The sequence below is a fragment of the Vibrio sp. 1CM2L genome, from assembly GCF_023161695.1.
GTDB lineage: Bacteria > Pseudomonadota > Gammaproteobacteria > Enterobacterales > Vibrionaceae > Vibrio > Vibrio coralliirubri.
The window spans coordinates 576,716-634,386 of record NZ_JALNTT010000002.1 but is presented as its reverse complement, the minus strand read 5'-3'; the positions used below and the strand labels follow the sequence as shown (position 1 = coordinate 634,386).

Below are 57,671 nucleotides of genomic sequence, written 5' to 3'. Positions count from 1 at the left end.
ATATAAGGGGCGGAGGATCTTGTAAACCCTTAATTTTCATAATTTTGTTTTGTTGCTTGTTTTCTAATCATTCACGGCAATAAAAAAGGGAAGCCATTGGCTTCCCTTTTCTGTTTGCTGATTATTTAGTCATTTTTTGTGTAGAAACGCTGTAGCTCAGTCAGGCCTTGCATCAACACAGGTAAGCGAGGGCTTACGTTTTTCAGGCGCTTGTAATTCTGGTCGTACAATTTGTAGTTACCGAATTTATCTAACACCGTTGTTTGCTGATCAGTAACAAGCGCAAGTTCACGAGAGTCGCCTGCGAGGATCCACTTTCTGTTACGTTCATTAAACAGGCTGCGACCACTACTGAAATCCGTTGGGTTCGAAGATACACCCAATAGCTCTTGCATCAGTGTTACTGACACGTCTAGATGACTAGAACGGTGAGTGTATTCAGAAGCAGACTTACCAGGCCAGCTGATAAACAGTGGTACTTGTAACTGATAACGACTGTAGTTGGAGTTTGCACCCCAGCTGTTGGTTTTGGTTTCGTTAAACTCAGTACCGTGGTTAGAGGTAATGATAACGACTGTGTTGTCGGCGAGCTCTAAACGTTCCAGTTCAGCGTAGATAGTTGCTAGCTGAGCATCGGCCGCTGTCGCTGACTTTTGATAGTCTTCAGCAAAACGCTCTGCTGTCGTAAGCGTAGAGTCCGACTCTGAACTTGAATCGTAGCTGGCGAAGTTATCCAGTGTAGTCAGTTCAATAAAGTTAAACCAAGGGCGCTTAGCTTGCGGTGATTGAATCCAGTCAGACCAAGCTTTTATGGCACTCTGGTCATCATAAGTTGCTTGCTCTGGCATCACATCACGGCCTCGGAAGATGATATCCGAGTACAGTGCATCACTAAAGTTGTCGCCACTAAAAGCAGCGAACTTGTAATCGTGATTATCTAAAACATCGAGCAATACTGCGCTTGACCCTTGAGCTTCAATGCTGCTTGCGTAGCTGCTCGGTAGGCCGTAGAACAAGCCGAAAACACCAAACATATCGTTACTTGAACTGTAGTGGTTGGTGAAGTTGATCGACTGTTGTGCGTAGGCATAGCTGTTTGGCATCGCTGTCGCATTTAGTGCGTCAGAGCGTAGGTTGTTCACACTCACCATCAGGATATTAAGATCGTCACTGCGGCGGTTGTATTGAATTTTTTCTAGCGGGTAGCTAACTAGGTTTACGGTCTCTTTATTCGCTTCTAAACGCTCAAGGTACTCTTCACGGTCTAATAGACCATGTTTTTCCATAAAGCTTTTCGCTGTCATTGGGTAAGACAGTGGGAAGTTCGCTTTCTGGCTAGTAATTGGGTTATAGAAATACGCATCAGCCCACATGTAGGTCAAGTGGCTGCTGATGAAACACAAGAAGAAGACGGCAGTAATCGGACGGCCAATGTGTTTATGAGACAGTTTACGCTGCTTACGCCAAACCCACTCAGACAGACCAAGCTGTAGTAAGAAGATAAATGGCATAACAATGAAGAGGTGCTGCAAATCAGACGTGAATGCAGATTCCTCTCCACTGAATAAAACCTCCCACACGACAGGCGTCAGGTGGAGGTTTATATTTTGATACGTTTGGGTATCAATCAACAGGACAGTTAAACCTATGGTCGCGAAGATAACGGCAACCAAACGTAATAACTTCCTCGACGGAAGAATAAAAGTGAGCGGGAACAGCACTAATAGATAGAGCGCGAACACTAAAAAGCCAAAATGACCAACCCACGACGCAGCCAAATAGAATTGGCCTAGCAAGGTTTCTGGCCAAGCAGATTGAGTAATATAACGAGTACCAATCAACATCGCAGCAATGATGTTGAAAAATGCAAACCAGTGACCCCAACCAACCAGTCGAGATACACGATCGCTATATGAGTTTGCGCTGTCTACCATTTATAATTCTTTTATCCGTCAATCAAATTTAGTGAGACTTTTTATCTTCAAGAGAAGAAATTAAAGCCTCGGCAAATTTTTCAGCAATTCCTTTGCGTTGTGAAGCAGCAACATTCTGATTTAAGACATTGGTTGCGATATTTCCAGCGATCATCAGTGAAAGTTCTGGCGAAGCTTTGTGCTTAGTTAGTACAGCACCTACTTCAGCTAGGATTTTTTCAACTTGATCATCTGTGTATTTAGATATAATCGGCATAAGGACTCTAATAATGATAGTAAAAGCGGCTTATGATAACCTACTATGCACGACAACTGAAACCTGAACGGTAATATTTTCACTATGAGCCTTCAACTTTCCAACGTAATTTTACACCAGCTGAGCAAGAACGATCAGGATGAGCTGATTGTTAACTATCGTGCTGAATCTCTAGAAAACGATGCTTCATCTGAAAGCCTAGTTGCTGAACTTCACCGTGTTTTTAATTCAAAAGCAGGCAAAGGGTTTGGTTCTTTCAAATCTGACAGCGAATTCCAGCAGTGGTTGCATCAACTTCGTGCTGGTGAGACAAACTTTTACGATTTTTCTCAAAAGAGTGCGCAACGTCTAAAAGACGAACTATCAAAGTACCCATTCGCTGACGAAGGTATCTTGGTAATGGCTGAATATCAGTCACTTGCAACAGATTACCTTTTCATTGGTTTATTGCCTTCAAACCAAAGCCTAAAGGTAACTGAAGGGCTTGATATTAGTGCGACTGACTACCTTGATATCTCAAAAATGGATATCGCGGCTCGTCTAGACCTTTCAACTTATGAGACTGATAAAGAGTCAAACCGTTACTTAACTTACATTAAAGGACGTGTTGGCCGTAAAGTCGCGGATTTCTTCTTAGATTTCTTACAAGCTGAAGTCGGTTTGGATGCGAAACAGCAAAACCAAGTACTGATGCAAGCGGTAGAAGACTTCGTTTCTGACTCTAAATTAGAGAAAGAAGAAGCGATCAGCTACAAAAAGCAGGTTGCGGATTACTGTAACGAGCAGCTTAAAGCGGGCGATGAAGTACAAGTTCGTGAACTTTCTGGTGAGTTGCCAGCAAGCACAGATGGCACAAGCTTCTTTGACTATACTAGTGAGCAAGGCTACGAGTTAGAAGACAGCTTCCCAGCCGATCGCGCAACTATGCGTAAACTAACAAAATTTGTTGGTGCTGGTGGCGGTTTGAATGTTAGTTTTGATAGTCTGCTTCTAGGCGAACGTATCTTTTACGATCCGGAGACAGACACGCTAACGATTAAAGGCACTCCACCGAACTTACGTGATCAACTGACTCGCAATAAGTCATAGTCCGAAGTTAACGGATAAAAGCGGCAGCAGGACGTTGTCGCTTATTTTGTGCTTAATCTTTTAGCTACGGTCATGGCTTCAAGTTAACACGCACAAGGAATATAGATGGAACAATCAGTAGCAAAGCCCAAACGCTTTAAAAAACCAGCCACCTTTTTGGTTGTGCTCTTGGCTCTGTGGTTACTTCCTTCATTGGCTCTTCTTAATCTAAGCCGTTCCTACACCAATTCTCTTGCTCAAATCGAAGAGCTCGGTATTCGAGTCAACGAATTGAGGCAATCGCTTTATTTCTCAGAACCGCTTCGAGTCTCTCGTATCAATGAACTGGCACTCGATGCTCAGTTGGTTTATTCGATCCGACTGCAGATTGAATCTGATTTCCAACACGCCTTGTTTCGACCCGATGTGAACCAACTGTTGTACGTAGCTGATCAGTTCCTAGAAAAGTTTGATGAGTTCATTCCGATAGAAAGCCAAGTTCAAGACATCGTTGATAACATTAAGATCTTGCGTGCTGATAAAGAGCTTTCCCCTAAGCTAAAACCACTACTTAACGAATTCGGCGTTGTGGTATTTGAAGCCATGTATTCTGACAATCAAAGTTCGTCAGCGACTTATCGCGCCTTTGATTCCATTCTGGACAAATCTTATTCGCTAGAAACCGAAGAGCAAGATGCGCTCCAGCAGTTACTGGCTGATGCGTCAGCATTGTTGAGTGATTATGCTCAACTTAACTATTTGGTTGATAAAATTAAGAAAAACTCTGTGAATGAGCAGATCATAAAACTCGAAGCTGAGTTCCATGATCGTCAATTCAACCTATTGTTGGTGATGCTAGGCTTAAGCTTGGTGGCGATGAGCGGGATAGTGTTTTGGGGCGTTAGATCCACAAAAACGATGAAAGAAGCAGAGCAAGAACTCCACTCTGAACTAGAAATTAATTCAAGTAAGGAAGACGCTTCTTCTCGCGATGTTGTTTCCTCAGCAGTGAAACAAGCAGATCACGACGCTTATGTATCCGAGAGCACCTCAACGAGACAGTCTTCCGACCTTCAACCTCCGCAGAGCGTTAACGTTACAAGCCAACCCGTTGTAACGCAAGACTCTATTCAGCAAGCCTCTGAACAGACGCCAGTAGTAGAGAAACACATTGCCAGTGTCACAGATTCAAAGCCTGCGATTGATATTGAAGACATGTTAGAAACGCTCGATGGTGATGCTGAATCTGTCGAACTCTTGCTTGGTGTGTTTGTACAAGACCACGCAGGTGACTACGAGAAGTTTAAGTCTTTGTTGACCAAAGATGAAACCTCCGCGGCTCGCATTGTACATAGCTTAAAAGGCGTGGCTGGCAGTATTAAAGCGTCTCGGTTAGCCATCATTGCCGCAAGTATTGAAATGACAATGAAGCAGTCCAGAGCGATCAGTGAACATGATTTGGCTGAACTAGAGCAGGCTATAAAAGCCTCTGTGGATTCTGCTCATGAATATTTAGACAGTTAGCGTTAACTTTTACAGGATTTTTGACAATACTCTGACGAAGCGCTCATACAATCCGCGCCCTTAGTCTTTGTCAGAGGTTTATATGTTACGAGTTTCAAGTCGAAGTTGGATGGTGTTGGTGCTTAGCATTGTGCTAAGTGGTTGTTCTCTCTTAGAAGTTAAGTTAGATAGTCAAACGACGCCTCTCACTCAACAAGAGTTAAATGCTCGGATCATGACGCGTGAATACGCCAAGATGTTCTTTACACGAGTAGAAGATTCGGCCGATCTCATCGCGCAATCTTACCCTGCTGATGACACGTTACATCAATCTTATGTGTTGCTTTGGAAGATCCATGCAGAGCAGGGCTTACAACAAGCGGCTTACCAAACTTCCCCAATGTCTGCGTTAATTGACTCGTGGGTTTTCACTGCCCAAATGAATCAGTTTTATAGCCAAGGCGATGGTGTGGATCTGTTCGCCACGGATGATGCGGTAGAGACTGCTCGTTTTCTTGACCAAGAAGCCGAGAAACTGGCAAAGGGTGTATTGAGTTCCAGTGATTTCAAAAAAAGCAAAGCATTCGTTGCTCAGTTTGCTGCTAGCCACCCATTTAAAGACCTCACATTCAGAAGCACACCTGCTTACCGTGAATGGCTAAGTTACCTTGGTAAAGATGAATCGCAAATCGTCCAGAGCTTAGGCACCATGCCAGAAGCCATGAGTGACGCATCTGATCGTTTAAGCCTTATGGCTGACCAGACGCCGAAACTTATGTCGTGGAAGGCGGAGCTGGTTGCATTGAATAGCTCGTTAACGGGTGAAGACCTATCGATGACGCTGGAAAGCCTTCGTCAAACATCAGCAAGCATGCAAGACTTCATTGAGAACAATCCTGAGTACATGCAAACACTGGCTTCTATTATGTCGACAGAAATGCAGCCATTGCTCAACGACCTCAGCGATAAAACCGACCAAAAATTAGCGATGCTGAGTGATGAACGTGTGGCATTAGAAAAAATGGTGACACGTGAGAGAGAAGCTCTGGTAGAGATGATTGCGAAAGAGCGCATCGAGATTGCTGGCATTGTGACTTCGGAAAGAGAACTGTTCACACAAGACCTTGATCGTGTCTCTCAAGAGGTGGTGGTACTGGCAATTGATAAACTGATGGAGTTAATCAAAGGTGTGATTATTTACTTCATCCTGTTTATCTTAGTGGTGTTCTTTGCCCCGTTAGGTATCGGTTACTGGTTGGGTAAACGAACCGCCAATAAATAGATAGATAAATAAGTAAATCAGCAGAGCAAAAAAAGAGCGCTCTAGGGCGCTCTTTTTGCATTTATCCATTAACGTTTTGAGTTACGTCCTAAGCGTTAGCTCATAAACTTAAGCTTGTTGCTTGTTTAACTCGGTCGCTTCTTCAGCTTCAAACGCTGGTGCTGTTGGTTCACACTTATCAACGAACCAACCCATGTAAGACGTCACGATAGTCACGATGATACAGATGAAGCTTAACCACATGAAGGGTGCGTAAGACAGCGTCGCAACACCAAGAATACTCGCCATGTAGATGCCGTTGTCACTCCACGGAACCATACCCGACGTTAGCGTGCCACCAAACTCAGCATTACGAGATAGGTTCTTACGCTTGTAGCCTAAACGGTCGTAGTTTTTCGCACAGATTTTTGGCGTAAGGATTAACGATACGTACATTGCAGAACCGAACACGTTACCCATGAAGGCCGTACCAATTGTGCTCGTCGCTAGTGAGCCTGCGCTATTTACGCGGCGCTCAAACACCTTAGCGATCGTCTCTAGTACGCCCACTTTATCCAGTAAGCCACCGAAACCTAGACCAAATACGATAACCGCAACCGAACCCAGCATTGAAGACATGCCGCCACGGTTAAGAATCGAATCAATAAACTCGACGCCAGATGAGATTGAGAACGGTGCCCAAGCAGTGTTGAATGCCGTTAGGAAGTCGATATCTTGGATCATGACTGCCCAGATAATACCCAGCAGAGAACCAAAGCTGATGACCGGGAATGAAGGCATACGGAAAGCCAACAGACCAAGCACGATAAGTACCGGAACGAATGAGTAAGGCGTGATGTAGAACTGAACTTCCATCGCTTTGATGACAGAGTCAACTTGGCTCATGTCAACGTTGCCCGCGTAGTGGAAACCAAACGCAGTAAACATGATGCCTGTAATCACGTAGCTGATTAACGCAACTGGCAACATGCCCTTGATGTGTTCAACCACTTCAACACCAGACATTGAAGAAGCCAAAATAACTGAATCAGAAAGCGGAGACATCTTGTCACCGAAGTAACAACCTGACAGCACGGCACCTGCAGTAATCGGTGCTGGAACACCTAGACCTTGGCCGATACCCATCATCGCGATACCCGCTGTACCCGCAGCGCCCCAAGAAGTACCGGTTGCCAATGCAGTTAGAGAACAGATGATCATGGTCGCTAAAAGGAAGATAGAAGGGTGGATAGCTTTCAGACCATAGTAAATGATAGTAGGTACGATCCCGCCTGAGATCCAAGTACCAACAAGAGCGCCAACGGCTAAAAGTATTAAAACCGCGCCTAAGCCATTGGATATTCCTTTGAGTGCTGCTTTTTCTAAGTCTTTGTATTGGTGTCCAAGACGAATACCAAGAACCATGATAATGAACCAGCCAATATACAAGGCAAGTTGAATTGGAAGGTCAAGCTTTGCAGTAAAGGAAAAAGCAAGGGATAGAAATAGTCCTAACGCGATGAATACCTGCAATAGGTTCGGTAGGCGAGTTTTACTCTGCTTCATAAAAGCCTCTTGTGATTTCGAGCATTTATAGTGCTTCGTTATAGTGTGTGGTGCAAAACGGACACTACAGTAATTAGTTTATTATATCGAAAAAATACGTCCAAGTTGTGATATTTGACTGTTAACTCAATCAATTGTGGTTTCATAATCTAAAATTTTGTTAAATTCATGATTGTTACATGTTGAAATCTGTCGCACGTTGTTTTCGTTTTGTAAAATAAAATTCTGATTAACCTTGATTTAAAAGAGGGAATTACTGTTTGTGATGAGCGTCGATTGAATCGATTTTGGCGATGTAAATGTTTGAATTTGACGATAATGGGCGCTTAATCAATGAGGTGGAGATGGAATGTCGATACAGAGATAACTGCACGATTCATTACGTTCACTTAAAAGAAACGAAAAAGTTACACTTTTTGACAAAAAGCACTTGAGTTCTGTTTCTGAAAAACTTATAGATGGGGGAGAGCAATTTTTAATTTATACATGGAGAGTGAGCGATGAGAGTAGGTCTAGTTGGTTGGCGCGGTATGGTTGGTTCTGTACTGATGCAACGTATGGTTGAAGAGAAAGACTTCGACTTGATTGAGCCAGTTTATTACAGCACATCTCAGATTGGTATTCCTGCCCCTGTTCTAGGTGGTAAAGATGCGGGTCTACTTCAAGACGCTTTTGATATTGATAGCCTAAAACAGCTTGATGCTGTGATTACCTGTCAAGGCGGCGATTACACATCAAAAGTATACCCAGCACTGCGTGAAGCAGGTTGGAAAGGTTACTGGATTGATGCAGCTTCTACTCTGCGTATGGACGCTGATTCAATCATCACTCTTGATCCTGTTAACTTGGCTCAAATCCAGCAAGGCATTCACAGCGGCACCAACACTTTCGTTGGCGGTAACTGTACTGTGAGCTTAATGCTTATGGCTCTAGGTGGTCTGTACGAGAAAGGCATGGTTGAGTGGATGAGTGCCATGACTTACCAAGCGGCTTCTGGTGCGGGTGCTAAGAACATGCGTGAGCTGATCTCACAAATGGGTGTGATCAACGACAGCGTAAGTTCTGAGTTAGCGAACCCTTCAAGCTCAATTCTTGATATCGATAAGAAAGTGGCTGATACGATTCGTTCATCTTCATTCCCAACAGACCAATTTGGTGCTCCGCTTGCAGGCTCACTGATTCCTTGGATCGATGTGAAGCGTGAAAACGGTCAGAGCAAAGAAGAGTGGAAAGCCGGTGTTGAAGCAAACAAGATTCTTGGTCTAGATGGTCAGCCAATCCCAATTGATGGTACTTGTGTACGAATCGGTGCAATGCGTTGTCACGCTCAAGCACTAACGATCAAGCTTAAGCAAGACGTGCCAATGGACGAGATCGAAGAGATCATCGCAACGCACAATGATTGGGTTAAAGTGATTCCTAATGACCGTGACATCACGGCACAGGAGCTAACACCAGCGAAAGTAACAGGCACAATGTCTGTACCAGTCGGTCGTCTGCGTAAGATGTCGATGGGTAACGACTTCCTAAACGCCTTCACGGTTGGTGACCAACTGCTTTGGGGTGCTGCAGAACCACTACGTCGTACTCTGCGCATTATCCTTGCTGAGAAAGCGTAACTGCCTCATTTTTGAGAATAATTAACGAAGAAGCGCCTTAGGGCGCTTTTCTTGTTTCTGATGACAGAAGCCTGACTTTAAAACCTTACCTTTCGTGCGTCTTAAAGTTGGAGCTAGAAAATGAAAGCAAACCTTAAAGGTTTTACTCTTATCGAGTTGATTGTTGTTATCGTCATTATTGGTGTTTTAGCTGTTGTCGCAGCACCTAGGTTTTTAAACATACAACATGACGCTAGGGCTTCGGTTATGGAAGGGCTAGGAGCATCGGTCCATACTGCGGCTGATTTGGCGTTTGAAAAAGCCCGCAGTAGAAGGTATGGAAGACCAAGAATCATATTTGATTCCTGAGTACGGGCGAGTGAAGTTTGGTTACCCCGCGGTTGAAAAAGGGGGAATGGAAAACTTTTTAGCGATTGATTCAGGGTTTCATGACCTGACGACTGAATGGACATGGGCAGCGCATAATAATGGCCCAGTGAGCGACCCAGACCTATGGCTGATTACCCGATCGGAATATTTGTCAGGCGTTCTTCCTAATGACTTCAATACCGCTATCGAGAAGACCCAATGCTATGTGAAATACACGGCCGCAATGGAAGCAAATGATGACTACCAAGTGGAAGTTTTCACAGATGGTTGTTAGTTGCTTTAGTTAGATAGTTAACAAAAAAAAGAGCTCTTAGGAGCTCTTTTTTTGGTTTTTATTCGGTCTCGTCGGTGACGACCCGCTTGTCTGGATCTGCTAATTCGCTAGCACAGTGCTTGCAATAGATGGCGTCCGAATCATGACCCGCTCGGTTGCAGTTAGGACACTTAACCAACTCTTTGTGCGAGTTCATCTCATTACTGAGTTCTGCAGTAATGATCCCGGTCGGCACCGCTAAGATAGAGTAACCCAATAACATGGTTAGTGACGCTATGGCTTTACCAAGCGCGGTCTGCGGCACCATGTCACCATAACCCACCGTAGTGATAGTCACGATCGCCCAATAGATACTGTGAGGAATACTGGTGAAGCCATTGTCAGGACCTTCAATAACAAAGATCAGTGCGCCAAAGATAACCACCAAGATGCCTACGGTGCTAAAGAAGATCAGTATCTTTCGTCGTGCCATTAATAGTGAGCGCAACAGAATATTGGAATCTTGCAGGTAGCGAACCAGCTTTAGGATTCGGAAGATACGCATCACACGCAGCAGTCTCACCACACCCATAAATGAAGCGCCTGGGAAGATGATCGCTAGGTAAGTCGGAAGAATCGCCAATAGGTCAACAACACCATAAAAGCTGGTAGCGTAAGATTTTGGTTTTGGAGAGCAATAGAGCCTTAACAAATACTCAAGAGTGAAGAGCGCAGTGAAGGTGTATTCGATATAACGCAGCTGTTGTGACCATTCGGTCATCACATTAGGGATGGATTCTAAGATCAGAACCAACAGCGAAGCCAAGATTGCAACGATCAGAGATATATCAAATGCACGTCCGGCTGGCGTGTGAGTACCAAAGATAATGACGTACAAATGATGCTTGAGTGGCTTGCGTGACATAAGGAGAGGTTCGTCTTCTGTTAAATGCATTAACAGTCATTATACAAGCTTCATAATAACGAGGCGAGTGAAAGCCCAATTGCTTTACTCGCCTCATCTATATTTCAATATTGTTGCCCTTTATAGAGCAACCAAAATGTCGTTAAACGTTATGCCAAACCTGGGAACAGATTGCGTAGGCCATTGGCGATGAACTCGATGCCCAATGCGCCAAGAATCAGGCCCATGATACGAGTGATCACGTTGATCCCCGTTTGACCTAAAAATCGAACGATAACCGGCGCTGAACGGAACAAAAGCCAAGAGCATGTTGCGAATGCGATGATGCTAATGCCGATGCCGACCGTATCAATAGCAGCAGGGTAGCGAGACCCATAAACAATCGTCGAGCTGATTGCACCCGGACCTGCCATTAGCGGCATAGCCAGTGGAACAACGCCAATTTGCTCTTTGCTGATGTATTCAGATTTCTCTTGTTTGTTCTGCTTATCTTCACCGAGTTTACCGCTCATCATCGAGAACGCGATGCTCAGTAATAACAAACCACCTGCCACACGAAATGAGTCTAGTGAAATGCTGAACATATCAAGCAGCATTTGCCCCGCAACAAGCGACACAATCAAGATCACGGCAACAGCAATATTTGCTTGTAAGGCTGTCCTGTTCCTCTCTTCTGGCGGCATATGAGCCGTAAGAGAAACAAAAACAGGCATGATGCCGATAGGGTTTACGGCAGCAACAAGCCCAAGGAAGAATTGCATAAAGATTGCGAGTTCTAAGCCTTGCATGAGAGCGATCTCCAGTTAGCGTACTTTAAGGTTGAAGGGTTGATCTGTGAATAGTCTAGGCGCGTAATGTAAGGGACAAACTACATTTTCACGAATGAAAAAAACTAACTTGAAATGGGTGATTCTTTTTAGAAAAACTAATTGAATCTCACTTTTGTACTAAGCCTGTTGCAAGCTAGTTGGTAGTGTTTGATTTTGTAATTTATTATTGAGTAACTGTTAACCGACGCACGAAATTAATAAAAATTATGTCAGAATCTAGCCCATGCAACGGTATGGATATACTCTCAGTAGCACGAATATAGCTGTATACATGTAATTTAACGGACTAAAAATGAAACTTTTTTACAGTTTATTACGCTATGTAGAAAAAAGCTGTCTGTTTGCTTGTTTTTTGCGCGAACGAAAAGTGTGAGTTTAATCTATATAAATCATGCTCTTAAGTTCATTTTTGCGATTGTCTTACTACTTTCTGGTTAATTCTTTTTGGGTAACTGATCTGGGTCAATTTTTTTCACACTGTGAAATAATATACTCAGCCCTGAAAGCAATTTACTAAGAACGCTGATGTTTAAGGTTAAAAGCAAGCAGCGAATTTAATAAAAAGTTTTTAATATTTATTATTTTAGGAGATCCACCATGCCTGTAACTAACTTAGCGGAACTTGATGCTCTAGTAGCTCGCGTTAAAGCAGCACAAGAAGAGTTTGCAACATTCTCTCAAGAGAAAGTAGACGCAATCTTCCGCGCAGCTTCTCTTGCTGCTAACCACGCTCGTATTCCACTTGCTCAACAAGCAGTTGCTGAATCTGGAATGGGTATTGTTGAAGATAAGGTTATCAAAAACCACTTTGCATCTGAATTTATCTACAACAAATACAAAGACGAAAAAACATGTGGCATCTTAGAAGAAGATGACAACCTAGGCACAATGACTATCGCTGAGCCTGTAGGTATCATCTGTGGTATCGTTCCAACAACGAACCCAACTTCTACAGCAATCTTCAAATCTCTAATTTCTCTTAAAACACGTAACGGCATCATCTTCTCGCCACACCCACGTGCAAAGAACTCAACTAACGACGCAGCGAAACTAGTTCTAGACGCAGCTGTTGCAGCTGGTGCTCCAAGAGACATCATCGGTTGGATCGACCAACCATCTGTAGAGCTTTCTAACGCGCTTATGAAGCACGACGGTATCGCACTTATCCTTGCTACTGGTGGTCCAGGCATGGTTAAAGCAGCATACTCTTCTGGTAAGCCTGCTATCGGTGTTGGTGCTGGTAACGTTCCTGTAGTTATCGATGAAACAGCTGACATCAAACGTGCTGTAGCATCTATCCTTATGTCTAAGACTTTCGATAACGGCGTAGTATGTGCTTCTGAGCAAGCTGCAATCGTAGTTGGTGAAGTATACGACGAAGTGAAAGAGCGTTTCGCTTCTCACAAAGCTCACGTTCTATCTAAAGCTGACGCTGATAAAGTACGTAAAGTTCTGCTTATCGACGGCAACCTAAACGCTAAAATCGTAGGTCAACCTGCTCCAGCAATCGCTGAAATGGCTGGTGTTAAAGTTCCTGCTGATACAAAAGTACTTGTAGGTGAAGGTCTTGGTAAAGTTTCTTACGATGACGAATTCGCTCACGAGAAACTATCTCCAACTCTAGGTCTATTCCGCGCAGACGACTTCGAAGACGCAGTTGCTCAAGCGGTAACTATGGTTGAAATCGGTGGTATCGGTCACACATCTGGTCTTTACACTAACCAAGATACTAACGCAGACCGCATCCGTTACTTCGGTGACAAGATGAAGACTGCTCGTATCCTAATCAACATCCCGACTACTCACGGTGGTATCGGTGACCTGTACAACTTCAACGTTGCACCTTCTCTAACTCTAGGTTGTGGTTCATGGGGAGGTAACTCTATCTCTGAGAACGTAGGTCCTAAGCACCTTATCAACAAGAAAACTGTAGCGAAGCGAGCTGAAAACATGTTGTGGCACAAACTACCTAAGTCTATCTACTTCCGTCGTGGTAGCCTTCCAATCGCAATGAGCGACTTAGAAGGTAAGAAACGCGCATTCCTAGTAACTGACCGTTTCCTATTCAACAACGGTTACGCAGATGACGTAGTTAGCCTGCTTAAAGCACAAGGCATCGAAGTTCAAACTTTCTTCGACGTAGAAGCGGATCCAACGCTATCTGTTGTTGAGAAAGGCGCTGAAGCAATGAAGAGCTTCCAACCTGACGTAATCCTTGCTCTAGGTGGCGGTTCTCCAATGGATGCTGCTAAGATCATGTGGGTTATGTACGAGCACCCAGAAACTCACTTCGAAGAACTAGCAATGCGCTTTATGGACATCCGTAAACGTATCTACAAGTTCCCTAAAATGGGTCAAAAAGCTGAGCTTGTATGTATCACTACAACTTCAGGTACAGGTTCAGAGGTTACTCCATTCGCTGTTGTTACAGACGACAAGACTGGTGCTAAATACCCACTAGCTGATTACGAAATCACGCCAAACATGGCTATCGTTGATGCGAACCTAGTTATGAACATGCCTAAGTCTCTAACAGCGTTCGGTGGTTACGATGCAGTAACTCACGCTCTTGAAGCTTACGTATCTGTTCTAGCGAACGAGTACTCAGACGGTCAAGCTCTTCAAGCTCTTAAGATGCTTAAAGAATACCTACCATCTAGCTACAAAAATGGTGCGGCTGACCCAATCGCTCGTGAGAAAGTACACAACGCAGCAACTATCGCTGGTGTAGCATTTGCGAACGCATTCCTAGGTGTGTGTCACTCAATGGCTCACAAAATTGGTGCTGAGTTCCACCTACCACACGGTCTTGCTAACGCACTACTTATCTCAAACGTTGTACGTTACAACGCGAACGATAACCCAACTAAGCAGACTGCATTCTCTCAGTACGACCGTCCACAAGCACGTCGTCGTTACGCTGAAGTTGCTGACCACCTAGGCCTAAGCCAAGCTGGTGACCGTACTGCTCAGAAGATTGAACGTCTACTGACTTGGTTAGAAGAGCTTAAAGTTGACCTAGACATCCCACTATCTATCCAAGCTGCGGGTGTTAACGAGTCTGACTTCATCGCTAAACTAGACGAGCTAGCTGTTGAAGCGTTCGATGACCAGTGTACAGGTGCTAACCCACGTTACCCTCTAATCACTGAGCTAAAAGAAGTGCTAACAACTTCTTACTTCGGCCAGCCATATGTTGAAGGCGAAACTTTCGAAGGTACTACAGTTATCCTTAAGAAAGCAGACCAAAAGCCAGCTGAAGCGAAAGCGCCAAAAGCTAAAAAAGAAAAAGCTAACGCATAATCAGTAAGCATTAGTTTTGAGATAAGTTTTCGCTAGCACGATACTTATCTATCGGGAAAAGATGAAAGCCCCAGTCGAGAGACTGGGGCTTTTTTTATGTTTGGTTCGTTTGTAAAACGGATTGAAAGGCATTAGCTCTGTTACTCAATATGAGCTGAGTCGGTCATGTTCAATTGGAGTAGAGAGTTAAACCTCTGCCGCGACAACTCGCCCACTGAAGTAGTCATTCGAGACAATGTATTCGGTTGTTCTGGTCAGCTCGTCTTGCAGCTGCGCCCAGTGACATCGGTTGAGCTTACCATCGGAGTTATGAACGGCGGGAACAACGCCACCGACTCGAATACCAAAGGGAGTCAGCTCTTTCGCCCAACTATGGGTAAAGCCAGTGATCATTGAGTTTGCGCTCTCCAAGCCGGACACATCATGAAAGTCATCATGAGATATCACATTCACTATCACGCCTTCTTTATCTTCTTCTCGTAATCTCTCAGCACTGATTTGCCCAAATGCGAACAGGGTCGATGCCATCGACGAGAGATCATTAATAAAGCTACTCACAGGTTGATCGCCAATCAGACTTGGCATTGGGGAGCTTATCCAATTATTGACCAGCACATCGGGTGTAGTGTTGAAGGTGGTTTGAATAAAATCATATACGCTGAGGATCGCTTGGCTGTCATTGCCTTTGAGCGTGTAGTGGTAAACCGAGTCAGAAAAGCGGGCGCACTGTAGATACGTTGCCTGAAGTGCTTCAGTGTCTTTATCACAAAGGATGACGGTGGCTCCAAGGTTAACAAAGTGGTTCGCTATCGTCCCTCCCAGTCGCGAGCCGGCAGATGTCACCAATATGATTGAGCTTTTTATTTCCATCCCAGTACCTAAACAAATCGTCCATGTCGAATAAGGATGGGTTAAATTTCATACAATGGGTGTGAATTGGTTCAAACTAAGGTGCGCCAATTAATAAGTTTTTATGAACTTAGTGGCACGTCACATTTTGTAGTAACTTCAAGCGGTAACCGACATCTGGTGTTTTTAGGCTGCCTAAGGCTAGCGGTTCATATCACTTGTGTGAATATTTTGAAGTGTGCGAGTTAGTCGAAGAATAGCTGTGGAGAGACAGCGAAAAAGGGAAAGGTAGGTGACCGCTATACTTGAGCTTGAATTTGATACTGACGTTGTGCGGTGGTTAGCTCATTGTAGAGCGTAGCATGTGGCAAATCAGGTAAATGCTTGTTTGCGAGCTTGCGTCGGTCATGACCAGAAAGGTTTTGGTAAACCTCTTCGGGTAAGTCGGCCGTATCTTCAGGCATGAAGGCAAGCGCTTCAGGTTTCAAGTAATGGCTGAGCTTGGCACTGGCAAGGCTAGCTTGATGAAAATGATTAGATTGCTGTGCAGAACTCTCATACGACGATTGGTTTGAACGCAGTTGTTGAGGTTCTGCTACGCCAAATTGTTTGCGCAGGCGATCTTCATTTGTCTCTGTGATTTCAATGGTGTCAATTGGCGTGCAATCACGGACATCATTAGAAAACATAGATAACAGCAACGCGAAATCTGCACGGCGACCTTGCTCAACCGCTTGGCTGATCCCGATGCCGAACTTCAGTTCGTTGATGATTCCTGCTTTGTCTAAAGTATGTATTTGCATGCTGCCTCTCATTGGATACACCTTTAACGGCATGGAGTCGGCAAACTTTAGTGTTTAATTACAGGCAAATAGAGAATTTATGCAGGGTAGGGAAGAAAGCTATCAATAGGGCGAGAAGTAAGCGCTATTGGCGGATTTATTACGAAATGCCTAGATTTTGTGGAATACGACAGATACAAAAAAGCTCACGCCGGGGCATGAGCTTTCAATAGATAACTCGCTATAAATAGCGCAGCGTAAGCAATAATTACTTAGCTAGGTTCTCTTCTACGAAAGACCAGTTTACTAGGTTCCAGAATGCAGCCATGTAGTCAGGGCGAACATTGCGGAAATCGATGTAGTAAGCGTGTTCCCATAGGTCAACAGTTAGAAGTGGAGTAACACCTTCTTCTGTTAGAGGAGTAGCAGCGTTAGAAGTGTTAACGATGTCTAGAGAACCGTCAGCTTTCTTAACTAACCAAGTCCAAGAAGAACCGAAGTTGTTGATTGCTGAATCAGTGAATTTCGCTTTGAATTCTTCGAAAGAACCGAATGCAGCGTTGATAGCTTCTGCAACAGCGCCAGTTGGTTCGCCGCCTGCTTTAGGAGCAAGACAGTGCCAGTAGAACGTGTGGTTCCAGATTTGAGCAGCGTTATTGAAAACACCACCAGTAGAAGTCTTAACGATCTCTTCTAGTGTTTTGCCTTCAAACTCAGTACCTGGGATAAGACCGTTTAGCTTAACAACGTAAGTGTTGTGGTGCTTACCGTGGTGGAAATCTAGCGTTTCTGCTGAGATGTGTGGTTCTAGCGCGTCTTTCGCGTAAGGAAGAGCCGGTAGTTCAAATGCCATTGCTCAATTCTCCATTGATATGAAAGAGTTAACTCTTTCGATTGCTTCCAGTGATATTATTATTCATGGCTCGCTATACTGCCAACCATGGTCAATTTGCTGACTTGCGATATAGTTTAGCAAGTTTTTACTTTATTAAAAGCTTATTTCATTACTTTTGTGTGAATTGTTAGCTTAGCTTGTTAACCGCTTTTTTTATATGGTTTTTATTCTTTTAGTTTGGGGTAGAATAAAGGCAATAAAAGCCGTAATCCATTAACGAGGAAGCAATGGAAACTATCGATAAAATCAAACAGCAAATTGAAGAAAACACTATTCTACTGTACATGAAAGGTTCTCCTAAGCTACCTAGCTGTGGTTTCTCTTCTCAAGCGTCTCAAGCTCTGATGGCATGTGGCGAAAAATTTGCTTACGTAGATATCCTACAAAACCCTGATATCCGTGCAGAGCTTCCTGCTTACGCACAATGGCCAACTTTCCCACAACTTTGGGTTGAAGGTGAGCTAATCGGTGGTTGTGACATCATTCTTGAGATGTTCCAAAAAGGCGAACTTCAGCCAATCATCAAAGAAGCAGCGGCTAAAGTTGCTGGCGATGACGCTGAATAAGTTCTAGCCTTTGCGCTGAATAGTTAAAATGAGGGGCCTTAATTAGGCTCCTTTTTTGTTTGAATTGATCGAATCATTGACTCGATAAGGAATGAACAATGAACGTAAAACTTCATTATGTGCATGATCCAATGTGCAGCTGGTGTTGGGGTTACAAGCCAACACTTGAGTTATTGAAACAACAATTGCCTGCGAGCATTGAGTTTAACTATGTGGTGGGTGGTTTGGCCCCGGATTCTGATGAACCAATGTCAGAAGAGATGAAAGGCAAGCTGCAAGCGATTTGGAAGCAGATCGAAGCTAAGCTAGGCACTGAGTTTAACCATGAGTTTTGGACTGAGTGCCAACCTGTTCGCAGTACTTACCCTGCGTGCCGTGCTGTGATTGCAGCTGGTTTTCAAGACCACTACGAAGCGATGCTTGAAGCGATTCAACATGCTTACTACCTTCGTGCGATGCTGCCTCATAGCCAAGACACACATTTGCAGTTGGCTGAAGAGCTAGGTATGAATGTTCAACAGTTTGAAAATGACCTTTCTAGCAAGTTATTGGAAAGTGAGTTAGATGACCAGTTAGGCTTTAAAGAAGCGATGGGAGTATTTTCTTACCCGACCTTAATGCTTGAAGTGAACGGCATCTTTAGTGAAGTTGAATTGGATTACCATTCAACGGAAGCAACGCTTAAGTCTATTCGCGAAATTCTCGTGAGTAATGCTCCCGCTGCATAATTCAGCGAGAGTCATCTGTATTCGCAATGATTTCTAAGGCTTACTCATAAGAGTAAGCCTTTTTTGTTTGGTGTCACTAGTTCAATGAGAGTGAGCGGAAGGAAGAGAGGAATGAATCCCAGAGACAAAAAAGACCGCACGAGGCAGTCTTTATAAAAGTTAGCTTAGGGCTCTTTAACTAGAGAATCTAATTACAGAACCATGGCTGCAATCCAACCGAATACGATCAGTGGGATGTTGTAGTGTAGGAATGTTGGTACTACGGTTTCCCAAACGTGCTCGTGTTGACCATCAGCATTTAGACCAGACGTTGGACCTAGTGTTGAGTCAGAGGCCGGAGAGCCCGCATCACCAAGTGCTGCAGCTGTACCTACTAGAGCGATCGTTGCCATTGGCGAGAAGCCAAATGCTGCCGCTAGAGGAACGTAGATAGTCGCAAGGATTGGAATCGTTGAGAACGAAGAACCGATACCCATTGTTACTAATAGACCAACGATGAGCATAAGCAGTGCTGCTAGAGGCTTGTTGTCGCCGATGCTTGTTGAAAGTGCTTCAACCAAAGATTCAACGCCGCCAGTTTGCTTCATTACTGCTGCGAAACCTGCCGCTGCAATCATGATGAAACCGATCATTGCCATCATGTGAACGCCCTTGGTGAAAACATCTTGTGTCTCTTTCCAAGCAATAACGCCACCGAAGGTAAATACCATGAAACCCGCTAGAGCACCGATGATCATAGAACCCGTCGACAGTTGAACTGTTAGCGCAGCTACGATACCCGCTGCTGCAACTAGGATGTGCTTCTTGTTGATCTCTTTCACTTCTGTTGAAACAACCGTGTGAGAGGTTTCTTTGTATTGGCGAGGCTTACGGTAAGTAAAGAATACTGCAGTAAGAAGACCGAAGATCATGCCTGCTGCTGGTAACAACATTGCCATAGGTACTTGGCTTGCTACAACGTTTTCAAGACCATTGTCGTGAAGGTTTTTAAGCAGGATGTTGTTTAGGAAGATGCCGCCAAAACCAATCGGTAACACCATGTAAGGTGTAATCAGACCAAAAGTAAGTACACACGCAACTAGACGACGGTCTAGGTTCATTTTTGCGAATACGCCTAGTAGAGGTGGGATTAAGATTGGGATGAAGGCGATATGTACTGGAATCACGTTTTGCGAAGACATGGTCACTAAGATCAACGACGCAAGCATGCCGTATTTAAGACCAGTCGATGCTGCACTGTTCTCTTTGCCGTGAATGCGTTTGATAACACTTTGAGCAAGGAGATCTGTGATACCAGAACGTGAGATAGCAACAGCGAATGTACCAAGCATAGCGTAGCTAAGTGCAATCGTTGCACCGCCGCCTAATCCACTTTCGAAAGCCGCGACTGCGTCGTTCAAGCTCATACCAGAGGCTACGCCACCGATAATTGCACTGAACGTCAGAGCAACGACTACGTTTACACGCATCAAAGCTAAAACAAGCATGATGCAAACTGAAATTACAACAGGATTCATATTATTCTCGGGATGTTGTGTTTTTTATGAAGGCAATACGAAAAAACGTTTACCGACTCTATTTTTTATTCTTCGTCAACAAGAGGCCAACCACCAAGGGCTTTCCATTTGTTTACAATGCCGCAAAATAACTCTGTGGTTTTTTGCGTATCATACAAAGCAGAGTGTGCTTCTTTGTTGTCAAATTCCATCCCTGCAGTGCGGCAAGCTTTAGCCAAAACGGTTTGACCGTAGGCAAGACCACTAAGAGCTGCAGTGTCAAAAGTAGCAAATGGATGGAAAGGGACGCGTTTAAGCTTACAGCGCTCACTTGCCGCATTAACGAAGTTCAAATCGAATGTAGCGTTGTGAGCAACCATGATTGCGCGACTGCAATCTGAAGCTTTTTGTTCTTTTCTCACTAGCTTGTAGATTTCTTTAAGGGCTTCTTGTTCCGACACAGCACCACGTAATGGGCTAAATGGGTCTTTAATTCCGTTAAAGTCTAATGCTGCCTGCTCTATATTTGCGCCTTCAAAAGGCTCAATGTGAAAATGAAGCGTTGATGCAGGGTGCAGATCTCCGTTCTCATCCATTTTTAATGTAATGGCACAGATTTCTAATAATGCATCGGTTTCAGCGTTAAACCCTGCGGTTTCCACGTCGATGACCACTGGAAAATAGCCGCGAAAGCGTTTTTTTAGGGTCAGAGCTTCGTTTTCTACAGTCATGTTAGCCCAAATAAGTGTGATTAAGGCTGCATTATTGCAGATAATAGCAGTGATAAAAACTAGGGAAGGGCAATAAATCATAAATTACCTAACCCATTACGGCTTGATAATTGCATATTTAAACGTGAGAGAAAAATGCGGCAATTGGCTGCATTGTTAAACGAATTGCTTAAGAGATACTCCACTTTATGAAGAAACAACTCATAACAGGTTCAATGCTATTTTCGCTACTTGTGTCGTCATCGGTCATGGCACAAGAAAAGCGTTACGGAGCATCTCCTCAACAGTCGACGTGGGAGATGGTGGCCAACACGCCACTAGAATGTCGCTTGGTTCACCCAATTCCAAACTTTGGTGATGCTGAGTTCTCATCTCGCGCGAGTAAAAAAATCATTTTGGACTTTGAGCTTAAAATGCGCCGCCCAATGGGTGCGACGCGCAATGTAAGCTTGATCTCTATGCCGCCACCTTGGCGTCCGGGTGAAAGTGCTGATCGCATGACAACCATTAAGTTCTTCCAGCAATTTGACGGCTATGTCGGCGGTCAAACAGCTTGGGGCATCTTGAGTGAATTGGAGAAAGGGCGTTATCCGACATTCAGCTACCAAGAGTGGCAGAGCCGAGATCAACGTATCGAAGTGTCGTTGTCGTCAGTGCTATTCCAAGAAAAATACAATGTGTTCAGTGACTGTGTTGCTAACCTGCTGCCTTACAGCTTTGAAGATATCTCTTTCACTATTTTGCATTACGACCGCAACAGCGATCAGCTGAATAAATCGTCGCGTAAAAGGCTGAGCCAGATTGCCGATTACGTTCGCTATAACCAAGACATCGACCTTGTGCTGGTGGCAACGTACACCGACTCTGTCGACAGCAAAGGTATTAGCCAAAATCTTTCAGAGCGCAGAGCGGAATCGTTAAGAGAATACTTCAAATCCCTAGGCCTGCCAGAAGATCGTATTCAAGTACAAGGCTATGGTAAGCGTCGTCCGATTGCAGACAATAACTCGCCAATTGGTAAAGACAAGAACCGACGTGTTGTGATCTCTTTAGGTCGTACACAGGTTTAAGCTAAACAATTGCTCGTTTGAAATGACAAAGCCCGTCTTGATGACGGGCTTTTTTATGTTTTAGATTTGGAGTCGTTGTTTGGACGTAACTCGTTTAGTTCAAACGGAAGCGGGCGATCATTTCACAGTTGGTCGCGGTATCGATCTTTTCCACCATAGAGGCAATTTTAGGGTTTGGGTGGCGTTTCATGAAATCGATCAGCGCTTTCTTACAGCAACCAATAGAATCGATAAAGCTTGAACATTGAGTATTAGGGCACTGAGGGATCAGTGTGAGTACCTTTTCGGAAGCCAGTTGAAGATACTTGAGCTCGTATTCAGTGTCGCCAGCCCAACGCCAGAATTGAGCAAGATTGTGGCAAGAAATCACCGAAATCAGTAAGCGTTCATCGGCTTGAATATCGGTGCGTTCTGTAATTTCTTCACTTAAGTTCAAAGCCTGCTGATAATGAAGAATACTTCGTACAGGATCGTCGAGTTGCAATGCAGTATCGGCAAGTAACGTGTGTTTTTCCCATTCGCTAATCATTGTATTACCTCATTAATCAATAGGTGGTTAATTTAAATGATAATCATTATCATGTAAAGTTTCATCAATGAGATTGTTAAGAATAATTGGTAAAGAATATCGATTATGGTGAGAGTGATAAAAAAGAAGCGAGCATAGTGCTCGCTTCTTTTTTCATTTCTTCAGGCGTTCAAACCCAACTTCTCAAAGAGGTCAAGGAATTAACCTTCTAGACCTGCGCTTGCTTGTTTGTTCTGAATCAGCTCAATCATGTAGCCATCAGGATCTTTAACGAACGCAATGTGTGTAGAGCCGCCTTTAACCGGACCCGCTTCACGCGTTACGTTGCCGCCAGCTGCTTTAATCGCATCACACGTTGTGTAGATGTCATCAACACCGATAGCAACGTGACCAAAAGCAGAGCCAAGATCGTATTCCGTGGTGCCCCAGTTGTAAGTCAGCTCAATCACTGCGCCTTGAGATTCGTCGCCAAAGCCAACGAAAGCCAGTGTGTATTCGTACTCTTTGTTTTCGTTCTTACGTAATAGCTGCATGCCCATTACATTGGTGTAGAACTCGATAGACTTGTCTAGATCACCCACGCGTAGCATGGTGTGTAAAATACGACCGTTTGACATGATTTGCTCCTAGCTTGTTATTGGTTGTTTCTTTTATAGCACTATATATGAGCAAGCTCATAAGCAACACCAAAGAGATGATGAGTTTGGTCATATTTTCTTATTCTCATCATCTATCTTACTCTCTCCCCTCTATCTTTTTCTTATTTGTATTACAAGAAAATAAAAGTCGACGGCCTTCTTAATTTGTCCGTCACTAGCACCTCATTTGAAATTTTGCATAAATAGTAAGTTTGAGTGTTGGTCTTTTTTGTAATGGCCAAGAATAGCCTTGGTTATTGAATTGTGATTTTTATATCCATCTTGTTACTGATAATCCTTCATTTTTACAATTATCATCTAACTTTCCATTTTATCAATTTATGATTACGCCAATATCTCCCTGTTTATAGAAAGGTTATTCCGATGCTTCACTTCGGCATTAAGGAATTTTCGATAAAATACGCTAATAACTAATGGTTTTTACGAAAATATTAGAGGTGTTCATTTTTTGTACTTGTTTTTATTAAGCAATGACCTGGCTTTGTATTGTTTGTTTTGTGTTTGATATTTGTGGTGGTTGTGTTTTTAAAGTGGTTGTCAAGTGTGTGTTAAGTGTATCTTTTACGATCTTTGCTAAATAGACAATCCTTACTATATAGTTTTTCAAACGCACTAAATCGACTAAATATTCATTTTTGATTTGTGCGATTTTTCTATCACATAAAAATAAGTATTATTTTATTACATTAGCCTCGGTGTGAGGCATTGATGTGGAGTACTCAAATGACGAGTAAATGGTTTACACAACAAAGTTCAGATGTTTTAAACGAACTGAACGCAGATCAAACGACAGGTTTATCAAGTTCTGAAGCGGATGCACGCTTAGAGAAGCACGGCACTAACGAACTGACTGCACAAGAGTCAGCTTCTGCGTGGGAACTGTATATTCATCAATATAAAAACCCACTGATTTTTATTCTAGCTGTTGGTGCAATCGTTTCTTGGTCTACTGGCCACGCGATTGATGCTATTGCTATTGCAGTGATTATCCTTATCAATACTGGTATCGCGTTCTGGCAAGAATTTAAAGCTCAGAAAGGGATGGAAGCGCTAAAAGAAATGGCAGCTCCAGAAGCCGAAGTGATGCGCGATGGTAAATGGATCAGTGTTCCAGCGAAAACCCTCGTTCCTGGTGACATCATCAAAATTAATACTGGCGATATTCTGCCTGCTGATGTTCGTATTCTTGAGTCAAACCGTCTGACGGTAGATGAGGCTGCGCTGACCGGTGAATCTGAGCCAGTGAATAAGCAGTCTGAACGCCTTGAAGATGAGACCCTTGGTCTTGGCGATCAGAAGAACATGGGCTTCATGACAACAATCGTGACTACAGGTACAGGCCTTGCTGTTGTAACAAGCACAGGTATGCAAACTGAAGTTGGTCACATCGCTGATATGATGAACCAAACGGAAGAGACGAAAACACCAATGCAAGAGCGTATGGACACCATCGCACTCGCATTATTGGTTGTTGCTCTTGTGGTTGTTGCTATTGTTTGTGCTATCGGTGTTTACCACGGTATGCCATGGTTAGAAATCCTAACAACAGGTATCTCTTTATCGGTTGCCGCTATTCCTGAAGGCTTACCAACGGTGGTTACTATCGTATTAACGATGGGCTCGACTAAGATGGTTAAGAATAATGCTTTGGCTAAACAGCTAGCAGCAATCGAAACGCTTGGTTCTACAACCGTTATCTGTTCAGATAAAACCGGTACGCTAACACAAAACCAAATGCAGGTAATGAAAGCGTACGATGCGTCTGGTCGTTACTGGGATGTATCAGGTAAAGGTTTTGATCCTAAGGGTGAATTCATTACCAAAGGTCACGATGTCGAGGCGACAAACAGCCCTGCAATGATGAAAGGTCTTGTAGTTGCAACGCTTTGTAACGATGCTGAATATGTAAATGCTGATGGTAAATGGACGGTTCGTGGCAACCCGACAGAAGGTGCACTAATTGTTGCAGCTGCAAAAGCAGGTCTTAAACAAGATGAAATGCTATCAACGGGTGGCTACTCAATCGTTAAGAAGTTCCCGTTCGATTCTGGTCGTAAGATGGCTTCTGTTATCGTTCGTGACCCACAAGGTAAGCACTTCCTAGCATTGAAAGGTGCGCCAGATGTTGTTCTTGGTAAATCAACCAGCTTCATGGTTGACGGTGGTTTCGTACCAACGGTTGGTTGTGAAGTTGCAGGCAACTTGGCTCTCGATACCGCACCGTCTCAAGATCTTCATTTAAACTTTGAAGCGGCAATCCAAACCTTTGGTGGTGATGCTCTGCGTACACTTGCCGTTGGTTTCCGTGAATTAAAAGAAGAAGAGCTGGAGTTAGATTTCCCTGAGCTTGAAAAAGACGTCAGCATCCTGGGTATCTATGGCATCATGGATCCACCACGCCCAGAAGTGCGCGATGCAGTAAATAGCTGTTATAGCGCTGGTGTTCGTACGGTAATGATTACCGGTGACCACGCAGTCACGGCAGCAGCGATTGCTCGTGAAATCGGAATCATCCGTAGCGAAGACGATCTAGTGGTAACGGGTGCTGAGCTTGACCAAATGGATGATGAGAAGCTTTTGTCTATCTGTTCTCAGGTTGCAGTATTTGCACGTGTTACTCCAGAGCACAAGCTGCGTATCGTAAAAGCGCAGCAAGAGAACAACGAAGTTGCCTCTATGACCGGTGACGGCGTGAACGATGCGCCAGCACTGCGTCGTGCAGACATTGGTGTTGCGATGGGTATTACAGGTACGTCTGTTGCGAAAGACTCAGGTGACCTTATCCTGTTGGATGATAACTTCAGTACTATCGTGAAGGCGGTACGTCAGGGTCGTCAAATTTTCGATAACCTACGTAAGTTTATCCGCCAAGCACTTACAGCGAACGTGGGTGAGGTTTCGGTAATCCTATTTGCATTCCTACTCATGGGACCAGATGTAGTACTTCCGCTAACTCCACTAATGATTTTATGGGTTAACCTCGTTTCTGATGGTCTACCAGCACTCGCACTCGGTGTTGAGCCAGAAGAGAAAGATCTCATGGAGCGTAAGCCAGGCAAACGTGACCAAGGCTTCTTCTCTAATGGTCTAGGCGCTCGTATCCTAACTCGTGGTCTCGCATTAGGTGGTCTGAGCTTTGTGACATTCTCTTACGCACTCGACGGTGGTTACAGTGCTCAATACGCACAAACCGTTGCGTTTTTAACACTGATCTTTGCTCAACTTTGGAGCTTGTTCGATGCACGTACGTTTACAACTATTTATCGTAAGAATCCGTTCACTAACCACTACCTACTTGGTGCGGTGGCAGTATCGGCTATCTTGTCTTTAAGCGTTGTGTACACAAGCTTCGGTCAGCTGGTATTCAGCACAGAAGCGCTAGAGTTTAATCACTTAATATCGTTAATCTTCATTGCAGCAGTACCAACATTTGTTCTATCTGCTATCAAAGAAGTGACTAAAGTGAAGTTTATCTAAGACAGACTTCTTAGCTAAATAATTGAATCCCGCCATCAAAGGCGGGATTTTTTATGCCTGTTATCTTGGGAACGCAGAATTAGAAATGAAAATTGATGTAGAGGCGGATTCTAGAGAGTGGCAATAAAAAAGCAGCGCTTTAAGCGCTGCCGTGTTGATTAATTGTTGTGAACAGAAAGACTAATCTTCGCTCTTTTCTTTGAACTCACAGAGATCTTCAATGATACAGCTGCCACAGCGTGGTTTACGTGCGACACAGGTGTAACGTCCATGAAGAATGAGCCAATGGTGGACATCCAGTTTGAATTCTTTTGGGATAACTTTAAGTAGTTTTGCTTCGACATCGTCGACGGTTTTACCCATCGCTAGCTTAGTGCGGTTTGATACACGATAGATGTGGGTATCAACGGCAATCGTTGGCCAACCGAATGCGGTATTTAACACTACGTTTGCTGTTTTACGACCAACACCTGGAAGGGCTTCTAATGCAGCGCGATCTTCCGGTACTTCACCATTATGTAAGTCAAGCAGCATACGACACGTTTTGATGGTGTTTTCTGCTTTTGAATTAAATAGGCCGATGGTCTTGATGTACTCTTTTAAACCATCAACACCTAGGTCGAAAATTGCTTGCGGAGTGTTGGCTACAGGGTACAGCTTATCCGTCGCCTTGTTCACGCTGACATCGGTTGCTTGTGCAGACAATAGAACGGCAATCAGCAGTTCGAATGGGCTGTTCCAGTTAAGCTCAGTCTCTGGCTTTGGATTGTTTTCTCTTAAACGCTCAAGTATTTCTACTCGTTTTACATTGTTCATAGCGACATTACTTTCAAATAGTTAGGGCATGAAGCTTGGATTGCTTCTGCTTTATCATCGGTTACGCGCTCTTATGAGCGTCATTATTATATGTACTGTTTAGATCTGATTTTCCCCGCTGAGTGGTTGAGCTAACCCAGCGAGGTTTAAGCTAATTTAACTTATTAGGCATTGGTAACGCGAGCGCGTTCAATGACTGGTTTTTCTTGTTTTGGTTGTCTAGATTTTGCTTGGTTATCGATGATGTTTTTCAAAGCAATTAAGAAACCAACACCAATAAAGGCACCCGGTGGAAGCAGGGCTAACAAGAAGCTGTTATCAAATTGGAATATCTGGATTCGTAACACAGAAGCCCAGTCACCAAGCAGCAGATCTGCACCATCAAATAGAGTGCCGTTACCAATAATCTCACGCATCGCACCTAACACGACCAATACTGACGTCATGCCTAGACCCATCCAGAAACCGTCTTGAGCCGCTGGTAGCACTTCATTCTTTGAAGCGAAGGCTTCCGCACGACCAATGATGATGCAGTTGGTCACGATCAGCGGGATGAAGATACCCAAAGAGAGGTAAAGCCCATAGGCGTAAGCGTTCATCAGCAATTGAACACACGTTACTAGCGAGGCAATGATCATTACGAATACTGGGATACGCACTTCTTTTGGTACGTGGTTACGAACCAAAGAAACAGAAACGTTTGAGCCGACCAGTACAAGCAAGGTAGCAATACCTAGCCCAAGTGCGTTAGTGACTGTTGACGATACAGCCAGCAGCGGACATAACCCAAGAAGTTGCACTAGGGCAGGGTTATTGGCCCACATGCCATTTTTGATCAGTGTTTTATGGTCACTCATTATTCACCACCACAATTTAGAGGTTGAGCAAGCAATGCTTGGTTGTTTTGGTTAACGTATTGAACCGCTTGTTTGACTGACTTCACGACCGCTCTTGGTGTGATGGTTGCGCCAGTAAACTGGTCAAAGTCACCACCGTCTTTACGAACCTTCCAACGGTCAAGATTAGAATCTGTTACTTGTTTGCCTGCAAACGAAAGAATCCAATCACTCACACGCAAATCAATCTTATCACCCAAACCTGGAGTTTCTTGGTGAGAAAGCACGCGAGTACCTAAAATAGTACCGTCGATCTTCATTCCAACAATCACTTTAATTGCGCCGTTGTAGCCGTCTGGGGCAATCGCTTCGATCGCAATCGCACTCGGCTCACCATTGATTTTAGCAATGTAAGCCGGCATCGCTTGCTCAGTTCCAAGCTCTTCTGCTTGAACCAAAGTACAAGACGAAAACAGTTCGTTATCGTGCAGATCATGTGGGATCACTTGATTAAGAACAGACAGTAACTGAGCCTGTTCTTGTTGTTTGATCTGATCTTTGGTTAGGTAGTGAGTTACCGCGACCAAACCCGTCGAAGCACACGCAAAGATCGCGAGTACAAGGCCGTTTTTCTTAATTGCATTTAGCATGGTATCCGCTCCCTTAGTGGCCGTATGTACGAGGTTTGGTGTAGTAGTCAATCAGTGGAACGCACATGTTGGCTAACAATACAGCAAACGCCACGCCATCAGGGAAGCCACCCCAACTGCGGATGATAAATACTAAACCGCCGATTAGAGCACCAAACACTAAGCGACCTTTGACTGTCGTGGATGCTGAAACGGGGTCGGTCGCAATGAAAAATGCGCCGAGCATAGTCGCACCAGACAATAGATGAATGGTCGGTGATGCGGTCTCGCCAGGAGTGAACATCAAGAACACTAGGCTAAATAGGGTCAAGCTGCCCAGAAACGCGACTGGGATATGCCATTGAATCACGCGTTGCTTAATAAGCACCAAGCCACCAACAAGGTAAGCAAGGTTTACCCATTCCCAACCCACGCCAGCTAACCAGCTAAATTGAGGTTGAGATAGAGCTTCAGACGCTGTGTTGCCTGCCGTTAATGCGGTTTTGAAGGCATCGAGTGGCGTCGCCATTGTGGTGCCATCAATCCCTAAACGAGCTTGCTGTAGAGATAATCCTTCATTATTGAAACCTGTAAAGATCATCAAGAATGAGTCAACAAAACTGGTTGTTTCAGCCGTTAAGCTCGCGGGAGCATTCCAACTGGTCATCTGAACTGGGAACGAGATCAGCAAAACAACGTAAGCGACCATCGCTGGGTTAAATGGGTTTTGCCCAAGTCCGCCGTATAGGTGTTTCGCGATGACAATTGCGAAGAACATACCTATCACTAGAATCCACCACGGAGAGTGTGGAGGAATCGCGACACTGAGTAGCCAAGCGGTGACAACAGCACTGTAGTCACGTAGCGCCATCACTGGCGGACGCTTTCTTAGCAGCATGATTGCCGCTTCAAAGGTAATCGCAAGTGCGATAGCAAATACTAACTGGATGAGCGTACCCCATCCGAAGAAGTAGGTTTGAGCTAGTAGACCTGGCAATGCACAAATAGCGACCCATTTCATCAGATCTGGGGTGCTTCTACGACTGTGTGCGTGCGGTGAGCTGGCGATAAAGAAGGCCACTACTCTTTCTCCTCATTATTCTTTTTATCTAGCTCTTGCTGTGCTTTTCTTGCTTTAGCACGAGCAATAGCGGCAGCAACAGCTGCTTTCTTAGGATCGACTGGTTCTTGTTGAGTTTCAGCCTTTAGTTCAACTGCAGGTTCAGCCACAGATTCAGGCGTTTCTGCTGACTCTTCCTGTTTCGCTTGTTGTGCTTTTCTTGCTTTAGCGCGAGCGATTGCGGCAGCAACAGCAGCTTTCTTAGGATCGACTGACTCTTGTTGAGTTTCAGCTTCAACCTCAATCACTGGCTCAGGAGTTTCTACCGTTTCGTCTTGCTTAGCTTGTTGAGCTTTCTTGGCTTTAGCGCGAGCGATTGCGGCAGCAACAGCAGCTTTCTTAGGATCGACTGACTCTTGTTGAGTTTCAGCTTCAACTTCAATTACTGGCTCAGGAGTTCCTGCCGTTTCGTCTTGCTTAGCCTGCTGTGCTTTCTTCGCTTTAGCGCGAGCAATAGCGGCAGCGACAGCATCTTTCTTAGCGTCGCCAGAGCTTTCAGCTGGAGCTTCACTTTCGGTCTGAGCAGCTGATTCCGCTTGTTGTGCTTTCTTGGCTTTAGCGCGAGCGATAGCTGCAGCAACGGCGTCTTTCTTAGCATCGCCAGTACTTTCAGCTGGGGCTTCACGTTCGGTTTGAGTCACTAACTCCGCTTGTTGAGCCTTCTTCGCTTTAGCACGAGCAATAGCCGCAGCGACAGCATCTTTCTTGGCATCGCCAGTACTTTCAGTCGGAGCATCAGAAGCTGATTCTGCTTGTTGAGCCTTCTTCGCTTTAGCACGAGCGATAGCTGCAGCAATAGCGTCTTTCTTGGCGTCGCCAGAGCTTTCAGTTGGAGCGTCAGATGTTGATTCCGCCTGCTGAGCCTTCTTCGCTTTAGCACGAGCAATGGCCGCAGCGACAGCATCTTTCTTGGCATCGCCAGTACTTTCAGCCGGAGCGTCAGAAGCTGATTCCGCTTGTTGAGCTTTCTTCGCTTTAGCACGAGCAATGGCCGCAGCGACAGCATCTTTCTTGCCATCACCTGAGCTTTCTGCAGGAGTATCAGCGGCTGCTTGTTGTGCCTTGCGCTCTCGAGCTTGACGTTTACGTTCTTCACGCAATTTCGACATTTCAGAGTTGTCTGGTTCAGCGCCATCCGCTTTCTGAGCCGCAGCTTGTTTCGCTTTTGCCTTAGCAATCGCAGCAGCTACCGCAGGTTTCACGGCTGGTTCTGCATTAGGTGTTTGGTCTGCCGCGGCTTTTTGCGCTTTAACGCGAGCAATCGCAGCTGCAATCGCATCATCACCATCGGCTGATTTCATGTCTTTACGACGGTTGTCAGCAGCTTTCTTGAAGCGGTTTTCACGCTCGGCTTTGTCACGCTCCATACGAGCGTTTTTCTCTTCGAAACGAATCTTGGCGCGCTCGGCGGCTGTCGCTTCGTCTTTTCTTGTTTTGATTTCGGCTTTCGCTTGGCGATAGTACTGAACAAGAGGGATCTCACTTGGGCAGACAAAGGCACAAGCACCACATTCAATACAGTCTTTAATATTCAGCTCTTCACACTTATCCAACTCGTTGGCTTTGGCATGCCATTGCAGTTGTTGAGGAAGTAGAGACGCAGGGCAAGCTTCAGCACACGCGCTGCAACGAATACATTCCATCTCGTAAGTGCTTGGTGAAATCTCACGACGCGTTGGCGCTAAAATACAGTTCGACGTTTTAGTGATTGGCACATTGGCATGCGGCAAGGTAAAGCCCATCATCGGGCCGCCCAAAATCAAACGCGGCAGTTTTTTATCGGCTTTGTAGCCAAACTCTTCTAGTAACTCGTGTACTGGTGTACCTAATAGTGCCCACACGTTACGAGGTTGCTTAAAGGTTTTACCGGTTAAAGTCACCACGCGGTTAACCACGGGTTCACCGTCGATTACCGCTCTCTTAATTGAGTAAAGAGAGCCGACGTTTTGAACCAAAACACCAATATCTGCGGGAATGCCGCCAGCCGGAACCTCTTTGTTGGTGAGGATCTTGATCAGCTGTTTCTCACCACCAGAAGGATACTTAGTTGGGATAACACGAATGACGATATCTTTGTCTTTCGCTGCAATCTCAAGTGCCTTTATCGCGTCTGGTTTATTGTCTTCAATGCCGATAACCGTCAGCTTTGGTTGAAGAATGTGTTCAACCACTTCGATGCCTTTTAATACTTCGTCGGCATGTTCTTGAAGCAACTTGTCATCAGAGGTGATGTAAGGTTCACATTCCGCAGCATTGACGATCAAAATGTCGGTACGACCTAAGCCTGATTGAAGCTTCTTAGCCGTAGGGAAGCCTGCGCCGCCCATGCCTGAAATACCAGCTTGGCGAATCACATCAAGCAGTTCGTCAGAAGTCTTTGTCGAGAAATCTTCAACTGGATTTTTTTCAATCCAAGTGTCTAGGCCATCAGGTTTAATAACCACGCACATTTCGCTCAAACCTGAAGGGTGAGCGGTAGTTCGCGGTTCGATAGCGGTAATCACACCCGATGTTGGTGCGTGTACTGGCAAAGTAAAACCTGTATCTAAGGCCGTAAGTTGCTGACCTTTTAACACAGTGTCGCCAGCAGCAACCAATAGGTTACCCGGCTTACCGATGTGCTGTTTCACAGGAAGAACGATTTCTTCTGGAAGCCTTGCATGGACGATATCAGTAGTATTCGACTGTTTCTTGTTTTCAGCAGGGTGCACGCCGCCAGGGAAGTTCCAAATAGAGCCCGTGCGAATTTGTTCAATTAAAGAGATCATACTAACCCTATGCTTTAGGCTCTGACGCAGTCGCATCAGTCGCTTGGTTAGTGATATCAGTAACAGGAATGATGTTCATCTGCCATTTCCAATTTTCAGTCGTTGTTGCCACTGGAATCATTTCAATACAGTCAGTAGGGCACGGTGCGACACATAGATCACAACCTGTACATTCATCTTTAATTACTGTGTGCAGTGCCTTGGTGCCACCAACAATGGCGTCAACAGGGCAGGCCTGAATACACTTGGTACAGCCGATACACATATCTTCGTGAATGAAGGCAACGGTTTTTACTTTGTTATCTAAGTCATGAGCGGAGTCTTCAACTTCTACGCCCATTAAATCTGCTAGCTTCTCAATGGTTGCTTGGCCGCCCGGAGGACATTTGTTGATCTTGTCTCCGTTAGCGATCGCCTCTGCGTATGGGCGACAACCAGGGTAGCCACACTGGCCACATTGAGTTTGCGGTAAAATGGTGTCGATTTGATCGACGATAGGATCGGCTTCAACTTTAAAACGGATAGAAGCAAAGCCCAAAATAGCGCCAAAAACAGCGGCTAAAACGGCTAGCGCAATGATCGCAATTAAAATGGTACTCATGCTTATTTCACCAACCCAGTAAAGCCCATAAATGCCAGAGACATTAAGCCTGCTGTGATCATCGCAATCGATGCGCCTTTAAATGGCATTGGAACATCAGCAACCGCAATACGTTCACGCATCGCAGCAAATAGGATCAATACAAGAGAGAAACCAACCGCTGCGCCGAAACCATAGATGATCGACTGAATGAAGTTGTGGTTTTCATTGATGTTCAGAAGTGCCACACCTAATACCGCACAGTTGGTGGTGATAAGAGGCAGAAAGATACCCAGCAGGCGATAAAGAGTCGGGCTGGTTTTGTGAACGACCATTTCCGTAAATTGAACAACCACCGCGATAACCAAGATGAAACTCATGGTACGCAGGTATTCAATACCCAGAGGGGTAAGGATGTAGGTTTCTACTAGGTATGCAGAGACCGACGCTAACGTTAGAACGAAAGTCGTCGCGAGGCCCATGCCAATCGCAGTCTCCAGTTTCTTGGAGACTCCCATAAATGGACATAGTCCTAAAAACTTCACTAGCACAAAGTTATTGACCAGCACTGTGCCAACCAACAACAAAAGGTATTCGGTCATAATGGATTAATTCTTGAGATTCCGATCCCGATATTATCCTGCTTTGCTCACCTAATAACAACCAAGGATCACTAGGGATTTAGACACTTGGTGAAAAAATCAACGGGTAACCGTTTGATTAAGATGGATCAGGTTAAGTATAGGTGGGTATTTGCGGGGAATGAAAAATAAGATTAACTCAATGATAACTCATCGAATCAATCCTACTTTCTTTGTTGTAAAAAGTGTCGAGGAACGAAATGACTTAGTTTTTGTGACCCTGAGCTTTCTCAATTAATGTTTCGAACAGAGGCTCTGCGCACCAAAATTGGCATAAATAGCTTATGTTCCGGGTGCTCTTTTGGCTCGTCACTTGCGAGTTGCAGAGAGAGCTTAACCGCTTGGTTAGCCATAACTTGGATTGGATAACGAATGGTGGTCAATCGAGGGTAGATGAAGCGAGCAATGTGGCCGTCATCAAACCCAATAACTGACATATCTTCTGGAATACGAACGCCATTTTCTTGTAATAACGCCAAACAGCCTGCTGCCATGTAGTCGTTATACGTGGCAATGGCAGTGATATCTGTGTTTTTTGCCATTAGGTTAACCATGGCTTGCTCACCGCCTAGCTCGTCAGGCTCACCATATTCGATGTACTCATCGTTCGATTCAATACCGTGATCTTTCAATGCATCTAAATAGCCACCTAAGCGATCGTGAGCATCTTCAATATCGTGACTCGAGCAGATGTAGCCAATGTGCTTGTGGCCGTTTTTAATCAAATACTCAGTCGCGATGTAAGAGCCGCGGCGGTTGTCGAGAGCAATACAGCGGTTTTCGATATCGGGAACAATACGATTGATCAGTACCATTCCGGGCACTTCATTCGCTAGCTTAACCAATTCTTCGTCGCTAATGCCTTTGCTATGAACCACGAGTGATTCGCAGCGGCTGTTGATCAGCAAGTTAATCGCATTACGCTCTTTGGTGGCGTCATGGTAGCCACTGCCAATCAGTAACTGCTTTTCTTGCTCACTTGCCACGGTATCAATGGCTTTGATCATCGAGCCGAAGAACGGGGCAGAAACATCATTAACCAGTACACCAATCGCGTTTGAAGATTTGCTGACCAATGCACGGGCGTTGGCATTTGGGCGATAGCCGAGTTTTTCCATAGCGGCTTTTACCGCCGCAATTGCGGTTTCACTGGTGTGAGGTGCATTGTTGATTACTCGAGAGGTGGTCGCGATTGATACGCCTGCTTCCTTCGCAACATCTTTAATGGTAGCCATTCCGCTCTCTTATTCTGAATATAATGCTGTGTGCTGGTGGTTGGACATTTAACAACGGATAGTTAGGCAATTCAAATGCTAAACATCAAATATGACGAGGTTTGATGGTTTATTTTTTGTTGGCTGACTAGTTTGAAAATAAAAAGCCAAGCTCTAGATTTGAGCTTGGCTTTTGAGTCACATTGGCGTGTGGACTGTTGTCGTTTGAACTGCTGTCGCGTGAAGTAAGGTAATCACAGGTAACCCAAAGTAATAGAGAACCAAGTGGCTTTAGAGCAAACCACTTGGCCTGAATCTACTTACGATGCGCTGGTTAGCGTAACCTGATAACGATATTGATTGTCGGTGAGTTGAAACTCTTGGTGAACACTTGGACTCCAAGAATCATCACCACCAACGCCCATATGTTGGTGATCAACGCGTACATAGATTTTCTCTTCACGAGTCAGGTCATTGGTATGCTTAGCATCCGTTAATTGTTGCTGGCTATACTGACTCACACTGAATGAAAAATCGCCTTCGATCCCGATATTTCCCACATTCAAGTTTTTGGTTCCGCAACGTAAACCGCTATCGGTTGGGAATATATACGGCGTGTGCATCTGATCCAGTGTCTGACTGTGTAAACCGAATCGAGCAGCAGCCAAACGGTCTGGATAGTTTTCAAAAGGACCTAATCCCTGCCACGAAACCGGAGTTTCATTGGCTGTTTCGATGGGTAAAGGTAGCTCCACCTCAAGGCCAATGCGCGGCATCGGTGGTAAGTGATCAGCTAAGTTGACATCAACCGCGATATTCATTTCACCTAGGTTATTTAAGGTGTATTGCCATTTTGTAATCGCTTGGATTTGGCCATTAAATTGGTAGGCGAATACTGACGTCACTTGTACTGAGTCTGCGAGTGCTTGCACGACACAACTTGTACACTGACGTTCCCATTGACCAATGCCTGCAAGTTCCCAGCGACAAGCCCATGCATTTGGGTCGATGTTGTCTATCTCACTGATACCAATATCGTTATCAAGTGGTGCGCGATAGAAGTTATCGACAGGTGCCTTGATAACTTGCGGTTGTCCATCAACGATCCAGTGGGTCAACAATCCACTCTCTGTATCCCATTGCCATTGATGTGTTTCATCTAGGCTAGACACGACCACTTTATTGTCTTGCTGATTTAACTGAGGAGCCAAAGCATTTGCAGTGCTAGGGAATTGCAAGCCTGCATAGTTACGTAAAGCAAATTGCTCCGTCGCACAAACATGGCCTTCTTCTGCCCACTTGGTTGAATGAATCAGAGTAATATCGGTGTTGAGATGATATTCGGCTTGTGCTTTTGGCGTGAAAGCAAGGTCAATGACCAGCTCTTGTTTACTATCTTCAGCAACGGATAAGACGTGTTGCCCAGATTGAGTCACGACGCCATTTTCGAGCAATTGCCAGCGTAAGATTTCATTGTCAGTCGCTCGGAACAGGTTTTCATTGGTCACCGTTAGGCGGCATTGATCTTCAGTTTGCTCTGCTAACGTCACATTGATCATTCTCTGGCAGTATTTCGCCTCTTCCAAGGTCGGATGTACGCTGCGATCTGGGAAGATCAAACCGTTGATGCAGAACTGACGGTCGTTGATGATGTCGCCAAAGTCTCCACCATAAGCCCAGAAGTGTTCACCGTTCTCATCCCACTGGCTTAACCCTTGATCAACCCAATCCCAGATGAAACCGCCTTGTAGGCGAGGGTATTCTCGGAATGCATCCCAGTAATCATTAAAGCTACCTAAACTGTTACCCATTGCGTGTGCGTATTCACAAAGAATAAGCGGACGTTGCTCGTTAGGCAGAGAAACCCACTTCTTGATAGACCATTTTGGAACGGCATCGTCTTCGATAGTGCTGTTAACGCGTGCGTACATTGGCGCAATGATATCGGTAGCTGTGGTATTTGAACCACCGCCTTCATACTGTACCGGGCGAGAAGGGTCGTATTGTTTCGACCAAGCATACATCGCATTGTGGCTGCTACCGTGCCCTGACTCGTTGCCCAAAGACCAGATGATGATAGAAGGGTGGTTCTTATCACGCATGACCATTTGCGTGTAACGACTCATATAAGCGTGTGCCCATTGCGGATCCGCAGACAAGCGATTCATCGGCTGCATGCCATGGGTCTCGATGTTCGCTTCATCACACACGTATAAACCGTATTCGTCACACAGCTCGTACCATCGTGGGTGATTCGGGTAGTGCGCGGTGCGCACAGCATTGAAGTTGTACTGCTTCATTAGACAGATATCGCGGATCATGTCTTCTTCTGTCATCACATGCCCCAACTCTGGGTGATGTTCATGACGGTTGACGCCGCGAATCAATAGTGGTTTGCCGTTTAGCTTTAGCTGACCGTCTGTCATTTCGACTTTACGGAATCCAACTTGATAAGCTTCACTTTCTATGTGGTTACCTTGCCTATCAAGCAATGACACGACAATTCGGTAAAGGTTAGGGACTTCTGCGCTCCATTTCTTCGGATCTCGAACATGAAGAGTTTGGAATACCACATCATCGTAGGTGCCACGCTCGTCAATTCGTCGATTATGCGGGCGATCGATATGCGGCTCAGTCACTGCGTTTTCACCGTCAAACAGTTGAACCTGGACTTGGTAAGTGTCTGGTGCCGTAATTTTGGTGACAATAGACAGTGAGCCATCGCGATAGCATGCGTCTAAGTCCGGCGTAACGAACACATCTTCAATGCACTGCTTTGGTTTAGCTAGCAAGGTCACATCACGGAAAATACCGCTTAGCCACCACATATCTTGGTCTTCTAAATAGCTACCATCACACCAACGTATCACCATAACAGACAGTGTATTATCGCCAACAGTTAGATACTGAGTTAAGTCGAACTCGGCAGGTAAGCGGCTATCTTGGCTATAACCAACCCAATTGCCATTACACCAAAGATGAAAAGCGGAATTGACGCCATCAAAGATAATACGTTGGGTGTTCTTTAGGTCATTTTTAGTCAACGTAATTTGAGTGCGGTAACAACCGGTTGGGTTTTCTGCCGGAACAAACGGTGGGTTAACTTCAAATGGGTATTTTACGTTGGCGTAGATAGGTTTATCGTAGCCTTGCATTTGCCAGTTCGATGGTACCGTAATCTCATCCCATTGTGAGTCATTGAAACTTGTTTCGATAAATTCACCGTCAACTTGTTCAGGTGCATCAAAGTATTTGAACTTCCATTGTCCATTAAGAGATTTACGTTGTGACTCAATGCCGTCTCGAGCGTGCTTAAGGTTGCGGTAGCTTGATAATGGGCTGTGCGCATTAAGGCAGTGGATATTCACAGACTGCGGGTTTTCCCAATCGCGTCTTTGGATGATGTTTGAAAATGCCTTCATGGTATTCCTACTCTTAAAGTGTTCAATATGGGTAATCATTCTATTAAGTCATCGGTTTTTTAAGCCGTGATGACCGTTATCAAATCGTTGGTTTTGCGTATTGTTCTGTTGGCTTGTTCAGCTATTTAGCGAGCTGTTTTAATAAATAATCTTTTGCTTCGGGCATGCCCTGTGCGGCCGCTTGATTAGCAATAAATGCGGCTTGTTTGATGTCATTGTTGTTTAGGGCTTGGTCAATGTCCTTTTGGATATTCAACCATTGCGCCTTGTGATTGGTTTCAACTGTCTGAGTTGATGCTTGAGAAACTTGCGTTGAACCTATGGTTTCGGGCTCATTGTTGGATGAAACGCCAAGCTCAGCCAATAGGGTCAAAACCGCACTGTTTGTTGATTGGCTCGCCGTAACATCAATGACACCTACGCTGCTGAACGTGGCAGTCAACGGCAGTTGCTTATTGCCAATAATCTGCTGAGATTCTGAATACAGATCTTCAGGATGAATTCGATTGATGGCGCTATCTAACTTAGTGCTATCGGCGCTGACCACAATAAATTGCGCGTTGTCTCGTTGAGGTTCGAGTGCAATTGATGCTTCAATTCTTTCTAACCCTTGCATCGCTGTCGGGTAGTAAGTGAAGTCGTTAGTGCTGTATTGACCAAGCAGTCGCCATTGTTTGTCGAAGATATAAATAGACGGCGCGAAAAGCGCATCATTTTTAATGTATGAACGAATGAGTAAGGACAGCGATTCTGTCGTGTCACTGATTTGGTACGCGATGGTCGGAAAGCGTTGCCTATCCGCTTGTGTATTGTCATTTAACAATGAAGAGGAAAGGGTCGGTAAATGACCGTCCATAATCACTTGTTGGTGGAATGGAACAGACAATTGCGTCATTGGCAGCGCACTTAGCTGAGAACAGCATGCACTGTCATTGAAATCAGTCTTAAGTTCCTTTTCAGGTATTCCGCTGCATGCGCTAACGGTGAGTGCCGCGACAATGGTCATCAATGATTTTAATTTCATCTGATTGCTACCTTAGTAAAGGGGAAAACATCGGCTTTCCCCGTTAAATTGCTATTCCAGTGTTGAGCGTCAATTCGTTGATTGAACAGACGCTCGGGTGTTGTGGTTTACCACCAAGTTTCTACGTTGAAACCAAAGGTAATCTCGTCAACAGTCTCGGCGTTGATGCTTGTTGCCGTTCCATAAACCTCGTTACCACGATCCCATTCGTTGTTGGATTCAGAGTAAGTCGCGAAGATACGGATAGATGGGCGAGCCCATACGCCTTTGCCAGCTTGGAACATTTGAGCGACAGTCACTTTGTACATATCATTGGTGCCTGAGCCGTTTTGTGCTTCTACCGTTTCGTAACCGACTTCAAGTGCTGTCGACATATAATCTGTCCAAGCATATTGAGGACGGGCACCGACACTGAACCATTTCTCACCATCGTTGTTATCTAGGTTGTTATCTTGATAAGCGACTGAGTACATGACTTGAACATCTTCACTGATATTTAAGTCACCGTGGTTAAATAGACGCCAGCTGTAGCCATCATGTTCGACGCCAGTGCTGTACTTTTTGTCTGAACCACCTTCAGCACTCATTAATCCGCCAGCTAAGGCATCAGTACCGTATTGGAAGGCCAAGGTGTTTGAGCCGTAGTTCCAAGCTTGACGGTAAAGAGCAGAGAGCATTGCGCCAGAAGTAGTAATGTCTTTATCGTCGTAGCTCGAGTTTTGCGTGGTCACGTAGTTCAAACCAAGAGTAAGATCCGCTGTGTCACTCAATTCAATACCGCTTAAGCGAGCATCAATATTGTGAAGACTACGCCCATCGTCACTTGACGAGTTTGGCGCCATCCAGGCCAAATGTGCATCCGCAAACCCTAGATCCCAATCTTCAATACCTAAACCCGTACTCGATGTATCCCAATACTTAACATCAATCATGTGGACTTCATGGCGACGATAAAAACGTTCTCCGGCCCATACTTTCGCGTTAGGTTGTCCATCGATAAGGCCATGGCCTGCTGACCAAAGCTGAATCGTACTTACGTCTCCCCAGCTATCACCGCTGCCTAGATAAATCGTAGTATCAAAATAAGCGTCATTGTCACGCCATACATCGGCTTTCACACCCGCTTCCCACCAATTCAGTTCATTACCTAAACGGTAGTTACCGTAACCTTGACCAGCTCGAATAACGTCGTTTCGTTCTCCTTTGCCATCGTTATGTTGGTCATTATCGGTGTAGATGTTGCCCCATTTCGCATAACCAAAATACGTTACGTTTTCCACTGCAGCGAAGCTGATTAATGGGGTGAGGGCCAGAGTGAATCCTAATGCTTTAACTAGCATTTTTTGTTTCATGAAGTGTCTCCATTATTTTTTATTTATGGATATTTTTATGTTTGAGTCCTAACTCGAGCGAGAGTGTAAATAAACTATGGAAACGTTTTCATGATGAGGTTGGCATTTTTACGCTATTGATGGGTTTGTGATTATTTTGTGTGATTTTGATCTGATTATTGAGCTTGTAGTGGCAGTTTTATAGAGGTTTCTGTGGGTTTTTAATGGAATCGTTTTCTATTTCAGAGGTGTTGAGGGGATTGATCGTGCGCTAGAGTTGAAGTTGCTCATTGTGTTCGAACATAGGTAACAGTGATGTGAGGCTAGATCTAGCAAGGGTTTGGGGCTTTGTGGAGGGGAAAAGCAGCCCAGTCAATGATAACTGGGCATGTGAGACAAGGAAGCAAGTATCAAATTAAATGCCGAAGCTAGGCTGCAAGCATTGCGTTCTATACCGTCAAGCTGGAATGTAAAAGTTAGGACCCAGGGAGACACTTCATAGTTGTACTCTAAAGGTTAAGAATACGAGTGTGGTGTGGTGAGTTCAAGAGGAAATGTGTGTGAGCCAATTTTCAAATGACAGATCCACCATAACGTAATGAATTTTAAGGGCTTAATTGTTGTTAAACTCCTGTTTATTTTAACGTTATAGCGCTTTAATTAATGTGGAATATCCCTATTTGGGGGGGCTAGGAGCATATGTGTTGAGGTGGTGGTTGGCATAAATCTTTGAATTAGGGGGTATTGTTTGAATCTATTAATCTCAAAATATTTAATGGAAACGTTTTCATGACTTTGGGTTTGATCACAGAAACTCTCAGCTTAATAATTATGATACGGGGTAATTAAACGCGTTAAGGTTAAATAAAATGACGAATAAATCCCTAGTAGAAATTACGGGTAAAGACTCGCAACTGATCGTTGAACTTGGTGATTTCGCCGAAATTCTGCATTGGGGAGTTCCAGTTCGTGGCGATCTAGCGAACTTTCGTGTTTCTCTACAAAGGCCAGTTCCTTACGGTCGCCTTGATAATGATGTCGCTATGTCGCTGAGCCCAGAGCTCGGACGCGGTGTATTCAGCAGTCCAGCATTAGAAGGGCACCGAGACGGATTGGACTGGGCGCCTGTTTTCTCTATTACGGATATTCAGCAAACACCATCTAGCCTAATCATTGAGAGTGAAGATGCGCGTGCAGGCTTACGTTTAACAACCGAGTTATGCCTTGATAAACATGATGTTGTGAAATCTCGTCACACCTTAACCAACGTTAAAGCCGGCCTTTATCAGGTGAACCGTCTCGCCAATACTTTACCATTACCAGCAAGAGCTAATGAGTTGATGACGTACTACGGCCGCTGGGTACATGAGTTCCAAACGGTGCGTCAGCCCTTACAGCAAGGGGGCTATCAGCAAGAAAATCGTCGCGGACGAACGTCTCACGAACATTATCCAGCGATGGTTGTCGGTACGGCTAATTTCAATGAAATGGTAGGTGATGTGTGGGGGATTCACTTCGCTTGGAGTGGTAACCATAGATTGCGCGCGGATGTAAAAGCAGACGGTCGTCGCTACGTGCAAGCGGAAGTTATTTATCTACCGGGCGAGATTGCATTGGATGAAGGTGAAAGCTTAACGACACCTTGGTTATATGCCAGTTTCAGTTCGGAAGGCCTAAATGGAATGAGCCACCAGTTCCACTCCCATGTGCGTGGTTCGATCTTGCCGGAGTCTTTCGTACAAAAGCCTCGACCTATCCATCTTAATACATGGGAAGGCATCTATTTTGACCATGATCCTGATTATATTATGTCGATGGCTAGCCAAGCCGCGGATATGGGAGTAGAGCGTTTTATCATTGACGATGGCTGGTTCAAAGGGCGCTGCGGAGACAAGGCTGCGCTAGGGGATTGGTTCTTAGATGAAGAAAAGTACCCAAATGGTTTAGAGCCGATAGTTGAACACGTTAATCAGCTGGGTATGGAGTTTGGATTGTGGTTCGAACCTGAGATGATCAATAAGGATTCTGACTTATACCGAGCCCATCCAGACTGGTTGCTTGCGGTTGACGGCTATGATCAACCAACGGGCCGCAATCAATATGTTGTCGATCTTCAGAATCAACAAGCATTCGACTTTTTGTTTGAGCGCCTTGACCACTTCTTAAGTAAGTACAACATTGCTTACATTAAGTGGGATATGAACCGAGAGGTTGTACAACCTGCGCATCTAGGCAGGGCTGCGGCTCATCAACAAACCGCTCGTTATTATGAGTTGGTCGATAAAGTCCGAGAGAAGCACCCAATGGTTGATATTGAATCGTGTGCGGCTGGTGGTGGTCGTATTGATTTTGAGGTTCTTAAGCGTACGCAACGTTTTTGGGCGTCTGATAACAATGACGCTCTGGAAAGACAAACGATTCAGCGCGGGATGAGTTACTTCTTCCCTCCTGAGGTAATGGGAAGTCATATTGGTGCGAGCCTCTGCCACAGCACTCGTCGTCGTCATAGTATTGAGTTTCGTGGTCTAACAGCACTGTTTGGTCATATGGGGATTGAATTAGACCCTGTGAAAGAAGTTCAAGAAGAGAAAGAGGGCTTTGAACACTACATCAAGCTACATAAGATGCTGCGCCCGTTACTGCATAGCGGGAGAACTTGGCGAGTACCAACGGACGATAGTGCCCATCAAATCCATGCGGTCGTTTCCGAAGATGTGTCAGAAGCGGTGGTGATGATTGCACAGCTGGCGATGCCAACCAATTCGTTGAGTGGCCATTTGCGGATACCTGGGCTAGATCCACAAAGCCTATACAAGATCTCTGTGATTGATAAACCGTCAAACTACGATGATATTGTGAATTATCAACCGCCATGGACAGAGTCTGGCTGTGAATTATCAGGTGCTTGGTGTGCCGAGGTGGGGCTGACGATGCCAATACTCGATGCAGAAACAGCGATGCTGATTAAGTTTGAACGTATCGAGTAAGTTTTAACATAGACCTTATATTTGACGAACCGCGTAGGTGAAATTACGCGGTTTTTTATTGCCTTTAATAAGCCGTCATGAACTATCTAATCAATTTGATGTGCCCTTATAGATTGGAGAGCTGTAGGTATTCCCACCGCGATACTGCACTTATGTAATCGTTCTCATGCGTTACTTCACACTACGAACTGTTTTGAGCACTTTAATTAGCGATATTCTCTATCAATTCGAGGGTTTTATTGTTCGATCTCTCACTTTAGATATTTGACTGAAAACGTTTCCATTGAGTGGTTGTTGATCACAGTATCTGTGCGTTGGAATGGTTACATTAGCGTCGGACTTGATACTTGAGTGTTTTAAGAAGCGACCACAGAGTGGCTCTAAAACAGAACTTGAGTGGATAAATTATTATAAATAAAAGGTAAGCGTTTCAACGTCTGTTAGGAGATGAAGTTACGCGCCTGAAGGAAATACTATGTCTGATCAAATTACTCTACAAACCAAATTATCGTATGGACTTGGGGCTTTAGGTAAAGACTTTGCCTGTGCTCCGATCTACATCTTTTTAATGTTTTACTTCACTGATGTTGCTGGGCTGTCAGCGGCGTTCGTGGGTACTATCTTTTTGGCCGCGCGCATTGTCGACGCGGTGACCGACCCAATGATGGGCGTTATCGTTGATAACACGCGCTCTAAGTTTGGTAAATTCCGTCCTTGGATAGTGATTGGAACTCTGTTAAATGCTGTAGTGCTTGTTGGCCTTTTTAGTACGCATATGTTTGAAGGCACTACGTTATACATTTATGCAGCGGCTGCTTATATTCTGTGGGGCCTTACGTACACTATTATGGACATTCCATACTGGTCTTTGATTCCTGCACTATCGAGCTCTCGTCAAGAACGTGAAAAGCTGGTTGTTTGGCCACGATTGTTTGCTAGCTTGGCGTGGTTTATTACGGGTACTTACGGGCTACACATTGTCGGTAAACTGGGTGATGGCGACCAAGGACAAGGTTTCTTCAACGTTGCTATATTGATTGCTGTTCTGTTCGTGATGAGTGCATTCTTAATTGCTCGCAACGTAAAAGAAAAATCTGCACCAGCAAATGCTAAACCAGCTGAGCGTTTCAGCTTTAAAGATGTAATGGTTATCATTGGTAAGAATGACCAACTAAAAGCACTTATTGGTACCGTATTGTCGTTCCAAATAGCAAACTTGTTGGTGGGTGGTTTTGCGATTTACTACTTCTCTTACGCTTTAGGCAACGCTGACTTGTTCCCCGTTTATATGATGGTGGCAGGTATCGCTGAAGTTGCAGGCGTATTCTTGTTCCCTCGTATTGCATCAGTGTTACCACGCAAACACCTATGGGTTATCGCTTGTGGCTTCCCAGTGCTGTCTTGTATCACTCTACTTATCATGGGCTTTATCGCTCCAGGTAACGCGATTCTAATCGGTATCGCAGGTGCTGCTATCAAGTTTGGTGTGGGTATCGCTAACGCACTGCAAACTGTAATGCTGGCAGATGTTGTTGATTACGGTGAACACAAAACAGGTCGTCGCAGTGAGAGTGTTATCTTCTCTGTTCAAACGATGCTTGTTAAGTTTGCAGGCGCGGCTGGTGGTTTTATTGTTGGTATGGGCTTGTCTGTGGTGGGTTATGTACCAAACGTGGAACAGTCTGACAGCACTATCATGGGACTGCAGTTTATGATGGTAGGTTTACCAGCGATTCTAATGACGGTAAGTGCTCTTGTTTATAAGCGCTACTATCACCTGCATGAAGGGTTTGATCAAGACCAAGCCGGTAAAGAAACTCAGACTAATGTTGTTACAGCAGAAGCATAACCGCTAAAACGACGTCTCATCTAGAATAACGCTCAGTTTAGTCACTAAGCCCAAACGCCTCCTTGTGAGGCGTTTTTTTATGGATGTTAGCTAATCAAAGCTGTGCCTGTAGAGCTTTTGTTTCGACTAAAACGCAAAAAGCCGCATCGAGTGATGTGGCTTCTTTAAATTTGGCTTCCCTGCGGGACTCGAACGCGGACGGCCAGTTCTGAGACATAAACTTGGAACAAGTTAGTTGCAGTTATATACGAAAAAGCCCAATCTTTCGATTGAGCTTTCTTCTAGAATTTGGCTCCCCATGTCGGGACTCGAACGTGGCCGACTAGGTCTGAGACATTGGTTTGGTACAAACCAGTCGCTTTAAAACGCAAAAAGCCGCATCGAGTGATGCGGCTTCTTTAAATTTGGCTCCCCCTGCGGGACTCGAACCTGCGACATACGGATTAACAGTCCGCCGTTCTACCAACTGAACTAAGGGGGAATTGCTTGTTAGCGACGCGAATTCTAATAATTGTCCTGATTTCTGTCAATAAAAAATATCAGAAAAAAGTAAGATAAAAAACTTTACTTTCTTGAACGCCTTATTGGATTTAGCTTTGCTTTAGTTATCCACCAAAATTGTGGATAAGTGTGTGTGTGAAACTTTAACAACAATAATTGGGATAAATCGAAAAATGTAAAAATCTTATCTAACGTAATGTATTTAAAAGATTTATAGCAAAATATCGCAATTGTATAACTTTTGTAGATTATAAAACGAACAGTAAAACAAGCGGTATTTTTAGGTTTTTTGGGGAAAAGTAGTGGATTAAAATTCGAGTAATTTAGCTGGGGAAACTTTGCAGGGGCACGGATAATACCAAGTTCCAAAAATAAAAGCTATAACTGATCTCTGATCTTAAGATGCATTTCTCTAGATAATTGTTGCAACGACACTCCTCCTAGAGTGACAATGACCTGATTAAAAAAACAGTATGGAAATGGCGACCTATGAGTAAACTCTTTGACTTGGTATCGGACTACAGCCCGTCCGGTGACCAGCCGACGGCGATAACCAAATTACTAGATGGACTAGATTCTGGTTTGGCACATCAAACTCTATTAGGGGTAACGGGCTCTGGTAAAACCTTTACCCTTGCCAACGTCATTTCCCAATCTCAAAGACCTGCGATCCTGTTAGCGCCTAACAAGACATTGGCGGCTCAACTTTACGGTGAGATGAAATCTTTCTTTCCAAACAATGCCGTTGAGTATTTTGTTTCTTACTACGATTACTACCAACCTGAAGCCTACGTTCCAACCACGGACACATTCATCGAGAAAGATGCGTCTGTGAATGCTCATATTGAACAGATGAGGCTTTCGGCAACCAAAGCCTTACTAGAACGAAAAGACGCCATCATTGTGGCTTCTGTGTCGGCTATCTACGGTCTTGGTGATCCTAAGTCTTATTTGAAGATGATGCTTCATTTGAGTCGTGGTGAGGTGATGGATCAGCGAGACATCCTACGCCGCTTGGCTGAGCTGCAATATTCAAGAAACGATGTCGCCTTTGAACGTGGTCAGTTCCGAGTTCGTGGTGAGGTGATCGATATCTTCCCGGCTGAATCTGACCAAGATGCGGTTCGAATTGAGATGTTCGATGACGAAGTCGATTGCATTAGTATCTTTGATCCACTGACTGGTGCGGTGAAACAAAGAGACTTACCGCGTTTTACAGTTTATCCAAAGACTCACTACGTAACCCCAAGAGAAAAAATCCTTGAGGCGATTGAGAACATCAAGGATGAACTGCGCGATCGTGCTCAATATTTAAAAGACAACAATAAGCTTTTGGAAGAGCAGCGTATCTCTCAAAGAACTCAGTTTGACATTGAGATGATGACTGAGCTTGGCTTCTGTTCCGGTATCGAAAACTACTCACGATACTTGAGCGGCCGTGCGGAAGGGGAAGCGCCGCCAACGTTATTTGACTATCTACCTGATGATGGTTTGCTGATCATCGATGAGTCACACGTGACTGTGCCGCAAATTGGTGCGATGTATAAAGGTGACCGTTCTCGTAAAGAAACCTTGGTCGAGTTTGGCTTTAGACTGCCTTCTGCATTGGATAACCGCCCAATGAAGTTTGAAGAATTTGAGTCTATAGCCCCACAAACGATTTTTGTGTCGGCAACACCAGGTAATTACGAGATTGAGAAATCAGATGGCGAGATTGCTGATCAAGTGGTGCGTCCTACTGGCCTGTTAGACCCAATCATCGAAGTACGTCCGGTTGCGACTCAGGTGGATGACTTGTTGTCTGAAATCAGAATCCGTTCAGCGAAAGAAGAGCGTGTTTTGGTTACCACGTTGACCAAGAGAATGGCGGAAGACTTAACCGAATACCTAAGTGAGCACGGCGTTAAAGTGCGTTACTTGCACTCGGATATCGATACCGTTGAGCGCGTAGAGATCATCCGAGACCTACGTTTGGGCGAGTTCGACGTGTTAGTGGGCATTAACTTACTTCGTGAAGGTTTGGATATGCCGGAAGTATCGCTGGTGGCGATTCTTGATGCAGATAAAGAGGGCTTTTTGCGTTCTGAGCGTTCTCTGATCCAAACCATTGGTCGTGCAGCTCGTAACTTGGAAGGTCGAGCAATTTTGTATGGTGATTCAATCACCAAGTCGATGAGAAAAGCGATTGATGAGACTGATCGTCGTAGAGAAAAACAACAAGCTTACAACGAAGAGCAAGGTATCACGCCGCAAGCGTTGAAACGCAATATTAAAGACATTATGGAACTGGGTGATCTAACCAAATCGAAGCAGCAGCGCCAATCGAAGCAAGTTCCTTTATCTAAGGTGGCTGAGCCTTCTGAAAGTTATGCAGTACTTACGCCACAAGAGCTTGATAAAGAGATCAGCAAGCTAGAAGCTGCGATGTATCAGCATGCTCAGAATCTGGAATTTGAATTGGCCGCACAGAAGCGTGATGAAATTGAGCAGTTAAGAAAGCAGTTTATTACCAACAGCTAATCTCACTTTTCACTCGAGAAGTATTCCCTCAACACAAGAATTGAGAGTGTTTCAGACAAAAAAACAGCCAGTAGTAAATGTTCTACTGGCTTACGTTTGTGAACACTCAGTCCACTAACAACGTCAGTTGGCTAGGTGACCCGAAGGTCATTTATACCGTTGCATCGTTCGTGCCAGATAGATAAAACATTGATTGTTTGAAGTAAGTAAAAAAACACACTACAAATATTGTGGCTAATTTGCATAATGCAAAGCGGAATGCGACTATAATAAGAAATGCAAATTATAAATGGCTAGGATATGCAATCAAAAACGCTAGATAACAAATCGAAGTATTTGTTGATGGTAGAGGATACCGCTTCGGTAGCAGCTTTATATCGCTCGTATCTTACACCGCTCGAAATTGATATCAACATTGTTGGCACTGGCCGCGATGCAATCGAGAGTTTGAATCATCGAATCCCAGACCTTATTTTATTAGATCTACGTCTGCCTGATATGACGGGTATGGACGTGCTATTTGCTGTAAAACAAAAGTACCCTGAAGTTCCGGTTATCTTCATGACGGCTCATGGCTCTATCGATACCGCCGTAGAAGCGATGCGTCATGGTTCTCAAGATTTCCTTATCAAACCGTGTGAAGCCGACCGACTCCGTATTACGGTGAACAACGCGATCCGCAAAGCCACCAAGCTTAAAAACAGCTCGGAACACCCGGGAAACCAAAATTACCAAGGTTTTATCGGCAGCAGCCAAACCATGCAGCAGGTTTATCGAACGATTGATTCTGCTGCATCGAGTAAGGCGAGCATTTTCATTACTGGTGAAAGTGGCACCGGTAAAGAGGTATGTGCAGAAGCCATTCATGCAGCGAGCAAGCGTGGCGATAAGCCTTTCATTGCAATCAACTGTGCCGCTATCCCTAAAGATCTGATTGAAAGTGAGTTGTTTGGCCACGTTAAAGGTGCCTTTACCGGTGCTGCGACCGATCGCCAAGGTGCAGCTGAGCTTGCTGATGGCGGAACACTGTTCCTTGATGAACTGTGCGAAATGGACTTAGAGCTACAGACTAAGCTTCTGCGCTTTATCCAAACCGGTACTTTCCAAAAAGTCGGTTCTTCAAAGATGAAAAGTGTCGACGTTCGTTTTGTGTGTGCGACCAACCGTGACCCTTGGAAAGAAGTACAAGAAGGTCGCTTTAGAGAAGATCTATACTATCGTTTATACGTGATTCCACTGCACTTGCCGCCATTGCGCGAGCGTGGTGAAGATGTCATCGAGATTGCGTATTCTCTGCTAGGCTATATGTCGGTCGAAGAGGGGAAGGCGTTTGTACGTTTTGCTCAGGAAGTACTTGATCGTTTTAATCAATATGAGTGGCCGGGTAACGTTCGTCAGCTACAAAACGTGTTGCGAAACGTGGTGGTTTTGAATAACGGCAAAGAGATTACTCTCAACATGCTTCCACCACCGTTGAACCAACCGATTGAAAACAGTCTGCGATTGAAAGAGAAGCAGAATGAAGACATCACGGTAAAAGATATTTTCCCATTGTGGATCACTGAGAAAACGGCTATCGAACAAGCCATTAAAGCGTGTGATGGCAACATCCCCCGTGCGGCAGGTTTCTTAGATGTCAGTCCATCGACGATATACCGTAAGTTGCAAACGTGGAATGCGAAGCAGTAATCAACAAAAAAATAAGAAAATAATAATGACGAAAGTATTAAATCAGCAAAAAGTTGATGAGCTTGCCGGCGAAATAGGCCAAGAGAATGTCCCGGTTTTACTGGAAATCTTTTTAGGTGAGTTGAAAGGCTACTACGAACACCTAGAGATAAATAAAGAGTCGGATACCTCTAAGTACTTGGCTGATATCAGTCATGCACTTAAGAGCAGCGCAGCAAGCTTTGGTGCGGATTCTTTGTGTAGTTTTGCGATTAGCTTAGACGCAAAAGTGAAGCAAGCGTTGCCGGTGACAGAGGTTGATTTTCAAGATATGCAAGACCTCCTGTTATCGACGTACACTGAATATCAGCAGTTGATGACGGATCTTTAAAACGGCGAGTTATTACTGAGATTAAAAAAGGAGCATGATGCTCCTTTTTTGTTGTCTGCGATTTTAACTTATGGCTTAAGCCAACTGAGCTTCAATGGCTTGTTGAAGCTTCACACGGTCGTGTCGCCAATCTCGGTTTGCTGATGCAAGATCTGTAGTCACACAATTCCATTGCCCTTCTAATTCAGGGTGTGGTTCATTGCCCAACACTATGTCTATCTTTCTTGCCTTACAGGTACGTTCACACCACTCCAATTGTTCTTGAAGCGTCATTTTCCCTGCGGGACCGTGCTCTGGCGAAAGGTTTTCAACGAAGATAACTTTTGCCTTGGTGTTCTCAGCGATTGCTTTCCCAATCTCTGGAAGGAGAAGAGGGGGCATCACACTGGTTAAAAAGCTTCCAGGGCCAAGGACAATGCAGTCTGCTTGCTCAACGGCAGCAACCGCTTCTTTGGTTGCTGGTACTTCTGGAGACAAGTCCATCATGCGCAGTTTTTCTGTCATGTCATCAACGTTGGTTTCGCCGGTTACCCAGCGGCCGTCCATTGATAGAGCCGTGAGGTCTGAAGGATGCTCGGTCATCGGGACGATATTGACATCGACCTTGAGCATATTTCGAATCAGGTTAATCGCTTCCAGTGGGCGAACGGAAAGGTTGTCTAACGCCGTCAGCATTAGATTACCCAAGTTATGACCGTCTAGCTCACCTTGACCACGAAAGCGGTATTCGAACATCATCGAACTGATTGAAGGTTCTGTGATTAATTGGTTGATACAGTTGCGTGTATCTCCCCATGCGATGCCACCTTGGCAATCTCGAATACGTCCGGTGGAACCGCCGTTATCTGTCGTTGCAACAATGCCAGTTGCGTTGTTACCAAAGTCTTTTAATGCAGCTAACATGCGACCTAAGCCATGGCCACCGCCGATTGCTACGACTTTCTTAGAAGAGTAAATATTCATTTATTGTTCTTGTTAGGTTATTACCAACTATAATTTAGGTTAAATGCTTCTCGCTATATACTCAACAAGAGTTATTTTGAGCGTTTGATACGTTTTTTTTGCCGATGTGACCCGTTTTTTACCATCAGAGCTAGATTCACGTACAAATATTAAGTATTTTATTACTCAGCTACTGCGCGTGTGAATATAACGCTCAGTTGCCATAACTCCGAGCTCTCGCATGCTAAGTCGCACAGTGGTATTTGCTGTACCGATACGCATCAAGAGCCAGTGACATGTTGTCACAAGGGCTTAATTGGAAATGATTATGCCTCCCGTGTTTGGAAAGGTGTTCCGTGGCGCAACAATTCGAAGATAGATTCCATCGCAAGTTTTATTACTTGCGCTTGTCGGTTACAGACGTCTGTAACTTTAAATGTACTTACTGCTTGCCAGATGGCTATAAACCATCAGGGCAAAAAAACTCGTCTTTTTTAAGTGTTCCCGAGATCAAACGCGTTGTTAAAGCGTTTGCAGATTGTGGTACCTCAAAGATCCGCATTACAGGCGGAGAGCCGAGTCTGCGTAAAGACTTTCCTGAAATCATACATACCGTTGCTTCTACTCCAGGCATCGAAAAAGTAGCCACCACAACCAATGGCTACCGCATGGAGAAACAAGTAGGGCAGTGGCGTGATGCTGGTTTAACCCATATAAACGTGAGCGTGGATAGTTTAGATTCGCGCATGTTCCATCAGATCACTGGTGAGAATAAGTTTACTGAGGTTATGCGAGGTATTGATAAAGCGTTTGAGGTTGGCTTTGAACAAGTCAAAGTAAACGTTGTATTAATGAAAGACCTCAACAGTCAGGAATTACCAGCCTTCCTTAATTGGATCAAAGACAAACCTATTCAATTGCGTTTTATCGAGCTGATGAAAACCGGCGAAATGGACGAGTTGTTCGATAAACATCATGTGTCTGGCGTTGCGATTCGCAACCAGCTTATTGCTAATGGTTGGCTGCTAAAAGTCAAAGCTGTTAACGATGGCCCGGCGCAAGTGTTTGTCCATCCAGACTACAAGGGTGAAATCGGTTTGATCATGCCTTACGAGAAAGACTTTTGTGAGAGTTGTAACCGTCTGCGCGTTTCTGCGACCGGTAAACTTCACCTATGTCTGTTTGGCGACCATGGTGTTGAACTGAGAGATTTGATTCAAGAAGATCAACAAGAGCAAGAGCTCATTGATCGAATTCAGGCTCAGCTTCAAACCAAGTCCGTTAGCCACTTCTTACACGATGGCAACAGCGGCATGACTCCAAACTTGGCGTCAATCGGCGGTTAACCCGCTACATACTCTAAAGCATTTTGTCGCTCAGCTTCTTTAGGCTGGGCGAATCAGTCTAATGAAAAATTTATATAGGTGAACAAATGGGTCACGCAGAAAGCAAATTCCAAGCAGCAAACATCGCAGTACTAACGGTTTCAGATACGCGTACAGAAGAAAATGACACGTCAGGCGGTTACTTAGCAGAGCATGCGAAAGAAGCGGGTCACAACGTGGTTGATAAGCAAATCGTTATTGACGACATGTACAAGATCCGTGCGATCGTATCTAAATGGATCGCTGATGAAAGCGTTCAAGCGATTATGATCACTGGTGGTACAGGTTTCACTTCTCGTGATAGCACGCCAGAAGCACTTAAGCCCCTGTTTGACAAAGAAGTAGAAGGTTTTGGTGAGCTATTCCGTCAAGTATCTTACGAAGAGATCGGTACTTCGACAATTCAATCTCGTGCGATTGCGGGTTTTGCTAACCACACAGTAATCTTTGCGATGCCAGGTTCTACAGGCGCTTGCCGCACCGGTTGGACTAAGATCATCAAGCAACAGATGGATGCTAGCCACCGTCCTTGTAACTTCATGCCACACCTTTCTGTATAAGGCGGTTTGAGTATGAGCCAATTTACACACATTAACGCGTCTGGCGAAGCAAACATGGTCGATGTATCGGCTAAAGCGGAAACGGTACGTGAAGCGAGAGCGGAAGCTTTCGTACAAATGTCTGCTGAAACGCTAGAGCTGATTGTTTCTGGTAGCCACCATAAAGGTGATGTTTTCGCAACGGCACGTATTGCGGGTATTCAAGCGGCGAAGAAAACTTGGGATCTGATTCCACTGTGTCACCCTCTACTATTAACTAAAGTAGAAGTGCAGCTTGAAGCGATCGAGTCTGAAAATAAGGTCCGCATTGAATCTGTTTGTAAGCTTGCGGGTAAGACGGGCGTAGAGATGGAGGCGTTAACGGCTGCTTCTGTTGCTGCGCTGACGATTTACGATATGTGTAAAGCTGTTCAGAAAGACATTGTTATCGAGAACGTTCGCCTGTTAGAGAAGACGGGTGGTAAATCAGGACACTTTAAGGTGGAATCATGATTACTGTACTTTTCTTTGCTCAAACTCGTGAACTTGTCGGTGTTGATAGCCTAGAAGTCGACGCGCAATTCAGCACTATCGAAGCGATTCGCAGCCACCTTGTAACACAAGAAGGTAAATGGGATATCGCATTGGAAGAGGGCAAGCTTCTGGCTGCGCTTAACCAATCTATTGTGCCTTTGACGACTGAAGTGAAAGACGGCGATGAAGTGGCTTTCTTCCCACCAGTAACTGGAGGCTAAGCATGGATCCAAGAGTATTAGTGACAGCAGAGGACTTCTCTGTAGGCGACGAATACGACTACTTGGCTCAAGGTACAGCTGCAGGAGCGGTAGTGACGTTCGTTGGTAAAGTTCGCGACATGAACCTTGGCGACAACGTGATTGGTTTGTCTCTGGAGCACTATCCGGGTATGACAGAGAAGTCGCTGAGCGAGATCTGTGATCAAGCTGAAGCGCGCTGGCCTATTCAGAAGATGCGAGTGATTCACCGCGTGGGTGACCTAGATATCGGTGACCAGATTGTTTACGTTGGTGTATCCAGTGCGCATCGTGGCGCTGCCTTCGAAGCTTGTGAGTTTGTTATGGACTTTCTGAAAACCAAAGCGCCGTTTTGGAAAAAAGAACGTACCACTGAAACAACTCGCTGGGTTGATTCTCGCGATTCAGATACAAAAGCTGCGGAGCGTTGGGAGAAATAAGTCTCGCAATATGATGCTGCTTCAAAAATTCGTTCTGTTGATTGAGACAGTAAAAAGCCGACTATTAAGGTCGGCTTTTTTGTACGTGCTACAAGGTCATTTATAAATAAGCGCTGTATTAATAAATGGTTAGTCATTCATGTTGCATATAAATTCGATGCCTGATTTTGTCTGTGTTGGTGCATTTCTAAATCTGTTTTGGTGCAGTGCTTTATGCTGTTTTGTATAAAGTGATAATCCTCACAAATAGTAGAGTCTATTTAGGGGATATGTGATGTGCAATTAGATTTCATGTGGCATTAATGTTAACTTGCCGTCTGTGTTCTAGCATAAGATGCTAAAAAAAAGTATCAATACAGATACATCAACACTAAAGGCTGTTTTTTAATTAATCCCTATGTGTAACTCACTATTCATTAGGTTTTTATTAGAGATTTACACTATTACCTTAAGTAATTCGGAGAATTATCCGATTTTTTGCGACTTGTTTATGGCAAATTACTTCAATGGTTGATAGTGTGTGCCTCAATCTTTGTAAGGTTTTAGATTTTTATGCTTAAATTTTGAGCTAAATAAATCTAAATCACTGCCGTTCAGTGAACCTAGCAAAGAAGTCATGGATGCAATACGAAAAACTTGGAGTTTATTAAATGTACAAGAATAAAATCACTCAGGCCCTTCTTCTAGGTGCTGGTTTGGCAGTGGCTGCCACTTCTACTCTTTCTATCGCTGCTGAAGTTCCAGCAGGTACAGAACTAGCAAAAGTTCAGGAACTTGTTCGCGGTAACGGTACTGAAGTTGCGACTATCGACCCACACAAATCTCAAGGTGTACCAGAATCTCACGTAATTCGTGATCTTCTAGAAGGTCTAGTGAACCAAGACGGCGAAGGTAATACTATCCCTGGTGTTGCTGAAAGCTGGGAAACGACAGACAACAAAACATTCACTTTCCACCTACGTAAAGACGCAAAATGGTCTAACGGCGATCCTGTAACAGCTGAAGATTTCGTTTACAGCTGGCAACGTGCAGTTGATCCTGCAACGGCTTCCCCATACGCTTGGTACATGGAATATACCAAGATGGCGAATGCGAAGGACATCGTAGCGGGTAAGAAAGACAAGAGTGAGCTAGGCGTTAAAGCTGTAGATGCAAACACGCTTGTTGTTGAATTAGAAACAGCGGTACCATACTTCGTAATGATGATGGGCCACACAACAATGAAGCCAGTACACAAGGCGACTGTTGAAGAATTCGGTGACCAATGGACTAAGCCTGACCACTTCGTTGGTAACGGTGCATTCTCTGTTGATAAATGGGTTGTTAACGAGCGTTTAGTTCTAAAGCGTAACGACCAATACTGGAACAACGATAAGACGGTTCTAAATAAAGTAACCTTCCTACCAATCGAAAACCAAGTAGCGGAAATGAACCGCTTCCTATCTGGCGAAATCGATTTCACAAACGAACTTCCAACTGAGCACTTCAAGCGTCTTCAAAAAGAGTACGCGGAAGATGTATCTGTAGCGGGTAACCTTTGTACTTACTACTACATCTTCAACACGAAGAAAGCACCATTTGATGATGTTCGTGTTCGCCAAGCAATCTCTTACGCAATCGACCGTGATATCGTAACAGGTGCTATCCTAGCGCAAGGTCAAAAACCTGCGTACTTCCTAACGCCTGAAATCACAGCTGGCTTCGATCCTGAGCTACCAGCTTACGGTAAGATGTCTCAAAAAGAGCGTAACGCAGAAGCAGAACGTCTTCTTGAAGAAGCAGGTTACGGTAAAGATAACCCACTTAAATTCAACCTACTTTACAACACTTCAGAGAACCACAAGAAGATTGCTGTAGCGCTAGGTTCTATGTGGAAGAAAACACTGGGTCTTTCTGTAACACTTGAGAACCAAGAGTGGAAAACGTACCTATCTTCTAAAGATTCTGGTGACTTCGAAGTAGCACGTGCTGGTTGGTGTGGTGACTACAACGAAGCGTCTTCGTTCCTAACACTAATGAAGAGTAACAACACTACCGGTGGTGTTCACTACGACAGCGCGGCTTACGATAAAATCATCGATAAAGCACTTAACTCAACTTCAGAAGAAGAGCGCAAAGCACTTTACCTAGAAGCTGAGGCGCTAATGGCAAACGACATGCCAATCGCTCCTATCTACCAATACGTGAAATCACGTCTACTTAACCCGCATGTTGGTGGTTTCCCAATCAACAACGCGGAAGACAAGATCTTCTCGAAAGACCTATACATCAAAGCTCAATAATAAGCTTCGATTCTAAAAAGTTAATATAACTATAACGATACAGACACTACATGCGCAGGGCGCGCATGTAGCGTCTTTCTAATTTTAATTGTCACAGACTGAAAGAGTGAGTTTATGCTTAAATTCATTATGAAAAGGATATTTGAAGCGATTCCAACCATGTTGGTGTTGATCACTATATCTTTCTTTCTCATGCGTTTCGCACCGGGTAACCCGTTTTCAAGCGAGCGTCCATTACCGCCAGAAGTTATGGCTAACATCGAAGCTAAATACGGCTTAGATAAACCAGTATTTGAACAATACACTACGTATTTGACAAATATCTTACAAGGTGACTTCGGTCC

General features: G+C 44.6%; 45 protein-coding genes, 1 tRNA gene, 1 pseudogene and 1 riboswitch (1 of these 48 cut by a window edge). Of the genes and pseudogenes, 22 read left to right on the top strand and 25 right to left on the bottom strand.

What is annotated here, in order from left to right; translation table 11 throughout:
- Window positions 1-125 precede the first annotated feature (125 nt).
- Window positions 126-1,934 carry a DUF3413 domain-containing protein gene (locus MSG34_RS07900; RefSeq protein ID WP_248336938.1) on the bottom strand — a complete coding sequence of 603 codons (1,809 nt, stop codon included), beginning with the start codon at window positions 1,932-1,934 and terminating at the stop codon, window positions 126-128.
- Between the two features lie 28 nt (window positions 1,935-1,962).
- A complete protein-coding gene (locus tag MSG34_RS07895) occupies window positions 1,963-2,190 on the bottom strand; it encodes a YejL family protein (protein ID WP_004734063.1) in 228 nt (75 codons plus the stop codon).
- A gap of 84 nt (window positions 2,191-2,274) precedes the next feature.
- On the opposite strand from MSG34_RS07895, the gene yejK reads away from it, so the two are divergent.
- From yejK to MSG34_RS07880, 3 genes are all read left to right on the top strand, one after another.
- A complete protein-coding gene (gene yejK, locus MSG34_RS07890) occupies window positions 2,275-3,279 on the top strand; it encodes a nucleoid-associated protein YejK (RefSeq protein ID WP_248336937.1) in 1,005 nt (334 codons plus the stop codon).
- A 105-nt stretch (window positions 3,280-3,384) separates the two neighbouring features.
- Window positions 3,385-4,782: an Hpt domain-containing protein gene (locus tag MSG34_RS07885; protein WP_248336936.1), complete on the top strand. Its 1,398-nt coding sequence runs from the start codon at window positions 3,385-3,387 to the stop codon at window positions 4,780-4,782.
- An 82-nt stretch (window positions 4,783-4,864) separates the two neighbouring features.
- The gene (locus MSG34_RS07880; RefSeq protein WP_248336935.1) at window positions 4,865-6,043 is read left to right on the top strand and encodes a chemotaxis protein; all 1,179 of its coding nucleotides are present in this window, start codon (window positions 4,865-4,867) and stop codon (window positions 6,041-6,043) included.
- A gap of 108 nt (window positions 6,044-6,151) precedes the next feature.
- Here MSG34_RS07880 and nhaC read toward each other — a convergent pair whose 3' ends face one another.
- Window positions 6,152-7,588: a Na+/H+ antiporter NhaC gene (gene nhaC, locus MSG34_RS07875; protein WP_050620900.1), complete on the bottom strand. Its 1,437-nt coding sequence runs from the start codon at window positions 7,586-7,588 to the stop codon at window positions 6,152-6,154.
- Window positions 7,589-8,088: 500 nt separating this feature from the next.
- On the opposite strand from nhaC, the gene asd reads away from it, so the two are divergent.
- Entirely contained in the window at window positions 8,089-9,207 is a 1,119-nt protein-coding gene (gene asd, locus MSG34_RS07870) for an aspartate-semialdehyde dehydrogenase (protein ID WP_248336934.1), read from the top strand.
- A 120-nt stretch (window positions 9,208-9,327) separates the two neighbouring features.
- Window positions 9,328-9,850, top strand: a pseudogene (locus MSG34_RS24175) (prepilin-type N-terminal cleavage/methylation domain-containing protein).
- A 58-nt stretch (window positions 9,851-9,908) separates the two neighbouring features.
- Here MSG34_RS24175 and MSG34_RS07855 read toward each other — a convergent pair.
- Window positions 9,909-10,754, bottom strand: a complete 846-nt coding sequence (locus MSG34_RS07855; RefSeq protein ID WP_050620964.1) for an ion transporter — start codon at window positions 10,752-10,754, stop codon at window positions 9,909-9,911.
- Between the two features lie 149 nt (window positions 10,755-10,903).
- Complete coding sequence (locus tag MSG34_RS07850) at window positions 10,904-11,542, bottom strand: YchE family NAAT transporter (protein ID WP_004734056.1); 639 nt, start codon at window positions 11,540-11,542, stop codon at window positions 10,904-10,906.
- A gap of 639 nt (window positions 11,543-12,181) precedes the next feature.
- Between MSG34_RS07850 and adhE the strand changes: the two genes are divergently transcribed.
- Window positions 12,182-14,887: a bifunctional acetaldehyde-CoA/alcohol dehydrogenase gene (gene adhE / locus MSG34_RS07845; RefSeq protein WP_017056490.1), complete on the top strand. Its 2,706-nt coding sequence runs from the start codon at window positions 12,182-12,184 to the stop codon at window positions 14,885-14,887.
- Window positions 14,888-15,073: 186 nt separating this feature from the next.
- Here the strand turns inward: adhE and MSG34_RS07840 are convergent, their stop codons facing one another.
- The 3 genes from MSG34_RS07840 to sodB form a co-directional block, all read right to left on the bottom strand.
- The gene (locus MSG34_RS07840) at window positions 15,074-15,757 is read right to left on the bottom strand and encodes an SDR family oxidoreductase (protein WP_048611559.1); all 684 of its coding nucleotides are present in this window, start codon (window positions 15,755-15,757) and stop codon (window positions 15,074-15,076) included.
- 278 nt (window positions 15,758-16,035) lie between these two features.
- A complete protein-coding gene (locus tag MSG34_RS07835) occupies window positions 16,036-16,539 on the bottom strand; it encodes a VC2046/SO_2500 family protein (RefSeq protein ID WP_282449672.1) in 504 nt (167 codons plus the stop codon).
- A gap of 247 nt (window positions 16,540-16,786) precedes the next feature.
- Complete coding sequence (gene sodB / locus MSG34_RS07830) at window positions 16,787-17,371, bottom strand: superoxide dismutase [Fe] (RefSeq protein WP_004734050.1); 585 nt, start codon at window positions 17,369-17,371, stop codon at window positions 16,787-16,789.
- A 269-nt stretch (window positions 17,372-17,640) separates the two neighbouring features.
- Between sodB and MSG34_RS07825 the strand changes: the two genes are divergently transcribed.
- A complete protein-coding gene (locus MSG34_RS07825) occupies window positions 17,641-17,979 on the top strand; it encodes a Grx4 family monothiol glutaredoxin (protein ID WP_004741702.1) in 339 nt (112 codons plus the stop codon).
- Between the two features lie 98 nt (window positions 17,980-18,077).
- On the top strand, window positions 18,078-18,707 hold the full coding sequence (locus MSG34_RS07820; protein WP_048610518.1) for a DsbA family protein: 630 nt from the start codon (window positions 18,078-18,080) through the stop codon (window positions 18,705-18,707).
- A gap of 191 nt (window positions 18,708-18,898) precedes the next feature.
- Here MSG34_RS07820 and MSG34_RS07815 read toward each other — a convergent pair whose 3' ends face one another.
- Entirely contained in the window at window positions 18,899-20,224 is a 1,326-nt protein-coding gene (locus MSG34_RS07815) for a Na+/H+ antiporter family protein (protein WP_029235135.1), read from the bottom strand.
- A 65-nt stretch (window positions 20,225-20,289) separates the two neighbouring features.
- Window positions 20,290-20,934 (bottom strand): ribonuclease T, encoded by a 645-nt coding sequence (rnt, locus tag MSG34_RS07810; RefSeq protein ID WP_017061178.1) that lies wholly within the window; start codon window positions 20,932-20,934, stop codon window positions 20,290-20,292.
- Window positions 20,935-21,122: 188 nt separating this feature from the next.
- Between rnt and MSG34_RS07805 the strand changes: the two genes are divergently transcribed.
- The gene (locus MSG34_RS07805; RefSeq protein WP_017063457.1) at window positions 21,123-22,004 is read left to right on the top strand and encodes an OmpA family protein; all 882 of its coding nucleotides are present in this window, start codon (window positions 21,123-21,125) and stop codon (window positions 22,002-22,004) included.
- A 94-nt stretch (window positions 22,005-22,098) separates the two neighbouring features.
- On the opposite strand, the gene MSG34_RS07800 is transcribed toward MSG34_RS07805, so the two are convergent.
- Together MSG34_RS07800 and gloA are read right to left on the bottom strand one after the other, a co-directional pair.
- Window positions 22,099-22,533 (bottom strand): DUF2753 domain-containing protein, encoded by a 435-nt coding sequence (locus MSG34_RS07800; RefSeq protein ID WP_004734047.1) that lies wholly within the window; start codon window positions 22,531-22,533, stop codon window positions 22,099-22,101.
- Between the two features lie 200 nt (window positions 22,534-22,733).
- Window positions 22,734-23,150: a lactoylglutathione lyase gene (gene gloA / locus MSG34_RS07795; protein WP_004734046.1), complete on the bottom strand. Its 417-nt coding sequence runs from the start codon at window positions 23,148-23,150 to the stop codon at window positions 22,734-22,736.
- Window positions 23,151-23,915: 765 nt separating this feature from the next.
- On the opposite strand from gloA, the gene MSG34_RS07790 reads away from it, so the two are divergent.
- Entirely contained in the window at window positions 23,916-26,669 is a 2,754-nt protein-coding gene (locus MSG34_RS07790; protein WP_248336931.1) for a cation-transporting P-type ATPase, read from the top strand.
- A gap of 180 nt (window positions 26,670-26,849) precedes the next feature.
- Here MSG34_RS07790 and nth read toward each other — a convergent pair whose 3' ends face one another.
- From nth to MSG34_RS07735, 11 genes are all read right to left on the bottom strand, one after another.
- A complete protein-coding gene (gene nth / locus MSG34_RS07785) occupies window positions 26,850-27,485 on the bottom strand; it encodes an endonuclease III (RefSeq protein WP_048610522.1) in 636 nt (211 codons plus the stop codon).
- Between the two features lie 164 nt (window positions 27,486-27,649).
- Window positions 27,650-28,342: an electron transport complex subunit E gene (locus tag MSG34_RS07780; RefSeq protein WP_012603531.1), complete on the bottom strand. Its 693-nt coding sequence runs from the start codon at window positions 28,340-28,342 to the stop codon at window positions 27,650-27,652.
- Window positions 28,342-28,971, bottom strand: a complete 630-nt coding sequence (rsxG, locus tag MSG34_RS07775) for an electron transport complex subunit RsxG (protein ID WP_012603532.1) — start codon at window positions 28,969-28,971, stop codon at window positions 28,342-28,344. Before rsxG ends, MSG34_RS07780 begins: the two co-directional genes overlap by 1 nt.
- Window positions 28,972-28,984: 13 nt before the next feature.
- Entirely contained in the window at window positions 28,985-30,031 is a 1,047-nt protein-coding gene (gene rsxD / locus MSG34_RS07770) for an electron transport complex subunit RsxD (protein WP_048611567.1), read from the bottom strand.
- The gene (gene rsxC / locus MSG34_RS07765) at window positions 30,031-32,838 is read right to left on the bottom strand and encodes an electron transport complex subunit RsxC (RefSeq protein ID WP_248336930.1); all 2,808 of its coding nucleotides are present in this window, start codon (window positions 32,836-32,838) and stop codon (window positions 30,031-30,033) included. The genes rsxD and rsxC overlap by 1 nt, the downstream gene beginning before the upstream one ends.
- Before the next feature lie 7 nt (window positions 32,839-32,845).
- Window positions 32,846-33,439 carry an electron transport complex subunit RsxB gene (rsxB, locus tag MSG34_RS07760; RefSeq protein WP_004734040.1) on the bottom strand — a complete coding sequence of 198 codons (594 nt, stop codon included), beginning with the start codon at window positions 33,437-33,439 and terminating at the stop codon, window positions 32,846-32,848.
- Window positions 33,440-33,441: 2 nt separating this feature from the next.
- Complete coding sequence (gene rsxA / locus MSG34_RS07755; protein ID WP_004734039.1) at window positions 33,442-34,020, bottom strand: electron transport complex subunit RsxA; 579 nt, start codon at window positions 34,018-34,020, stop codon at window positions 33,442-33,444.
- Between the two features lie 269 nt (window positions 34,021-34,289).
- Window positions 34,290-35,294 (bottom strand): substrate-binding domain-containing protein, encoded by a 1,005-nt coding sequence (locus MSG34_RS07750; protein ID WP_048611573.1) that lies wholly within the window; start codon window positions 35,292-35,294, stop codon window positions 34,290-34,292.
- Between the two features lie 299 nt (window positions 35,295-35,593).
- Window positions 35,594-38,695: a beta-galactosidase gene (locus MSG34_RS07745; protein WP_248336929.1), complete on the bottom strand. Its 3,102-nt coding sequence runs from the start codon at window positions 38,693-38,695 to the stop codon at window positions 35,594-35,596.
- Window positions 38,696-38,816: 121 nt separating this feature from the next.
- Window positions 38,817-39,719 carry a MalM family protein gene (locus MSG34_RS07740; RefSeq protein WP_248336927.1) on the bottom strand — a complete coding sequence of 301 codons (903 nt, stop codon included), beginning with the start codon at window positions 39,717-39,719 and terminating at the stop codon, window positions 38,817-38,819.
- Window positions 39,720-39,826: 107 nt separating this feature from the next.
- Entirely contained in the window at window positions 39,827-41,071 is a 1,245-nt protein-coding gene (locus tag MSG34_RS07735; RefSeq protein ID WP_248336925.1) for a carbohydrate porin, read from the bottom strand.
- 848 nt (window positions 41,072-41,919) lie between these two features.
- Here MSG34_RS07735 and MSG34_RS07730 point away from each other — a divergent pair.
- Both MSG34_RS07730 and melB read left to right on the top strand, forming a co-directional pair.
- A complete protein-coding gene (locus MSG34_RS07730) occupies window positions 41,920-44,037 on the top strand; it encodes an alpha-galactosidase (protein ID WP_248336923.1) in 2,118 nt (705 codons plus the stop codon).
- A 475-nt stretch (window positions 44,038-44,512) separates the two neighbouring features.
- Window positions 44,513-45,886 carry a melibiose:sodium transporter MelB gene (melB, locus tag MSG34_RS07725; RefSeq protein WP_048610537.1) on the top strand — a complete coding sequence of 458 codons (1,374 nt, stop codon included), beginning with the start codon at window positions 44,513-44,515 and terminating at the stop codon, window positions 45,884-45,886.
- Between the two features lie 405 nt (window positions 45,887-46,291).
- Here the strand turns inward: melB and MSG34_RS07720 are convergent.
- Window positions 46,292-46,367 (bottom strand) — tRNA-Asn (locus MSG34_RS07720).
- A 509-nt stretch (window positions 46,368-46,876) separates the two neighbouring features.
- Here MSG34_RS07720 and uvrB point away from each other — a divergent pair.
- The 3 genes from uvrB to luxU all read left to right on the top strand — a co-directional run bounded on the left by uvrB (window position 46,877) and on the right by luxU (window position 50,966).
- Entirely contained in the window at window positions 46,877-48,907 is a 2,031-nt protein-coding gene (uvrB, locus tag MSG34_RS07715; protein ID WP_248336921.1) for an excinuclease ABC subunit UvrB, read from the top strand.
- 300 nt (window positions 48,908-49,207) lie between these two features.
- Window positions 49,208-50,596 carry a quorum-sensing sigma-54 dependent transcriptional regulator LuxO gene (luxO, locus tag MSG34_RS07710; protein ID WP_004734031.1) on the top strand — a complete coding sequence of 463 codons (1,389 nt, stop codon included), beginning with the start codon at window positions 49,208-49,210 and terminating at the stop codon, window positions 50,594-50,596.
- A gap of 25 nt (window positions 50,597-50,621) precedes the next feature.
- Entirely contained in the window at window positions 50,622-50,966 is a 345-nt protein-coding gene (gene luxU / locus MSG34_RS07705) for a quorum-sensing phosphorelay protein LuxU (RefSeq protein WP_017066591.1), read from the top strand.
- A 75-nt stretch (window positions 50,967-51,041) separates the two neighbouring features.
- Here luxU and MSG34_RS07700 read toward each other — a convergent pair whose 3' ends face one another.
- On the bottom strand, window positions 51,042-51,929 hold the full coding sequence (locus MSG34_RS07700; protein ID WP_048611585.1) for a YvcK family protein: 888 nt from the start codon (window positions 51,927-51,929) through the stop codon (window positions 51,042-51,044).
- 194 nt (window positions 51,930-52,123) lie between these two features.
- Window positions 52,124-52,276: riboswitch (molybdenum cofactor riboswitch) on the top strand.
- Between MSG34_RS07700 and moaA the strand changes: the two genes are divergently transcribed.
- From moaA to oppB, 7 genes are all read left to right on the top strand, one after another.
- Window positions 52,265-53,254: a GTP 3',8-cyclase MoaA gene (moaA, locus tag MSG34_RS07695; RefSeq protein WP_009848642.1), complete on the top strand. Its 990-nt coding sequence runs from the start codon at window positions 52,265-52,267 to the stop codon at window positions 53,252-53,254. Its footprint overlaps the riboswitch before it by 12 nt.
- Window positions 53,255-53,340: 86 nt before the next feature.
- Window positions 53,341-53,853 carry a molybdenum cofactor biosynthesis protein B gene (gene moaB, locus MSG34_RS07690; protein WP_004734027.1) on the top strand — a complete coding sequence of 171 codons (513 nt, stop codon included), beginning with the start codon at window positions 53,341-53,343 and terminating at the stop codon, window positions 53,851-53,853.
- Window positions 53,854-53,865: 12 nt separating this feature from the next.
- Entirely contained in the window at window positions 53,866-54,345 is a 480-nt protein-coding gene (moaC, locus tag MSG34_RS07685; RefSeq protein ID WP_004734026.1) for a cyclic pyranopterin monophosphate synthase MoaC, read from the top strand.
- The gene (gene moaD / locus MSG34_RS07680; RefSeq protein ID WP_019823606.1) at window positions 54,342-54,587 is read left to right on the top strand and encodes a molybdopterin synthase sulfur carrier subunit; all 246 of its coding nucleotides are present in this window, start codon (window positions 54,342-54,344) and stop codon (window positions 54,585-54,587) included. The genes moaC and moaD overlap by 4 nt, the downstream gene beginning before the upstream one ends.
- 2 nt (window positions 54,588-54,589) lie before the next feature.
- Entirely contained in the window at window positions 54,590-55,045 is a 456-nt protein-coding gene (gene moaE, locus MSG34_RS07675) for a molybdopterin synthase catalytic subunit MoaE (RefSeq protein WP_048617869.1), read from the top strand.
- 650 nt (window positions 55,046-55,695) lie between these two features.
- The gene (locus MSG34_RS07670) at window positions 55,696-57,327 is read left to right on the top strand and encodes an ABC transporter substrate-binding protein (RefSeq protein ID WP_048610543.1); all 1,632 of its coding nucleotides are present in this window, start codon (window positions 55,696-55,698) and stop codon (window positions 57,325-57,327) included.
- Window positions 57,328-57,441: 114 nt separating this feature from the next.
- Window positions 57,442-57,671: the 5' end (the start) of an oligopeptide ABC transporter permease OppB gene (gene oppB, locus MSG34_RS07665; protein ID WP_017062174.1), read on the top strand. Its footprint extends 691 nt past the window's final position; the window shows 230 of its 921 coding nt (coding positions 1-230); its start codon is at window positions 57,442-57,444; its stop codon lies beyond the right edge, outside the window.

What these genes read in the sequence shown, in the direction of transcription:
- MSG34_RS07825 (WP_004741702.1), top strand. Translation starts at nt 17,641, where the DNA reads ATGGAAACTATCGATAAAATCAAACAGCAAATTGAAGAAAACACTATT.
- MSG34_RS07850 (WP_004734056.1), bottom strand. Translation starts at nt 11,542, where the DNA reads ATGCAAGGCTTAGAACTCGCAATCTTTATGCAATTCTTCCTTGGGCTT.
- MSG34_RS07895 (WP_004734063.1), bottom strand. Translation starts at nt 2,190, where the DNA reads ATGCCGATTATATCTAAATACACAGATGATCAAGTTGAAAAAATCCTA.
- MSG34_RS07730 (WP_248336923.1), top strand. Translation starts at nt 41,920, where the DNA reads ATGACGAATAAATCCCTAGTAGAAATTACGGGTAAAGACTCGCAACTG.
- MSG34_RS07700 (WP_048611585.1), bottom strand. Translation starts at nt 51,929, where the DNA reads ATGAATATTTACTCTTCTAAGAAAGTCGTAGCAATCGGCGGTGGCCAT.
- MSG34_RS07740 (WP_248336927.1), bottom strand. Translation starts at nt 39,719, where the DNA reads ATGAAATTAAAATCATTGATGACCATTGTCGCGGCACTCACCGTTAGC.
- MSG34_RS07820 (WP_048610518.1), top strand. Translation starts at nt 18,078, where the DNA reads ATGAACGTAAAACTTCATTATGTGCATGATCCAATGTGCAGCTGGTGT.
- MSG34_RS07885 (WP_248336936.1), top strand. Translation starts at nt 3,385, where the DNA reads ATGGAACAATCAGTAGCAAAGCCCAAACGCTTTAAAAAACCAGCCACC.
- rsxB (WP_004734040.1), bottom strand. Translation starts at nt 33,439, where the DNA reads ATGAGTACCATTTTAATTGCGATCATTGCGCTAGCCGTTTTAGCCGCT.
- yejK (WP_248336937.1), top strand. Translation starts at nt 2,275, where the DNA reads ATGAGCCTTCAACTTTCCAACGTAATTTTACACCAGCTGAGCAAGAAC.
- MSG34_RS07815 (WP_029235135.1), bottom strand. Translation starts at nt 20,224, where the DNA reads ATGAATCCTGTTGTAATTTCAGTTTGCATCATGCTTGTTTTAGCTTTG.
- MSG34_RS07835 (WP_282449672.1), bottom strand. Translation starts at nt 16,539, where the DNA reads ATGCAAATACATACTTTAGACAAAGCAGGAATCATCAACGAACTGAAG.
- MSG34_RS07780 (WP_012603531.1), bottom strand. Translation starts at nt 28,342, where the DNA reads ATGAGTGACCATAAAACACTGATCAAAAATGGCATGTGGGCCAATAAC.
- adhE (WP_017056490.1), top strand. Translation starts at nt 12,182, where the DNA reads ATGCCTGTAACTAACTTAGCGGAACTTGATGCTCTAGTAGCTCGCGTT.
- sodB (WP_004734050.1), bottom strand. Translation starts at nt 17,371, where the DNA reads ATGGCATTTGAACTACCGGCTCTTCCTTACGCGAAAGACGCGCTAGAA.
- nhaC (WP_050620900.1), bottom strand. Translation starts at nt 7,588, where the DNA reads ATGAAGCAGAGTAAAACTCGCCTACCGAACCTATTGCAGGTATTCATC.
- moaE (WP_048617869.1), top strand. Translation starts at nt 54,590, where the DNA reads ATGGATCCAAGAGTATTAGTGACAGCAGAGGACTTCTCTGTAGGCGAC.
- rsxC (WP_248336930.1), bottom strand. Translation starts at nt 32,838, where the DNA reads ATGATCTCTTTAATTGAACAAATTCGCACGGGCTCTATTTGGAACTTC.
- MSG34_RS07855 (WP_050620964.1), bottom strand. Translation starts at nt 10,754, where the DNA reads ATGTCACGCAAGCCACTCAAGCATCATTTGTACGTCATTATCTTTGGT.
- luxO (WP_004734031.1), top strand. Translation starts at nt 49,208, where the DNA reads ATGCAATCAAAAACGCTAGATAACAAATCGAAGTATTTGTTGATGGTA.
- melB (WP_048610537.1), top strand. Translation starts at nt 44,513, where the DNA reads ATGTCTGATCAAATTACTCTACAAACCAAATTATCGTATGGACTTGGG.
- MSG34_RS07805 (WP_017063457.1), top strand. Translation starts at nt 21,123, where the DNA reads ATGAAGAAACAACTCATAACAGGTTCAATGCTATTTTCGCTACTTGTG.
- MSG34_RS07880 (WP_248336935.1), top strand. Translation starts at nt 4,865, where the DNA reads ATGTTACGAGTTTCAAGTCGAAGTTGGATGGTGTTGGTGCTTAGCATT.
- nth (WP_048610522.1), bottom strand. Translation starts at nt 27,485, where the DNA reads ATGAACAATGTAAAACGAGTAGAAATACTTGAGCGTTTAAGAGAAAAC.
- uvrB (WP_248336921.1), top strand. Translation starts at nt 46,877, where the DNA reads ATGAGTAAACTCTTTGACTTGGTATCGGACTACAGCCCGTCCGGTGAC.
- MSG34_RS07745 (WP_248336929.1), bottom strand. Translation starts at nt 38,695, where the DNA reads ATGAAGGCATTTTCAAACATCATCCAAAGACGCGATTGGGAAAACCCG.
- MSG34_RS07900 (WP_248336938.1), bottom strand. Translation starts at nt 1,934, where the DNA reads ATGGTAGACAGCGCAAACTCATATAGCGATCGTGTATCTCGACTGGTT.
- MSG34_RS07840 (WP_048611559.1), bottom strand. Translation starts at nt 15,757, where the DNA reads ATGGAAATAAAAAGCTCAATCATATTGGTGACATCTGCCGGCTCGCGA.
- MSG34_RS07670 (WP_048610543.1), top strand. Translation starts at nt 55,696, where the DNA reads ATGTACAAGAATAAAATCACTCAGGCCCTTCTTCTAGGTGCTGGTTTG.
- rsxG (WP_012603532.1), bottom strand. Translation starts at nt 28,971, where the DNA reads ATGCTAAATGCAATTAAGAAAAACGGCCTTGTACTCGCGATCTTTGCG.
- MSG34_RS07800 (WP_004734047.1), bottom strand. Translation starts at nt 22,533, where the DNA reads ATGATTAGCGAATGGGAAAAACACACGTTACTTGCCGATACTGCATTG.
- MSG34_RS07735 (WP_248336925.1), bottom strand. Translation starts at nt 41,071, where the DNA reads ATGAAACAAAAAATGCTAGTTAAAGCATTAGGATTCACTCTGGCCCTC.
- rnt (WP_017061178.1), bottom strand. Translation starts at nt 20,934, where the DNA reads ATGACTGTAGAAAACGAAGCTCTGACCCTAAAAAAACGCTTTCGCGGC.
- rsxA (WP_004734039.1), bottom strand. Translation starts at nt 34,020, where the DNA reads ATGACCGAATACCTTTTGTTGTTGGTTGGCACAGTGCTGGTCAATAAC.
- gloA (WP_004734046.1), bottom strand. Translation starts at nt 23,150, where the DNA reads ATGTCAAACGGTCGTATTTTACACACCATGCTACGCGTGGGTGATCTA.
- moaC (WP_004734026.1), top strand. Translation starts at nt 53,866, where the DNA reads ATGAGCCAATTTACACACATTAACGCGTCTGGCGAAGCAAACATGGTC.
- asd (WP_248336934.1), top strand. Translation starts at nt 8,089, where the DNA reads ATGAGAGTAGGTCTAGTTGGTTGGCGCGGTATGGTTGGTTCTGTACTG.
- moaB (WP_004734027.1), top strand. Translation starts at nt 53,341, where the DNA reads ATGGGTCACGCAGAAAGCAAATTCCAAGCAGCAAACATCGCAGTACTA.
- MSG34_RS07750 (WP_048611573.1), bottom strand. Translation starts at nt 35,294, where the DNA reads ATGGCTACCATTAAAGATGTTGCGAAGGAAGCAGGCGTATCAATCGCG.
- MSG34_RS07790 (WP_248336931.1), top strand. Translation starts at nt 23,916, where the DNA reads ATGACGAGTAAATGGTTTACACAACAAAGTTCAGATGTTTTAAACGAA.
- moaD (WP_019823606.1), top strand. Translation starts at nt 54,342, where the DNA reads ATGATTACTGTACTTTTCTTTGCTCAAACTCGTGAACTTGTCGGTGTT.
- luxU (WP_017066591.1), top strand. Translation starts at nt 50,622, where the DNA reads ATGACGAAAGTATTAAATCAGCAAAAAGTTGATGAGCTTGCCGGCGAA.